Here is a 57671-nt window from a genome sequence, read left to right on the forward strand (position 1 = left end):
ACAGGGAGAAGAATAGACAACATAGCAGATATTAAATAGTTATATTCTTATGTCAAACAGGAAACGCAGGCGTTAATTGGTCTCGAATCGGGACTTGTCAAGCAGACAAAAACAGCCTTTTCATTCGTTATTATCAGCCAATAGGCAGAACAAAGGAGCTGTCTTCCACAAATTATTTTCATGAAAAGAAATTCTTTTTGTCGTGAAAAAAATATTTTTCTTCATGAAAAGAAATATTTCTTTTCATGAAAATAATTCGGAAAAGGGTATTTATCGAAGTCTAAAAGGGGGCTTTAACGGTTTTACTTTGTTAGCTCTTTCCCTCTTAAAAAGCCCCTTAAGCCTTTTTACTCTTTTATCCTTTCAGCCTTCCTAAGTATTCCGCCAACTTCTTTACAGCCCTTGCACGATGAGAAATCTGGTTCTTTATCTCCTCACCTAACTCTGCAAAGCTCTTGTCATAACCCTCTGGAATGAAGATAGGGTCATATCCGAAGCCCTCCTTACCATGCTTCTCCGTAGCGATTCTACCCTCTACCTTACCCTCAAACTGGTGTTCTACACCATCAATGATAAGCGAGATAATAGTGCGAAAGCAGGCCTTACGATTGGCTTTCCCTTCTAAGTTTGTCAACAGCTTACGCATATTCGCCTCGCTATCGTGGTCGGTTCCCTCTGCATAACGAGCTGAATGCACGCCGGGTTCACCACCGAGTGCCTCCACCTCAAGTCCTGTATCATCGGCAAAACAGTTCTGACCATAGTGTTCAACGACGTAAGAAGACTTCTGACGTGCATTCTCCTCCAGTGTTGCCCCAGTCTCAGGGATATCCTCATGACAACCAATCTCAGCCAAAGAAACGATTTCAAACTCCTTTCCAAGGATGTCCTTTATCTCCTCGAGCTTATGTTTATTATTTGTTGCAAATACTATTTTCATCTTCGTAAATCCTTTCCTTACTATGAAAAAACTATGTTATCACATCAAGACCCTTGTCAACACGACAGGGACCCACCACTCATGTGCTCGCAAAAGATTACAGCCATTGGACACACGAGTCATGTGTCCCTGTGGTATAATATGTGGAACACAGCCCTTCTGCTTATTTATTTCTGTTCATTCGCAGGCTTTTTCATGGCTTCAGCCAACTTCTTTTCCTGCTTTTTCATTTCCTTTTTAGCCTTAATCTTTATCTGATCGAAGCCTTCACCATAGACACCAATCACCGAACTCTGGCTTACGAAGGCGGTAGGGTCGACCATCTTGATGATACGGAAGATAGTCTTACTCTCGTTACGCTTTGCCAACAAGCAGATAACCTTCATATCATTACCAGTGTACCAACCATGTCCATCAAGGATAGTCAGCGCATGCTCGGTCTCCTCAACAATTGCTTTGGCTATTTCCTCATGTTTCCAAGAGAAGATCATGAACTGTACTGACTCGCGTCTCATATTCATCACGTGGTCTAACATAAAACACTCGATGAACATCGTACAGTAACCAAAGACCATCTTATGCAAGCGTTCCATGACATCACCAAACTGGGGGAAGAACAAACAGCTACCCACAATCAAGATGTCAACGCCCATTAAGACCTGTCCTAACGAGATATCATGATACTTATTGACACAGGCAGCAATGATATCCGTACCACCCGTACTTCCATTATTTAGGAAGACGATAGCCAATCCCGTACCTGTAAGGCTACACCCAATAATCAATGACATAAAAGCTTGGTCTTCACCGAGCATCTTCACCATGTGTCCTGCAGCATCCTTAGGCATCAGATCCTGCGCAAAAATCAATAGGAAATAAAGGGCAAAGATAGCATAGATGGTCTTCATCAGGAACTTAAAGCCCAATATCTTCAGAGCAACTATCAACAAAGAGATGTTGATAATCATGTAAGTATTCTGAATCTTAAAACCCGTAGCATAGTAGATTACGGCAGACATACCCGTCACTCCACCCGTTACAATCTCATAAGGCATTAGAAAAACTGTAAAGGCAGCAGCGTAAATAATTAAGCCAATGGTCAAGAAAAAGTAATCTTTGGCTTCGGATCGGATGAGTTGTTGATCAATGGTCATAGGCTCATAGAATGGTTAAGACGAAGAGACTGTATCAAAACACGACTGTAGTGGATACTAACATACGGACTTCCTTTCCGTTGGAGATTACCGCTGTCAGAGAAACAAACCTGCAACCCTGTTTTCATACAGTCTCTTCTATGGTTTATTGAATAGTTATTTGCAAACGATATTGATAATCTTCTTCGGCACAACGATAATCTTTACGATTGTCTTACCGTCGATATAGTGCTGGCTTCGTTCGTCTTCTAAAGCCTTCTTCTCAATATCTTCCTTCGTTGCATCAGCAGGGAAAGTCATCTGGAAACGTGCCTTACCATTGAAAGATACTGTCAGCTGCACCTCATTCTCTACGAGATAAGACTCGTCCCATGCTGGCCATTCAGTATCGAAGACACTCTTTGTCTCACCACCCAACTGCTCCCACAGCTCTTCTGCCATGTGAGGTGCGAATGGAGCGATGACAATAACCATCTTCTTCAATAGTTCACGATTAGCACACTTCTGCTGTCCAAGTTCGTTGACGCAAATCATAAACGCAGAAACAGCTGTGTTGTAAGAGAACTGCTCAATATCGCCTGTCACCTTCTTGATAAGCTTATGAACGCTCTTCAATGAATCCTTTGAAGGCTCATCATCGTTGAGTTCCTGCTGATAAAGCTTCCAGAACTTCTTCAAGAAACGGAAACAACCATCGATACCATTGGTATCCCAAGGCTTACTTGCCTCTACAGGACCGAGGAACATTTCGTAAAGACGGAGTGTGTCTGCGCCATACTGCTCAACAATCACATCTGGATTGACAACGTTGAACATTGACTTTGACATCTTCTCTACCGCCCAACCGCATTTATAGGTGGCGGGTGTTGGGTGTTGGGTGGTGATGAGTTCTGATGATGATGTACCATCTTCGAAGATGAATTCAGCATTATTATATTCTGGACGCCACGCCTTGAAAGCCTCAACATCCAATACATCAGCATGAACGATATTGACATCAACATGGATAGGAGTAGTTTCATACTTGTCTTTCTGCCCCAAGCTGACAAATACTGGTGCCTTTGAGTGGTCGTCAGAGTTGATACGATAAACGAAGTTAGAGCGTCCTTGGATCATTCCTTGGTTCACCAACTTCTCGTATGGTTCCTCTTTACAACTGCAACCACAGTCGAAGAGGAACTTATTCCAGAAACGACTGTAAATCAAGTGACCTGTTGCATGTTCGGTACCACCGACATAAAGGTCTACATTCTGCCAATACTCGTCTGCCTTTTTGCCCACTAATGCTTCGTCATTGTGTGGGTCCATATAGCGAAGATAGTATGCTGAGCTACCAGCAAAGCCCGGCATCGTATTCAACTCCAATGGGAATACAGTCTTATCGTCAACCAATGACTTCTCAACAACCTTACGCTCAGCCTCATTCCAAGCCCAAACCTTTGCACGACCCAATGGTGGTTCGCCACTTTCTGTTGGTTCGTACTTATCGATTTCAGGCAATTCGAGAGGCAAACACTCCTCTGGAATCATATAAGGCATTCCCTGCTTGTAATAGACAGGGAATGGTTCACCCCAGTAACGCTGGCGTGAGAAGATAGCATCACGCAGACGATAGTTCACCTTCACACGACCGATACCCTTCTCAGTAACAAACTGCTTGGTCTTGGCAATAGCTTCCTTCACCGTAAGACCATTGAGAGAGAAACCGTCCATACTCTCTTTACCTTCCGCAGGAGAGTTCGTTACGATTCCTTCCTTTGCATCAAAGCTCTCTTCAGAGACGTCAGCACCCTCAATCAATGGGATGATTGGGAGGTTGAAATGCTTTGCAAAGGCATAGTCACGACTGTCGTGAGCAGGCACAGCCATAATCGCTCCTGTTCCATATCCAGCTAAAACATACTCTGAAATCCAAATAGGAATCTGCTCACCAGTGAATGGATTGATACCATATGAGCCTGAGAAGACACCTGTCACCTTACGGTCAGACATACGTTCCAGCTCTGTTCGCTTCTGTACATACGCCAAATACTCCTCTACCTCAGCCTTCTGAGCTTCTGAAGTAAGTTCTGCAACAAGTTCTGACTCTGGTGCCAATACCATGAAGCTAACACCAAACATCGTGTCAGCACGCGTAGTAAAGATCGTGAATTTACCCTCTTTCTGACCCTCACCAGTTGGTGTAAGGTATTTGAATTCAACCTCTGTACCCTCAGAACGGCAAATCCAGTTCTTCTGTGTCTCCTTGATAGAGTCAGACCAGTTAACTGTCTCCAAGCCATCAAGCAGTCTTTGTGAATAGGCTGACACACGAAGACACCACTGCTTCATCAACTTCTGTACGACAGGATAGCCTCCACGCTCGCTCACACCATTAACAACCTCGTCATTGGCAAGCACCGTTCCGAGTCCCGGACACCAGTTTACCATTGTCTCACCGAGGTAAGCAATACGATAGTTCATCAACTTCTCCTGCTGTTCCTGCTCGTCCATGCTCGACCAGTCACGTGCCGAGAAAATCAGTTCCTCACTCTGAGCGACGTTAAGGTTCAGTGTTCCTTCTTCCTCAAAGTGGCGAACAAGGTCCTTGATAGGCAATGCCTTCTGTTGTGTATAGTCATAATAAGACCCGAACATACGCTCGAAAGCCCACTGTGTCCAGTGATAATAACGTGGGTCACAGGTGCGTACCTCACGATCCCAGTCGAAACTGAAACCTATCTTATCCAACTGCTCACGGTAACGAGCAATGTTCGTGTCGGTTGTCAGCTGTGGATGCTGACCCGTCTGAATGGCATACTGCTCAGCAGGAAGTCCGTAAGCATCATATCCCATAGGGTTCAACACGTTGAAACCCTTCAGTCGCTTATAGCGTGCATAGATGTCACTTGCAATATAACCCAATGGGTGTCCAACGTGCAATCCGGCTCCTGATGGGTAAGGGAACATATTAAGTACATAGAACTTCTGCTTGTTCTCGTCCTCAACAACTTTGTAGGTCTTATTCTCAACCCACTTCTGTTGCCATTTCTTCTCAATGTCAATGAAGTTGTATTCCATTCTTATTTTCTATTATAACTAATGTGCAAATTTACAAAAAGTTTCCGTAAAACACTTCGCTTCGATGGGAATTATAGAACGAAAAAATATAATATTCTTTGTTTACTTAGGATAGAATAAGCCCTTTATAACGATAAACTGCTCTTATCTTAACTGCATATTGCATGACTTTCACTCCTCCGCACCACACGTGCGAAGCGTTCGCACCATTGGTGCGGAGCCTCAACACCACTTGTGCTAAGCATTAATACGTCGGTAGTTAAGGATAGGAATAGGGCGATTTGTTGTTAAATTAAACCATTGGTAAGGCTTTATTTACATACAGATAAAGAAAAAGTATTATCAAACCCCTATTAATCAATACATTAAAAGAGGATTCATTCTGTTTGACCATCTGCTTTCTAACCGAACACTATGAGCTTTTCTGCATTGTAATCTTCTTGCATATTAATAGAAATAGAGCACTAAAAAGGATTCAATTATGGGACATAAAGGCAAGAAAGTAAAAATATTTTTGAAATGAATTGCAACTTATTAAGAAAAAACATATCTTTGCATCATATTGATAAATATAAACTTAACGCTTTGACTATGTGGAATAAATTAATACTATTACTCACTGCTTGCAGCTCTGTAACAGCCCTGACAGCTCAGAACACAACTAAAACAGACTCCACAAAGACACAGAAGTTGGAGGAAGTCGTCGTAGCACAAAGACGTCAGCTTATCAAGAATGATATTGACAAGCTTACGTATGACGTGCAGCATGACAAGACTGCACAGACGAAGACGACCTTAGAAATACTCAAGAAAATACCCCTTGTCACCGTTGACGGACAAGAAAACATCAGGGTTCAAGGCTCTACAAGTTTTAAGGTGTATAGGAACGGACATCCTGACCCAAGTCTTTCAGGGCAGAATCTTAAGGATATTCTCAAGGCAATACCTGCTTCTACGATCAAAAGGATTGAGGTTATCACTGATCCCGGTGCCAAGTATGATGCTGAAGGGACTACAGCTATCCTCAACATTGTCATGATGAGCAATACTAAACTACAAGGAGTTTCAGGCAATGTAAACTCTGATGTCAACACTCACGGCTCTGTAAGGCTTGGTACTTATCTAACAACAAAGGTGGGAAAGCTCACGACGACCGTCAATTATAACTACATGAACCAAAGCAGAAAACAAACAGAAAACTATAGAGAGGGGGTTTACAACTACGTAAAGATGGGCGAACAAAAACATGAATATGGGACTAATAGCACTGCAGCAACAATACATTTCGGTAATATCAGTGCCAGTTACGAGATTGACTCACTCAACTTGCTGACCGCATCGACCACTTTTCTTGGCTATAAAGCCGATGCCAACGCACAAAGCACGAATGAACGATGGGACAAGAACAGCCAGTTGATTTACAAATTCGACAATAATATGACTACTCCGGGCTACTCTCATCTTAATATTGGAGGACGTTTGGACTATCAACATAAGACTCATTTAGATGGAGAAATCCTGACGCTTTCTTATATGTTGGCAGCTACACGCCAACACAGCATCTTCCGTCAGATGTATAACAACATGGTTAACTTCCCTGTCAACTATACAAGTTACGATCAGAACACCCGTGAACGCTTCACTGAACATACTTTCCAGATTGACTATGTACGACCCTTTGGAAAATACCACAAGATAGAAAGTGGAACAAAATATATCCTTCGTTACAACAATAGTACGTCATTAATGGACTATCAAGGGACTACCCCTGACATGGAAAGCAAATTTAAGCATAACGCACAAGTGGCTGCTGCCTACCTCTCATATATCTTCACCGCTGGCAAATGGGCTGCCCGCGCAGGATTGAGATATGAGTTTACTCGCATGAAAGCATCCTATCCCGATGGTAGTAATGCTGCTTACCATGCTAATCTCAATGACTGGGTACCATCAGCAAGCCTACAATACAAGATTAGTGATAGTCAAACACTGAAGTTTAGCTATAATACCAGCATCAACAGACCTGGCATCGGCTATCTCAATCCAGCCATCATTAGCACACCAACGGCAGTCTCTTTCGGTAATGCAAACTTAGGAAGCAGTCGTAACCAAAAGCTACAACTTGTGTATATGTTGGTTACTTCAAAATTTACTTTGCAATTAAGTCCCTATTATTCATTTACCAACAATGGTATAGGTCGTATCTTGTATGAACAAAATCGTAAAGATGTTTCTACTTATCAGAACGTGCTGAAAAGCAAAGATTTCGGTATTTCATCTTACACAGAATGGACTCCTTTCACCGGAACATCGTTTACACTCAACGCTTCCATGCGTTATGCCCGAATCACCTTGCCCACACCTTATCTCAAGAACAGCGGATGCGGTGGTGGCATCTACTTTAATTGGGAGCAGAAAATACCTTGGGAATTAACGTTGACAACCAGTATTGGAGGTGAATATGGCAATAGGATTTATGATCCGTATGCTATTGAGGGACATTGGTTCTACTATAATTTCACCTTGACACGTCTCTTTTTTAAAGACAAGCTAACAGTATCTTTATCAGCCAATTCGCCTTTCATCAAAGAAAGATCAAGTACTTATCGTATCGTTCGAGGCGATTATACTGTTTATGAACGCTCTGTTATGTACCCTCAACGCTTTGGAATCGGTCTTTCATGGAACTTTGGTAAGCTGAGAGCAAGCGTCAAGAAGGCTGAACGAAGCATTCAGAATGATGACTTAGTGGGTGGAGAAAAGAAGTAGAAACAGGTCGGCAGGACTGCATACACAGCAACTTAACGCACCTATTTTCAGGTTCTTCCGTTAAATGTGTGGATACTTTTCGTATTGCTTTAACGGAAGAATCATAGCTACTCATTAAACAAAAACTTGGCTAAGACAATCAACTTTCTGTCCTCTTATCATCCTCTGACATTGAAAATCATTTCTTTTTAGACTTCGAAAATATGTAGATAATAGTTTGAAAAATCATTACATAATTTCAAAGAAAATATCTATAACTAACACCAAAAACACATATAAGAAGCAGGTTTGCAATCAACAGAGAATCAATTAGTTACCAAATGGTAAAATAAAAGCTGCTTAATTGGACTTCAAAAGGGCGTTAGTAAGGGTCTTAAAGGGCACCTTTTGCAAGCCAAAAGGACGTCTTTTAGAAGCCAAAAGAGCATGTATTCAAAATTATGATGTGAAAAATTATGACAAAGTAACAGGCTATTAGCCCTATTGGGCTTATTGGGCTTATTAGCCTAATTAGGCTAATAGGGAATACGTTGTTTGTAGAAGACAGATAGACATCACTTGTCAACCCGTCAATCCGTTAACTCATTAACTTTCTGCCACTATCTTTTGCCATTATAATAAAAAAGGAGTATCTTTGCGAAAGACAAATATAGATACCCTTTAGACAAGTATTTCTCCTTCTTCTCTACTCGAAAGAGAGGAGCAAGAGTGGATATTTTACGCTTATGGCAACACATCCTTTATGGTCTGACGACTACTGGCTACTACTCCTACAGCTTTATCTTAAAAAGCCAGAGGGAATGAAACCGATGTATTCACGTGCGTTGGTAGACCTCAGTTTAGAACTACACATACCACCAAAGAACCTCTATGAACAGCTTTTTAAGTTGCGACACCGTGATATGCCCATCATTCATCTGATTTGGGAGACGTATGGAGAGAACACACGAAAGCTCAACAAAGACGTAAAGAAACTGCGTTCGATGAAGGGATTTGGCCAGCCAAGGGAGTTCTACGATGGTGTGAAGGTGCGCGAAACCTTTGAACATGACTTTCTACCAGTGGAAGGGGCTGCGGAGTTGAAGCCTTTTATGCTCATTATGATTCTCGACCTCTATTTCCGTCTTACCCCTATTACGATGGCAGCAGAGACACCTGAGGTGATAGACTTTGCTAAACTGATGAAGATAAAGCCACAAATGGTTGTAGAGGTAATGGATGTGTTCCAACTCTGCGACCCCTATCTGAACCGCGACGACCTTCTGATATCGCCCTTATTAATGCCCTGTCAGGAGGTATGGAACCGCTATGGAAATGATAACCCAGAGAAACTTTCTGCCTTAGCAGCACAATTAAAGGAATATTTCACTTGATTATACTTGTTTTTTTAGTACTTTTGTAGCACAATTCAGGTAAACAATGGCACAGGAACAAGTACAGATTCAGACCCAGAAACAGCAACAAGTGCAGCGTCTCTCACAACAGCAGATGCTGCAAGTAAAGTTGTTGGAGATGCCACTGACAGAATTAGAGGAAAGTGTTAATGCTGAACTCGATGATAATCCTGCCTTAGAAGCAGGAGGAGAGGAGACTGATAGCATTGATGACAACGATACTGTAGAGCATTCAGAAGACGATGATTTCGACACACTTCAGGAGCGAGAAGAGCGACAAGATGCACTCGACTCGGCACTGGAGCGTATGCGTTCGGATGATGATCTTCCTACATACGATTCAAGACTGCAACGAAATAATGCTGAATATGAGGAGATTGTGTATGGTGACACAACTTCTTTTATCGATAAACTGAACGAGCAGGTGGGCGAAAGAGAGCTTACGGAACGGCAGAAGAGTATCTTGGAGTATCTTATCGGTAGCTTAGATGATGACGGACTCTTGCGAAAAGACCTCGATAGTATCAGCGATGAGTTAGCGATCTACTATGGAATTGACGCGTCTACTAAGGAATTGGAAGAGGTGTTGAAGATTCTGCAGGACTTTGACCCAGCTGGTATCGGTGCAAGAGACTTACAAGAATGTCTCTTGTTACAGATAGACCGAAAGGTTGAGAATGGTGAGTGGGAGAAAGATAGTCATCTGTATAAATACATCTACAACATCATTTCACATCATTTCGATGCTTTCAAAAAGAAGCATTGGGATAAGATTCAAAGCGCACTGTCGCTGTCTGACCTTCAAGTAGAGGCACTTCAGCGTGAGATTCGTAAGTTAAATCCGAAACCGGGATCGTCAATGGGTGAGACACAAGGACGTAACCTGCAACAGATAACACCTGACTTTATCATCGACACAGAGGATGATGGTACGGTTACTTTCAGCTTAAACCATGGCAATCTACCAGAGTTGCACGTTTCACAGGCCTTCAACGATATGATGGAGACCTATCGAAACAACAAAGCTAATATGAATCGACAGGAGAAGGAGGTGTTGCTTTATGCCAAAGAGAAGGTGGAAAAGGCACAAGGATTTATCGAAGCGGTAAAGCAAAGACGTCATACATTACAAGTGACGATGAAGGCTATCATCGATATTCAGCGGAAATTCTTCCAAGATGGAGATGAGGCTGACCTCAAACCAATGATTCTTAAAGACATTGCCGACCGTACAGGATTAGACATCTCTACCATATCACGTGTGAGTAACATCAAGTATGCACAGACACGTTGGGGGACATTCCCTCTACGTTTCTTCTTTACTGATAGCTATACAACGGAGGATGGCGAGGAAATGTCTACTCGTAAAATCAAGTTGGCACTCAAAGAAGTAATCGACAAAGAGGACAAACGCAAGCCTCTCAGCGATGATGCACTTGCCAAAGTGATGAAAGAAAAGGGCTTCCCAATAGCCCGTCGCACCGTTGCCAAGTACCGAGAACAACTCGGATTGCCTGTTGCAAGACTGAGGAAGGAGTGATGTAATTAGGTGTTGGATGTTAGGTGTTAGGTGTTAAAGTATGAACGAAAAGAACATTATATTAACAGCAAGGGTTGTGAGTATGGTTCTCACACCATTCTATTTACCTGTTGTGGGCATATTAGCTATCTTTACTTTTAGCTATCTAAGTATGTTCCCATGGCAAGCAAAGCTGTCGTATGTCTTTTTGGTTTACGCTTTTACAGTGCTTATCCCTACCTTACTCATCCACCTTTATCGCCAATACCACGGCTGGACATTGATTCAGTTAGGGCAACGAGAGCGAAGAATGGTTCCTTATGTGATTTCTATTCTTTGCTACTTCACATGCTTTTATATCATGAACATCCTACACCTGCCTCACATGCTGACGTCAATACTTATGGTAGCATTGATCATTCAGATTCTATGTGCTATCATCAACGTATGGTGGAAGATATCAACACATACGGCAGCTATCGGTGGTGTGACAGGCTCTTTAATAGCTTTTTCACTGCTATTCAACTTCAATCCGATGTGGTGGCTTTGTCTTACGCTCATCGTTTCGGGCTTTGTAGGTAGCAGTAGAATGATTCTCAGGCAACATTCATTGGAGCAGGTGGCATCAGGTTTCTTCTTAGGTATCATCTGTTCATTCATTACAATCATCGTTGTATAGAATCAATAGCAGTAGAAAAGTCCACTGATTGCCAAAGAATAAAGAATAAACTGACAGGAAATTGCATCTGTCTTAAGAATAAATACACATAAAACAAACAAAGAAAATAAACTTAATACATTAAGAATATGAAGCCATTAGTTAGTATTATCATGGGTTCAACAAGTGATTTACCCGTAATGGAAAAAGCTTGTAAGTGGTTGGAAGAGCAAGAGATTCCCTTTGAAGTGAATGCACTCTCTGCTCATCGTACACCTGACGCAGTAGAGACTTTTGCCAAGGAAGCAAAAGGTCGTGGCGTAAAAGTTATCATTGCTGCGGCTGGTATGGCTGCTGCTTTACCTGGAGTTATCGCTGCTTCAACACCACTTCCAGTCATTGGCGTGCCAATTAAGGGTATGCTCGATGGCCTTGATGCCTTACTTTCTATCGTTCAGATGCCTCCTGGCATTCCAGTTGCTACTGTTGGCGTCAATGGAGCACAGAATGCTGCCATCCTTGCAGCTGAGATGATAGCACTCGGTGATGAGGCTATTGCAAAGAAGATTGACAACTGGAAGGCTTCATTAGGTCAGAAGATAGAGAAGGCTAACAAGGAGTTAGCTGAGCTAAAGGATTACAAGTTTAAGTGCTAAGACCATCCCTAATTCCTTCAAAGAAAGGAGTAACAAAGGGAAACCATTAGGATAAAGGTCGTTACCACTTATTACCTCTACTATAACCCCTCCCTCGGAGGGGCTTGGGGGAGGTTTTTCATCATCCCAAAAGGGCATTGAAAGACACCCCATTATCCAAATAGAACATGATAGATTTATTCAACTTTGAAAGAAGGAAAACCTCTGTCACCCATGTTGGTGCACTCAACATTGGTGGAGAGAACCCTGTACGCGTACAGTCAATGACAACGACTTCTACGGATGATACCGAAGGAAGCGTTGCACAAGCTAAGCGTATCATTGATGCAGGAGGAGAACTTGTACGCCTCACAACGCAAGGAAAGCGCGAGGCAGAGAACTTAAAGAATATCAATGCACAACTACGTGCAGACAATTATATGGCTCCGCTCTGTGCGGATGTTCACTTCAATGCGAATGTAGCAGACGTTGCTGCACTCTATGCAGAGAAGGTTCGTATCAATCCGGGTAACTATGTCGATCCTGCTCGTACGTTCAAAAAACTGGAGTATACCGATGAGGAATATGCGCAAGAGCTACAGAAGATTGAGGACAGACTGATTCCTTTCATCAATATATGTAAGGAGAACCACACCGCTGTACGTATTGGTGTCAACCATGGTAGCCTTTCTGACCGTATTCGTAACCGTTATGGCGATACACCAGAAGGTATTGTAGAGAGCTGTATGGAGTTCCTCCGCATCTTCCGTAAGTATGACTTTCATGACATTGTCATCTCTATCAAATCCTCAAACACGGTTGTTATGGTTCGTTCCGTACGACTTCTTGTGGCTGAGATGGACAAGGAAGGTATGCACTATCCGCTCCACCTTGGTGTTACCGAGGCTGGTGAAGGTGAAGACGGACGCATTAAGAGTGCCGTAGGTATTGGTGCCTTACTCGCTGATGGTATCGGTGACACGATCCGTGTATCACTGAGTGAAGAGCCAGAGTGCGAGATTCCAGTGGCTAAACACCTTACATGGTATATCCGTCGACACGAGAAACATCTTCTCATCCCTGCCGAACAGTATGATGGCTTTGATTATCTCCATCCTAACCGACGTGAGACAGTGGCTGCAGGCAATATCGGTGGCGAGAATGTTCCTGTTGTTATTGCCACTCGAAAGGCTGACCAAGCAAGTGCCGAGGTATCATCACCAGAGCTACCAAAGCCTGATTACATCTATGTACAGGGTGAATTGCCTGAGAAAAGAGCAAAGAAACAGAAGTATATCCTTGATTATGATGCCTATATGGACCTTGCCAACAGTGGTAAGCAGTCCTTAGAGAACGTCTATCCAATCTTCCCTGTGACGGGAATGCCTTTCATCAGTGCGATAAACAGTGATGTTAAGTTCCTCGTCTTGAAGTTTGGTACACCTTCAGAGGAGTTCCTTGCTTGTCTGAAAACACATCCAGAGGTGGTAGTGGTTTGTATGACAAGCCATCAGAACCGCCTCGGCGACCAACGTGCATTGGCGCATCAATTGATGATAGCAGGGGTAAAGAACCCTATCATCTTCGCACAGATGTATCAGCATTCAGCAACTGATGAGAAGGAAGAAAGCAGTAACAGCCAACAGGCTGAGACAACTACGGCTAAAGAGAAGTTCCAATTGGAGGCTGCGGCAGATATGGGTGCACTGATGATGGACGGACTTACCGATGGTATTTGGCTGATGAACCATGGCAATCTCTCACAAGAGGATGTTGAGCAGACCGCTTTCGGTATTCTTCAAGCAGGTAGATTGCGCATGGTGAAGACTGAATACATCTCTTGTCCGGGCTGTGGTCGTACGCTCTACGACCTTCGTACGACGATTGCTCGCATCAAAGAAGCTACCAAGGGAATGAAAGGACTGAAGGTAGGAATCATGGGCTGTATCGTGAATGGTCCTGGTGAGATGGCTGACGCAGACTATGGATATGTGGGTGCAGGTCCAAAGAAGGTGAGCCTCTACCGCAAACAGGTATGCGTTGAGCATAATATACCTGAAGAAGAAGCGGTCGAGCGATTGCTTGCTTTGATTAAGGCAGATCAGAACAAGGCTTAAATCGGCGATTAGGACTCAATAGATGTAATTCAACATCGGTGTCTTTCGTTATCATCCCAACGGCAGGAACGCCTCTTCTTTGTCGTTTCCTACTGTGCTCTTAATACTCCGCACGCGTGGTGTTCATGCTTAGCACCATACGTGCGGACCGTAAGCACCAATGGTGCGGAGGGTTAACTCCTCTACAATAAATCATACTTTTGATAAGAGGAAAGGATAGATTTGGGGCTTAATGATTAGGGGTAAATAGCAAATAGAGTTTGGATAATTAGGCATAAAAAGGCGATTAATCACCTTGAAAGAATGTACCAATTAGACTTATTTGCCTAACAAGCGAGACAATCTACCCCTATAAAGCACTGATTTACCGATAATTACATTTCTGTGTTAAAACAAGAAAAAGTAAAAATGTAGTATAGATTCTGCTTGCTTCTTTCCTTATAAAAGACTATCTTTGCAACATGAAGGTATTGGAGGAAATAAAGAAGTATTGCCTGAGTCGCTATAACCTGTCCGTTCTTGGCGCACAGGTGGGCATTTATGCGCTCCTTGTATCTATCTGGTCATTGGTCATTATGCTACTTGAGCATGATGTCAAAGCCGCCAAGGAGTCCATGTGTGTCAATGCCTTTGTACTCTTCTTGTTATTGATTGTCTTCATGGCGAACTTCTATGTGCTGGTTCCTTATCTCTTTGAAGCAAAGAATAAGATTAAGCACTGGGCATTCTGGGTAATCAATCTACTGTTTATCATCCTTTGGAATCATCATATCTTCAACATTTATAATGCCGATTTACCGAACGCACCTATACGAATAGGGTTCTATCAGTTTGGTGTGATGTGGATGATTCTCAACTATGCAATGGTTGTTGCGGCAATCTTCGTGCGTTATTATATCCGCCATAGTACGCTCAGAAGACAGTTAAGAGAGGAGAAACAGAAGATGACGGAAGCCGAATTGGCATGGCTTAAGAACCAGCTAAACCCACACTTCCTCTTCAATACGCTCAATAACATAGCCTCACTCACCCAGACAAGTCCCAACAATGCCCAAAAGGCAATCGGTCAACTGTCTGAACTCCTACGCTATGCACTCTATGAGACACAGCCTAAGGAGGTGAGTCTGAATGGTGAGATAGCCTTTATCAAGAACTACATCAATCTGATGACACTACGGTCGGGTAGCAATGTAGAGATAAAGAGCCAATTCATCATCCATAACACACAACTACTCATTGCGCCATTGGTATTCCTAACACCTGTTGAGAATGCCTTTAAGCATGGTATAAGTGCCAATAAACCATCGTTTGTCCACATCTCCATCACAGAAGACAACGGTAAGATAGTATTCCTTTGTGAGAACAGTAACTATCCAAAAAACGACACTGACAAGAGTGGAAAGGGTATCGGATTAGAGAATATGTACCGCCGTTTAGAGCTGATTTATCCTGATAGGTACCACATTGAACAGCGTATTACACCAGAGGTTTACCACCTCAAGATTATTATTAAGCCCTAAGATAATTGTAATCAGCACTCCCTCGCACAATTCATCACCACCCATCATTCAACACCAAACACCCATCACTCCAACACCCAACACCCATATAAACAATTCATCAACACCCGACATTCACCACCCAACACCCATCACCCTATCTCCACCCATGTTACTCCATAATCAAACACAAGCTATTCAGCGCATGAACACGCTGGCCAAGGAAGGTAAAGACTTTTTCTTTATCATTAATTATAGAGCCGATAGCGCCTACATAGAGGAATTTACGAACATAGACCCACGTGAACTGCTTTTTTCTTTCCCAACTCTTTCTAATATACCAGAGGCCGAAAGCTATAGCAGTGAGGCTGTCGAATGGCATACTGAACCACCCACAAGAGAAGACTATGAGCACCGCATCAATCTTGTCAAGCAAAGAGAGCGTGAAGGCGACAGCTATTTAGCCAACTTGACCTGCAAGATTCCCATACGAACAAACCTCTCTCTGCATGATATCTTTATGCGATCAAAGGCCTTATACCGCTGTTGGATGAAAGAGAAATTCGTTTGCTTCTCCCCTGAAATATTCGTTCGCATCAATAGAGAAGGACTTATCAGTTCCTTCCCAATGAAGGGTACGATTGATGCAACACGCCCTGACGCTGAGAAGGAACTGATGGAGAATAAGAAGGAGGCGGCCGAACACGCTACTATCGTTGACCTTATCCGTAACGATCTGAGCATGATAGCAGAGAAGGTGCAAGTGAAACGCTATCGATATGTCGACCATCTGACGACTAACAAGGGTGAAATCCTTCAGACAAGTTCGGAGATTACAGGACAGCTCTCTGTCGACTATCGTCAGAACATCGGTACGCTTCTCTTCCGTTTGCTCCCTGCTGGCTCCATTACGGGTGCTCCTAAGCCACGCACAATGGAGATTATCGATGAGGCTGAGGGGTATGAAAGAGGCTTTTATACGGGTGTGATGGGTTGTTATAGCAAAGGACAATTAGACAGTGCAGTGATGATTCGCTTTATTGATCAGGATAAAAACGGACAGCTCCACTATAAGGCTGGGGGCGGTATAACGGCTCAGAGTAATAATGATGACGAATATAAAGAGGTGATAGAGAAGGTTTATGTGCCAATATATTGAGACTTTAAGGGTGGTAGACGGCTGTGTCTGCAATCTTGCCTACCACGAACAGCGAATGAACCGCACACGAAAAGAGATGTTAGGACAGCCAGAGCCGTTGCGCATAGCTGACCTTCTAAAGGCTGTTAGCTTACCGATGGGATGTTCGAAGCTACGCTTTGTCTATGATAAAGAGGGCATCCATGATATTACTTGTACACCTTATACTTGCAGAGAAATCCGCTCCTTGCACCTTGTCTATGCTGATAACATCAGCTATCCTTATAAGAGTACTGACCGCTCGGCACTTAACGAACTAAAAAAACAGCAAGGCGACTGTGACGAAATACTTATTGTTCGCAACAATCACCTTACAGATACATCCTATACTAACATTGCTCTCTATGATGGCGAACAATGGTTTACACCCTCTACACCACTCCTCTGCGGTACAATGCGGCAACGACTGCTCGATTGTGGACTGCTTCAAGAGCGTGAAATCAGCGTTTCAGACATCCCTAACTATCAGTATATAAGCCTCTTCAATGCCATGATTTCATTGGGAGAAATTATCCTTCCTGTTGATAGAATTAGGTAAACAGCGAATTACTTTCACGACAAGAAATATTTTTTTTCATGACAATAAATATTTTTTTTCATGAAGAAAAATATTTTTCTTCACGAAAATAATACGATAACAACAGTTGCCTTTATGACCAAAGTAAGGGATAACCCTACTCACAAACCTACTTTTTAGCGCTTATCTACGTGACTTAAAATACATGAAAATAAGTATAATCGCAGCGAAAATGATAATCTTCACTATAAGAGAAAAGATACGTCTCGACTTTTCTCGTGGGTCATAAAAATCACCACTTATGGTTCCACACTGTCGACATGTGCTATTATCATCTGGGAAGATGGTACTTTCTCTACTCCTATCTTTGCTTGGATTAGAAAGATACTTACCCATATAAGCCTTATATGCCACCTCTTTTATCTCTCGTTTATTTGTTTGCTGTAAAGCAGTATAACGACTAACAAAACGCTGATAGAGTGGGTCATCGGCTCCACGTACCATCTTCATGTAGTTCAGTTTACCTCTTAGAACAGCATTAAGAGGTACGCAATGCTGATGTCCCTTTGTTTTTCCATGCTGCTGCCTGTAGCTCTTCCACGCAGCCTGACAGGCATCTTCATAACCATAACGCTCCCAGATATACAACAAGGAACGGATTTCACGCACGTAACGGCGGCTTACATTCACCTTTTCAGTTACCATTAAGCCTGTTACCTCCTGCCGTCTTCCACGGCGTTGTAGGTGGGTTTTCTCTTCATTCAGTTGGAAACCATAACGCTCAACAATAGCCTTAACCTGCTGTACAAGCTCTCCCTGCGGACGAAGAATGTCTGTGTCAGCACTGAAAGTGAGGTCATCAGCATAACGGGTAAAGGTGATGCCTTGTGCAGTAGCTATGCTCGCTATCTCCTTATCCATCTCCCGACAAATAAAGTTCGACAGTGTTGGCGATGTGGCAAAGCCCTGTGCCAATACCTCTTCATTGTTCTTTGTGCGCACAGTAGCCAACCCAGAGATGAGTTTTGCAGCTAATGATGAGAAGCCAAAAGGCTCTGCCTTCAGACAGTCAGCCACCTGCTGGCGTGTAATAGTGGGGAAGAAATCCTTTAAATCAAGGTTCAGAATATAACGTTTTCCCACATGTGGACGTGCATTGTCAACCACAGAACGACCACAGACAAAGCCAAACGCCCAAGGAGTAGGCTCGTCATAGGTCTGAAGAACTATATTCAACGCATGCAGGATATCATGAAGTGCCCCTTTCGGTGCGGTAATCTCACGATAGCCACCATGCTTCTTACGAAGTAGGAAAGTCTTACAACGTCGTTGGACATTATTGGTATCAGCTAAAAAACTTAGTTGTTTCGCACGAAAAACATAATAGGGATAAGGCTCGCTCAGTTCGTTCAGTAGCTTAGCAAGTTCTTGCGAATCACTTAAATAACGCAACCGACGATCAAAATCAGCCTTTGTATAGTTTCTTGCATTTACTGTTTTAGTTGCCATAGTGCACTTATTAAAAACAAAAAAATAGGAACGCTGTAAGGGAATTACTTTTATCGTGAACCTTCGTTAACGATAATAACGATACTTCGTATCAAACTCCAGCGAATACACCGGAAACTACTTCTAATTCTTTCAGACGTTCCTATCTGTGGCAAAGATAGATATTAATATCGGAACATCAAAACTTTTAAAGCATTAAATCAGTTTCTTCCGTTAAATGTATGGACGTGTTTCATATTGCTTTAACGGAAGAACGGAAGTTACTCGTTATACAAAAATATAGCTAAGACAGTCAAGTATCTATCCTATTATTATCCTCTGGCATTGAAAATCATTTCTTTTTTGACTTCGAAAATATGCAGATAAGAGTTTGAAAAATCATTACATAATTTCGAAGAAAACATCTATAAATAACGGCAAAAACACATATAAAAAGCAGGTTTGTAATCAACAGGAAATCAGTTAGTTATAAAGTAACAAAATAAAAGGTGCTTAATTGGACTTCAAAAGGGCGTTAGTTAGACTTCAAAAGGGCACCTATTGCAAGTCAATTGGGCGTCTTTTAGAAGCCAAAAGAGCATGTATTCAAAATTATGATGTGAAAAATTATGACAAAGTAACAGGCTATTAGCCCTATTGGGCTTATTGGGCTTATTAGCCTAATTAGGCTAATAGGAATAAGTTGTTTGTAGAAGACAGATAAACATTACACCTAATTGCGTTTATTATGTAGTTTATCCCCATTTATTAAACCAGCTTATTGGGGGCAATTATACCAGTGTTGGGTGATGGGTGTTGGGTGTTGAGCCTTTATAAAACAATCTTATTGGAAGAAATCATACTATGTATGTGGATTAATCACATTCTATTAACCATCTATGCATTTAACGGAAGAACCCTAAATAAAGCCTGCAAAGACTTGTATTTATCCTCATAAAACAATACTTTTGCACACGATAAATAAAAAATTTTATCCCAATTGTGTAGTTTTTCATTTACTACGTGCGTCTAATGAACAAAAATCAACCTATCAACAGATGGACAACCTACAAAATGAACAAGACTTCTCGCGAATCGTGAGAGAACATAAAAGTACGATTTATACCGTATGCTATATGTTCTCGAAGAATGAAGACGAGGTGAACGACCTCTTTCAAGAGGTATTGATAAACCTTTGGAAGGGTCTGCAGAACTTCCGAGGAGAAAGCGATGTACGCACGTGGATCTATCGTATCAGTCTAAACACCTGCATCTCATGTGACCGAAAGAAACGGAAACGGAAAACGATTCCACTTACGATGAATATCAATCCTTTTACGGATAGTGATGATGATAGCCGACAGGTACAGCAACTCAATCGCCGTATCAGTCAGTTAGGTCCTTTTGACCGAGCCATTATCCTGCTTTGGTTAGAGAATATGAGCTATGAAGAGATTGGCGAAATCGTCGGTATCAGTACTAAGAATGTCTCCGTAAGACTATTTAGAATCAAAGAGAAACTGAAGAAAACGAGTACGACAACGGAGGAGTAGGGGAGTAATCATGAAGGTATGGTATTAATGCTATTGACCTTATTAGCCCTATTAGTCTAATTAGCCCAATATGCCCAATACCCTACAAGACTTAACAATCAAATTAAAAAGAAAACTACAATGGAAACAAAGCATACAGAGTTTGAGGAAATGCGTCAGCAATTGGATATCCTCAAGAATAAACTTGATAACCAAACACTTATCAACGATAAGCTTATCAGACAGTCAATGCTCAATAAGATGTCGTTTATGAAGAAGTACACATGGGTGTCATTCTTAGTGTTACTATTTATTTATTACGCTTACAATGAAGTTCGGATAATGTTTAACATGTCGTGGTGGTTCTACGGATTTACCATACTCGTTATGACTTTCAGTATTTGTTTCGATGCTTATATCAACCATATTAATAAGAAGGAGTTCCTGAATGGCGACCTCATAGCGGCTTCCTTACAAATGCAAAGGATGAAGAAATTACGCAAAAAGTCCTTCTTATGTGGTACAACCATAATGACTATATGGACTCCTTGGTTCTTTATCGAGGCATACTATGGGTCAGGTGCTGCGAAGGGAGGAGACCATACATCCATGTTCTATGGTATACTGGTTGGCGGTGGAATAGGCTTAATCATCGGAGTAGCCATCGGTATATGGTTATATCTTCGTATGCAACGCATTAATTCCGATATTATCCAACAGATTGATGAACTTAAAAAAGAGACAGAGTAAAGAAGAATAAAGACAGAGTAACATATAAACAAAGTACAGGGTAACATAAGAACTTATTGCTTGTTCCTATGTTACTCTGTTTTTTAAACCTTTTATTCTTCCCTTAAACCCAATGAACTATAGTAGCAATTAAAGAATTGTTATACCCAACAAATAGATATTTTACACCCAGCGGTTGGGTACGATAGGACTTATTCGCTGGGTTGTCTGGAGCTTTTTAGTAAAAGCTTAAGAGCTTTTTAGTAAAAGCTTAGGAGCTTTTCAGTAAAAGATTAGGAGCTTTTTAGTAAAAGATTAGGACTTGTTAGCTAAGTACGATAAGACCCAGAAGTTGAGTACAAAACAAGCAATTAATAAGGTCATTTCCAACTTTAAAGACAATTTATGGTATTAAGGGGTTGGGAAAATCCACTTTCATTCGTTATAAGGATGAGAACAGATAAAAACGAATAGATATCTATGTCGAAAGAAGAAACCATTGAGCACCTGTTCCGAATGCACTACGGCACAATGTTCAAGCTGGCAGTGGCAATGCTGCACGATTCTGACGAGGCGAAAGATGCCGTGAGTGAGGTATTTGTACGGTTGTTCCGTGACAATTTCCACCTACCTAAGAAAGGAACAGGCGCTTATCTACTTGTAAGTGTACGCAACCAGTGCTTAGACATCATCAGACAGAAACAGATGAAAGAGCATGTCAATAAGCTGTTGACAATAGAAACAGAGCCTGACTTATCGCCCATACAGCACCAGACTGATTGCTACATGGAATTATTGGCTTTTGCAGACAATAAGCTGACAACACAGACCCGCACAGTCTTCCGTCTACGCTTTGACAAGCAACTGTCCTATAAAGCCATTGCAGAACAGGTTGGCATCAGCGAAGCTGCTGTCTACAAGCACTTGATACAGGCAATTAGGAAGATGAAAGAACAATTTAATCCCAACCAGAAATGAAAAAGGATAATTACGGACAGATGGAAAGGTTGCTTGACATGATGGAGCATCCTAACCAATATACTGATGAACAGCTTAATGAACTGTTGCGTGATGATGAGTTGAGGCAAACGTATCAGCTTATATCAGACACTACCAGTGCATATGAGTACAGACGGACTTCCGATAAACTGACAGATGAAATCATAGAAGAGGAATGGGACAAGGTAATGGAAAAGAAGTCTACTTCCAGACCTATACACCGCTATTACAGACAGATAGCAGCAGTAGTTATTGGTATTCTCACTGTATCGGGAATTGCCATAGCTGCAGTTAGCATTGTCAAAGGTGGTAGAAAACAGTTAGCAACGGATTCAGCTGTTACAGTCACAAACAACATAGCTCATACAAAAACATTAAGGGAAAAAGACTCTACACGCACAACTGCCACATATAGCAAGCTGGAAGAAAAGAAAGTAGAGGGGATACTCCCTCCCAAACAGTTTGATAATGTTATGTTACAGGACATTGTTCAAGAAATATCAGATTACTATGGGATAAAAACTGTCTGTCGTAACCCAGAAGCAGGACAGCTACGTTTGCGCTTTCTTTGGAACAGAGACCAAAGTATAGAACACGCAGTAGAGACACTAAACATGTTTGAAAAAGTACAGCTAACTTTGGCTGACAGTACAATCACCATAGAATAAAACACTATGAGAAAGCATCTCTTTCTTGGTATACTGCTACTGATTGTCTGTGGTGTACAGGCGCAGCATATTACCCGAAACTATAATAAGACATCCCTACCACATGTGCTGACTGATATTGACAATGCCAGCCAAAGGTACACAATCAACTTCATTTATAATGAATTAGAAGACTTTACAGTCACTGTAAAACTACGTAACCGCACCATTCCCGAAGCAATAAGGGAAGTATTGGGTTTCTATCCCATGCGCATGACCGTCAGTGATAGCCTTATCTTCGTAGAATGTACACAGAAAGTACCTACAAAGGTCATCGGACACATTGTTGATCAGCACAACCAGCCTGTACCGTTTGCCAATGTAGCTTTGTTGAATCCATCGGATTCCAGTTTCATCAATGGCGGAGTGACCAATAACGGGGGAGACTTTGTCATACCATGTAGTCAACGGAAGGTCTTACTACGGGTTTCTTTCATTGGATTTGCTACCTACTATAAGCTGATTAATGTCGGCAATATCGGTACTATCCGTATGAAGACTGAACCATATACACTGAAGTCCGTGACAGTAAAAGGTATGCGCCGGGTTATTAAAAATGATGTTGACCGACTGCAGTATCTTGTCAATAATGACCCTTTCTCCAAGGGGATGAATGGTATAGAAGTGATGGGGCGTGTACCAATGCTAAATGTCAGTGACGAAAGTCTCAGCATCGTAGGTAAGGGCAATACTCATATCATGCTTGATGGACATATCCTTGAAATGACTGCCGATGCTGTAAAGGCAAAACTCCGCAGCCTGAAGGCAGAAGATATTGAGCGTATAGAGGTGATAACTATTCCACCAGCAAAATATAAGGCAGAAGCCAATGCGGGATACATCAACATCGTCATGAAGCGTGACCAGTCGAAAGGGTGGAGTGGGAGTATCAGTGAGGAGGTACAACGACAGTACCGTGGAAGGTATTTCCAGGATATAAACATCAACTATGCCAGCAGGAAACTTGAGCTGTCCACTGGTCTGGGAATGTCTTTGGATAAAGTAATCAACGACTCTTATTCTGTCTATGACTTCAAAGACGGACATCAACGCAGTACAAGAAAGCGGACTATATCCCCCTGGCCGTCATATAATGCTGATGCCATCGTGAAATATCATGCTACCAAGCGCTTGGAACTGGGTGTCATGACATCATTCTATGCCAATCACACCTCTACCAATCACACGTTTGTTTCACTCAACAGGGACACAACATTTACGACAGCCCATGCCCCTGCTGTCTGGAACAACAACATAAGTACGACACTGTATGCAGAATACAAGCTCGACTCATTGGAGAAGACACTCAATGTGAACTATAATTTCTTCAACAGCAATGCTCCCACACAAAGCGAAAACGTATCGGTAACAAACGGAATGACTGAATCACTACGCAATAAAAGCAAGGCAAATTACAAGATAAATGCCTTAAAACTTGATTTTTCCCTTCCTTTCAAGCATCTCTATATGGAGACAGGGGCATCTTTCTCAGCTATCCGCAATAAGACAAGTCTGATGCTGGAGAACTTTGCCAACGGACAGTGGAGATACAATGCAGATGAAAGTAATGAATTCTTGTATAAGGAGCGAACCCTTGCTGCCTATTTATCAGCAAAGAAACTGCTCACAGAAAAGCTTCAGCTACAAGCTGGACTACGCTACGAACATACATGGACGGAAAGCAACCAGCTTACACAGAGACAAATCAATCGCAGTTACTACGGACGTTTCTATCCCACTCTGCACCTCAACTGGCAATTAAAAGATAATCAGAATCTGGCACTTGCCGCTAATTGGGGAATAGAACGACCTAATTTCAATGACCTCAATCCTTTCCGCATCTATACTTCCACCACTGATTACATGACAGGAAACCCTTACCTCACAGCTGCCTACACCCGCAACGTGGAGATAAATTATAGTAACGGAAAAGGACTTTATGCCGTCCTCTACAACAATTATGGCAAAGGAGAGACAGGTTGGAGAACCCAATTCCTCGAAAACGGAAGTCAGGTAACTGGTCCTTATGACGGATTGCGCCATGAAAAGACAGGTATCTATGCTAATTATAATCGCAATGTCCTGACATGGTTGAACCTTAACATAGGAGGAGAAATATATTACTATGATTCTCACTCCGATTACAAAACGGACGTGTTACAGATACATGGATGGGGTAAGCGTGCTGAAGGTTCAATCTCTTTTATGTTCAACCATCAGAAGACACTCATTGGCGAGGTTAGCTATCGACACTGGTTCCGAGAGTATTTTGCACAAACTCAAAGTGACTCTTATGCTTACCTCAGGATGAGCCTTAAATACAGTTGTTTAGACGACCGTTTAAAAATAAGTTTTACCATTGGTGATCCCTTCCATCAGAATATCAATCGAAATACCATATTCTATCAAGAATATACTAACACGAACCGATTTGATAATCATTCTCGATATATCGGACTTCGTGCTACATGGTCATTTGGTGGCAAACAGGTTCATCGTACCTATCATGACAACCGTGATACAGAATCACAGCGCGCAAAGTAGGAAAGAAAATAAAAACTATATAGTAACTCTTGTCAGCATCTTAATAATCTGTTCGACAATAAAATAAAATCTGTTCAGGAACTAATGAAACGATTTAGATTTTAAAAAGCAAGTTATCCTTTCAATAACATCATAAAAGACAAGGTAACAAAGGAACTAATCTGAGTTGTTCACTTTATTACTTTGTCTTTTTATGCTCTTTTTCCTCTTATCAACATAATCTTTCAACCATTAATTGAAAGTACCAATTCTTGCAAGTTCTTGAAGAATTTGCAAGAATTGGCAAGTATTTGAGAGATTGATTAAGCCTTACCCTCTCAGTATCTTCTTAATATCATTCAGCTTGTTAAGGGCTTCAACAGGTGTAAGGTTATTGACATCAAGACCGAGTATTTCGTCACGAATCTGTGTGAGGACGGGATCATCGAGTTGGAAGAAGGAGAGTTGAACACCTTCTCTGCTCTGGTCAAGACGCTCAACGGCAGCCTTTCCGACACTACCCACTTGTGCATTGTCTGCTTCAAGTTCCTTAAGAATAATGTTGGCACGCTTAACAATAGAACGAGGCATACCCGCTATCTCTGCTACATGAATACCAAAGGAATGCTCACTACCACCTTTCTCCAACTTACGAACGAAGATTATCTTTCCATCCACTTCCTTCACAGAGACGTTGAAGTTCTTGATACGTGGGAAATTCTTCTCCATTTCGTTCAATTCATGGTAGTGTGTAGCAAAGAGGGTACGTGCCTGTGCACGCGAATGTTCGTGCAGATACTCTACAATTGCCCATGCAATGCTAATACCATCGTAGGTACTTGTACCACGACCTAACTCATCAAAGAGCACTAAAGAGCGTGGAGTGACGTTGTTAAGGATGTTTGAAGCCTCCGTCATCTCGACCATAAAGGTTGATTCTCCTAATGAAATGTTATCCGAAGCACCCACACGTGTGAAGATTTTATCCACCATTCCGATGCGTGCTCGTTCAGCAGGAACAAAGCAACCAATCTGTGCTAAGAGTACGATAAGTGCTGTTTGACGTAGCAAGGCAGACTTACCTGCCATATTCGGACCCGTAATCATCATGATTTGTTGGTGTTCCGTATCAAGCAATACATCATTAGGCACATATTGTTCACCTATCGGCAACTGTGTTTCAATCACTGGATGGCGACCCTGTTTAATGTCTAATACCTCCGAATCGTCCACTACTGGACGCACATAACGCTGCAACTGCGATACTTTCATAAACGAAAGCAAACAGTCAAGATGGGCAATAAGATTGGCATTGATCTGTATCTGCGGAATAAACTCCTGCATATCCTGTATCAACTCCATATAAAGCTGAGTCTCCAAAGCCAATATCTTCTCATCCGCACCAAGTATCTTCTCCTCGTATTCTTTAAGTTCAGGGGTGATATAACGCTCTGCCTGCGCTAATGTCTGCTTACGAATCCAATTCTCAGGCACCTTATCTTTAAAGGTATTACGCACCTCCAAGTAATAGCCGAACACGTTATTAAATCCTATCTTCAGCGAGGTAATACCTGTCTGAGCAATCTCCTTCTCTTGAATCTCCAACAGATATTGCTTTCCATTGTCACGGATAGAACGCAAATCATCGAGTTCTTGGTTATAACCTAAGGCTATAACGTCGCCTTTATTCACCAACTGTGGAGGATCAGGCTGTATCTCTTTCTCTATTCTATCACGTAAAGACTCACAGAGATTCAGCTGTTCTCCAATCCTCTTCAGCGTATCGCTCTTTGCATAAAGGCAAGCCGTCTTGACGGGTTGGATAGCTGTAAGAGCATTCTTCAGCTGCACTACCTCACGAGGTGACACACGACCGACTGCTACCTTTGAGATAATACGCTCTAAGTCACCAATGCGATGGAACTGTTCATTGATACATTCGCGGAAATCTGGCTCTCGGAAGAGATAATCAACCACGTCTAAACGTTCATTGATAGGCTTTACTTCTTTCAGTGGGAAGACCATCCAACGGCGCAACATACGTCCACCCATTGGCGTAACGGTATTGTCGATAACGTTCAAAAGTGATGAACCATCCTCATTCATTGGGGCAATCAACTCCAAAGAACGGATGGTAAAACGGTCCATACGCACGTATTTATCTTCTTCGATACGTGCTAATGAAGTGATATGATTGATTTGTGTATGCTGTGTTATCTCCAAATACTGCAGAATAGCACCTGCTGCAATAACACCATTGTTCAAATGATCAACACCGAAACCCTTTAAGTTCTTTGTCCCAAAATGCTTCAATAGCTTCTGACGTGCTGTCTGATCAGTAAACACCCAATCGTCCATCTCAAACGTACAAAGGCGTGTACCGAAGTAGCGTTCGAAGTCTTGTTTCTTCGCACGGTCAAAGAGTACCTCCTTTGGTTGGAAGTTACCCAATAGTTTTTCGACGTAATCAAAAGTGCCTTCACCGGTTAGGAACTCGCCGGTAGATATGTCTAAGAAACTGACACCACAAGAACCTTTACCGAAGTGTACCGCAGCAAGGAAATTATTTTCCTTATAGTTCAGCACGTTATCGCTCATAGCAACACCTGGAGTAACAAGTTCTGTGATGCCACGTTTCACCATCTTGTCCATTGCCGTCAGACCCTTCTTACCTTTGATTTCTTCACGTTTCTTCTTCGGGTCTTCTAATTGGTCGCAGATAGCCACACGCTTTCCGGCACGAATGAGTTTAGGCAAATAAGTGTCAAGGGCATGATGAGGGAAACCAGCCATTTCTATCGAGTCACCACTACCACCGTTGTTACGACGTGTAAGGGTAATACCGAGTATTCTTGACGAATCCACAGCATCCTCACCATACGTCTCATAGAAGTCTCCACACCTAAATAGCATCAATGCTCCAGGATGTTGCGCCTTCATTGAGAAAAACTGTTTCATCATCGGGGTTAATCCCTTATCCTCTTTTGCCATATCTTTTACTTCCTTATTTTATCTTTTTCCTATTTTCTTCCTAAGGTTTACAAAATTACAAAAATAAGGAGGAAAGCACAAATAATTAGCATATTAACTTTAAAATAAGGCGGTTATTAAACCAACAATACTCCTTATTTCTTAATAAATAGTATGGCACCCTGACAGGTAAGAATACTCAAAAATTATTCTTCTAAAAGAAACACAAAAAATTGTTCGCGAAGAATTTCAATTTTGTTCGCGAACAATCTTAAAAAAGTTCGCGAACAATTTTCGATTTGTTCGCGAACTCTTTCGTCTATATTCTTAACCTAGCTAACAAACTCCGAATCATTACGCTTCAGCAACTAGTTTAAGGACTTCCTTGCTCTTCTTACTTTCACTTTAGAAGAGGAGCTTAAAAAACTTACTTAAACCGATGGGCTCGGAGAACCACCAGAACCTTCTTTCGTCTTTTTCTCTTCCTCCTTCACTGTTTCATACGAGTTCTCGCGTAAAGCAGCCTTTAGTTCTACACCCGGCGTAAACGTTACGCGCGGCTTGATATTCTCTGTCTTAAACGCCTTTTCCGTTGCAGCCCCCTCGCTTGAAAGTGTCAAGCGCATCGTGCCAAACTCGCCCAGCTGCACGCTAAAGCCGTCACGGAGGTAATGAGGCAGGCAGTCCATGAAATTTGACAGCACGTTTTCGATATCACCACGTGTCAGCGAAGAACGCCCCGCAATGTCATGCGCAATGTCTCGCAAGGTTTTCTTACCAAGATTTACAGGATTAGCATAGAACTTTTCCTCTGTCCGCTTCTGCGGATTCTTTTTCTTTTGAAGTTTAATCTTCATAATTGTTTTGTTTTTAAAAGTAAATATTTAAGTTTTTACGGCATTTCCATGCCTTGGAAATTCTCACTTCCCCCTCATCTATTTTCACTGCCAAAGGTGAGCCTTAAAATTACCTACGGTCAGAAAGAAAATTTTCCTTTGTGAAAAATTTCTTTCCAACCGTAGGTACGTAAATTTCTCACCGTAGAGAAATTCTCTTCCGACCCGTTAGAAATTTTCTTCAAACGGTTTGCTTATTTACTTCTTTTACCCCGTTAGGCACTCCCTCCCCTTTGGGGAGGGTTGGGGTGGGGTTTTAGGACTACTCAAACCCGTCGACTCTGTACCCGCAATAGCGGCGGGAGTAGTCCAAGAAAACGGTACCACTGCCGAAGTTCAGGCAGTACGCGTAGCCGCGGTACGATGGGTCAGCACTAGACGACCAATACCAGCCGACTTCGCCAACGTAGTACTGCAGACCAGATTCGTAGCAACCCAAGGCGGGGAGATAGAAATAATTACCTGCGGCGGCGGCGGAAAGAAGAGTATTAGATACGGGCCAGTCGTCCCTGTTTTCATATGTACGCCAATCTGTACCGTCGTAGGCTGTGTTGGCGTTGAATCCGCTTATCTGTGATTTCTTCTTAAACCACATGCCACCTTTATATAAATGACCCATAGTAGTCCATAGCTCGTCATAGTCCCTATGGGGATCGCCTTTGGCAGCGTACCACGTCATCTCGTTCACGTTGGGAAGGTCTTTACATGAGGTGTGAGTAGCGGGGGTGCTTACGCCGTGAGTAAATGCTTCGTTGTAGTAACGTGAGTCAGTGTTGCTTTGGGCGTAGTTGCTGTTACTGTAACCGTTCAACACTGGCTGGTCTTTATTGGCTGACCACCATTCATGACCCTTCCAGTATTGTTCCTGGGCGTCCCACATGTAATAATGGTCACCATCGTAATTCTTCACGTTGAGGTTAGCCGTCATATCGTAGTAAGTGTTGGGAGCGTACAGTTTTGAGGCTAGAGTTTTAGTTATGGTGCCCTCTACATTTGTTGCCACGTCCTTTACCCAATAACGAACCTTGAGTGTATGAGTGCCTGGCTTTATAACAACGTAAGCACCGTTAGTAGCCGCGCTTGTAGCATTATTCGTTAAAGGGAAGCCGTTAGCATATGTTCCGCTACCACCTGTCGTGAGAACAATCTGCTTACCTGCACCGGCACCTGTGAGTTCACCTGTTGTTGAGTTGAGAGTGTAAGTATCGGTAATATCATCATCAGAATTTACCTCTACCTTAGTCAAATAGCAATTATGCAAAATTGTATTACTAGTACGTGGCAAGAAGAGGAGGTAAGCTGCTTTATGATCGAGGGTGAAAGCAAACTGTTGTTTACCTGATACTTTATTTGCTGTTGCCATACCGCAATCGCCTGCTGCACCGAAGTGAGTGGTTGTATTTGGCTCTGCTTGACTTTGGTTTGCAGAGATGGTTACTTGGTCTTGATTACCATTCTTACCAGGGTAGTAAACCTTATAGGTGCTGCTTTGTGTAAACTTACCAGGCACTCTAAACTTAAAACTGGCAGTCTTTTCTGTAGGGGCGTTACTACTTTGTTGCCATGTACCATCATCATCTTTTACCCAAATCTTGTCGCCTGCTTCCCAAAAGAACTTGCCGTCGCTCTCCATTGAAGTGCGCGTTGAGGGGTCACCTGCTGTGAAGGTTGTCAGGTTCTTATCGTTATCTGTGTTATTTGGGTTCTGCGCGACATCTTCATTGGCACAGGATGTAAACGCTAATGTGAGCCCGCATAAAGTTGCGAATAAAAGCAGGCGGGTCTTGAATAATTTCTTTTTCATTGTCTGTTTCTTCTTTTTGTGATTTTGTTTTCTTTACTTGGTTAATAACTCTCCCTGTTAGTCTTCCCATGAAGACTGCTCGGTTGCTTCTTCGCTTTCTGTCATCCAACTTGGAGCCTGCTTGGCATCACCAAAGGTTCCGCCTGACTGGGCTGGGTTGTGCTGACTGGGGAAAGAAGTGTCCATCAAATAAGTGGTTTCGTTTACTTGGATTATCGTGCAACGTGGTGCAGAATAATCCTTCTTTTCTTGTTTCTTTCTCATTGCTTTTTGATTTGATTAAAAATAGTTGTTATCTACTCTCTATGTGGCCTTGTTGCTCACCTTTTATTATATACATCCTGATAACCTTCTCGCCAATCTCTCTTAACCGTCTGCACGCTTCCTCTCTACAGGCAGACAGCGTTTTACCACTGCCTGCCCGAGAAATCAACGAGAGAAAACAAACTATTACTAGAGAATTACAATGAATTATTGTGGTAAAATCAGTATCTAAAACGTTCTTATTTTGCCTTTTCAACAGCTCGCAAATGGGCACAAAAAAGCGAACAAAGGAAACTCCGTGAAGTCCTTTGTTTACAACGGTTACGCCACGCTTCGCGCGCGCGTAGGATAGAAGAAAAAAAGTATGATTAAACGCTAGGTGCGCCTGTGTGTGTGTGTGTGTGTGTGTGTGTTAGCAAAATATCTGAAACTACCAAATATAAAGCACTAAAAAAGGCAAAGAAATCAAAGTTTCTTTGCTGCGCTGGATTCATCTGATATGTCATTGCTAATTGTTTCACGGCTGCAAAGGTAAGAAGAATATATGAAATAAAAAAATAAAGTTATAAAAAATCTTCACCCTCCAAGCCCCCTCTCTGTGTGAGAGGAAGAATGAACAAAACAACTTGCAGAAAAACGGAGGGTGAAGAATATTATTTTATAGAAAAGGAGAACCGCATTATGGAAGTTTTCCTTCCTTGCCTCTTGAGCGTAGGATTGACCATACACCGAGGGCAATAAGAGGAATACTTAATATCTGTCCCATATCGATTGGCAGACCTGCCTCAAATGCTTCTTGTATCTCCTTAGTATATTCAATGAAGAAACGGAAGGTGAAGATAAGCGAAAGACAGAGTCCGAAATAAAGTCCTGTACCCACTTTCTTCGGATACTTTCTATATATGAAATAAATAAAAAGGAAGATAATTAAGTAGGCAATAGCCTCATAGAGCTGTCCTGGATGACGTGGTTTATCGTCTACATTATAGAAGATAAAAGCCCAAGGAACGTCTGTTACCTTACCAATAATCTCTGAATTCATCAGGTTTCCAAGGCGAATAAAACAAGCTGTGATACCAGATACGATACCAAAGAAATCAAGTACTACCCACGTATTCATCTTCGTCCTGCGAATATAAAGGAAGAGGGCAATAAGCAATCCGACTACTCCACCATGCGATGCAAGTCCTTGATAACCCACATACTTCCATGAACCGTCAGCCATTTCACGAATAGGAATAAAGATAGTCATGATTCCTTTCCAAGAAGTGAGGAACTCCTCTGGCTCATAAAAGAGACAATGACCTAAGCGAGCACCAAGCAATACGCCAAAGAAGACATAGAGGAAGAGTGGATCAAACTGTGATGGAGGAAATTTATGACGTTTGAAAAGCCACTGCATCATAAAATATCCCAAGGCAAGACCTACTAACCAACACATTCCATACCAACGAATAGGAAGAGAACCAAGCTGGAAAATCACTTCACTTGGCTGCCATGCAATATAAAGTAGATTGTTCATAGTTATGCTATTAAAAGTGAAGATAGCACCAATAATTATCCCCTCTCTGAGCAGAGAGGGGTTAAATAGGGCTATACATTAAATCTAAAGTGCATGATATCACCGTCTTGTACAACGTATTCCTTACCTTCGATGCCGAGTTTACCAGCCTCACGAATAGCTGCCTCAGAACCATATTTAATGTAATCGTCGTATTTGATGACCTCTGCACGGATGAATCCCTTCTCAAAGTCGGTATGAATAACACCCGCACACTGCGGAGCTTTCCATCCCTTATGGAAGGTCCATGCCTTTACTTCCATCTCACCAGCGGTGATGAAGGTCTGGAGATTGAGCAGATGATATGCCTTATTAATAAGTCGGCTCACACCGCTTTCTTCCAATCCAAGCTCGTCAAGAAACATTTTCTTATCCTCATAGCTTTCCAAAGAAGCAATATCTTCCTCAGTCTTAGCCGCGATAATCATTGCTTCAGCACCTTCCTCAGCAGCAATCTTCTCAATCATCTGACTGTATTCATTGCCTGTCTTAGCACTTGATTCGTCTACATTGCAAACGTAAAGTACAGGTTTTGTTGTCAGGAGGAAGAGGTCGTGCGCTGCTTGCTGTTCTTCTTTGCTTTCAAACTCAACGCTACGAGCATTCTTACCCTGTTCTAAAACTTCCTTATAAGCCTCCAAGACAGATACCATTACCTTAGCATCTTTATTACCTGCTGCAGCAACTTTCTGCTGTTTAGCAAGCTGTGCCTCGATGGTTTCAAGGTCTTTAAGCTGCAACTCTGTATCGATTATTTCCTTATCTTCAATTGGGTTGACAGCCATACCACCCTCACGTACCACATTATCGTCCTCGAAACAGCGGATTACATGAATGATAGCATCACACTCACGGATATTGCCAAGGAACTTATTACCCAATCCTTCACCCTTTGAAGCACCCTTAACGAGTCCTGCAATGTCGACAATCTCACAGGTAGCAGGTACGATTCGTCCTGGATGAACAATCTCAGCGAGCTTATTCAAACGCTCGTCAGGAACGGTAATTACGCCGAGGTTCGGCTCAATCGTACAGAAAGGGAAGTTAGCTGCTTGTGCTTTGGCACTGCTCAAGCAGTTGAAAAGTGTAGACTTACCTACGTTTGGCAGTCCTACTATACCACATTTTAATGCCATATCTTAAATAAACGTTTATTTCTTTTGTACAAAAATAAAGCTAACGAGCGCAAAGGAAGTTTCCTTTCTCTTTATCGTATGCTGCTTATTTTCTGCAAAATTACATAATTAATTCGATATAAGCGAGAAGAAGTGGAAATAAGGTAAGATTCAAGTCAACTCAATCTCTACTCTATTATACGATTATAGGGGCATAACGCCTGTGTTACGTTATACCCCTATAAGTATAAGGAATAGTTTTATATCGTACGTTATAAGCCCTTATTCTTTATATATAAGATAAGAACTTACCTAACTTTTTGCTATTTTATCTCTGATGTAATCGGACTATTGATACCCTTCATAGAAACAAGGAAAGCCTTTGCTGAACCAAACTTCAAACTCATATCAAGACGAACAGGGATATGGTTGCTGTCGTCCGTTACATAGAAGTTAGCAATTTCGCGCCACTTATCATCCTCATATTCATAATAGGTGAGACGCAAACAACGATACTTATGATTATTGTCGGCTTTGATATTCTCCTTACCACCATAAACTATACGAGCGGCATGGCGACTATTTCCATCTACGATAGGGAACTTCACCACCTCACCTTTCTTCCAGTTCTCTGGATTGAAACTACGTGCACGTAAGAAGATACTCATCATATCGAAACAACAATCATCGTATGTATTCTCCATCCATTGATGTTTTCCTTCGTTGTTGATTCTATGTTGGCGTAGCTTACACCTACCATTTGGATAAGTATAGAATATCTCATCCACCGTATATCGCTTTCCTTCCCTTGCTCCCTTACGGAAGTAGAGTGGCTCCATCTGCTTTGAATTATAAGTAAGTAATGTGTCACGCAATACAAAGTAATCGTCAAGCTTACCATTACCACGTGTCGTCAACGAAGCACGATAAGCCGGAATACCCTTATAAGTAGAGGAAACCGTGTACCAAGAAGCTGTACCTGCCTTTACCCAAATAAACTTCCAATTATAATAAAGGTTGTAGGTAAGATACTCTCCACTGCTAAACGCCGTGTTACGGAATGTACACTGTGCGGTGGCACTGACGGCAATCATCGCAAAGAGACAAACTATATAAATCTTCAACTTTTTCATATTCTCCGTTTTATCCGTTCAACTTTAATATTATTCTTTATTTCTCTTTTAAAAGAAAAAAGAATGTTTTAGTATGATAGGCTGTGGATTAGTGCAGAACTTTTCAGCCGTTTTCTTGGCAGAATAGTTATCAAACTTAGAGGTTACTTTATTAACAAGTTATCCTCATTTTTATTGTTTGATATTCAGGTACTATACTGAGTTATCCACATTATCCACAATTGATGCAAAGATAATAAGTTTATATCTTTTTTGATATGAAAGTTGTGTAAAACTTCTATAAAACTGCATTAATAACCTTGTGGATATCCACATAGAAGCTTCTTCTTCTATTCTTGTGTGGATATCCACAGAGTTATAAAATAGTTATCAACATAGTTTTCCACAGAGTTATCAACAGTTATTAGTTCAATATCTGTATAAGTATTATTTAGTAAATGTTTCCTTATAAAGGAATCATTCGTGTTCTACGATGTATTATAATAGTTCTAATCACTTTTTATGCCATCTTTAAGCGTTGTGCTGATGCTCCGCACATAGTGTGTTAAGGGTTAACACTAATGGTGTTATGTGTTAATTACGTTGCAATAGATTGGTAATTATAAAGCAACTTATGATTATTGAAGAGACAAAATACCAAAAGTAAAGAGAATATAGTTGATGTCTTTCATGGTTATAGTTCGTACTTTGGATAAAAAGAAATTCACAATTCAGAATTTAAATTACTATTCATAGGTATTATTATCTTCAGGATATTCCCTTCATAACACCCAAAATAAGTAATCATAATTATGAATTGTGAATTATCAATTATGAATTACCAAGGTAATTATAATTATGAATTGTGAATTATGAATTCTGAATTAAGACTTACAAGTCATCAATTAATGCTGTACTCTTGGCGTAAGCAGTACTCTTAGCTTCAAAGAAGTCGGTCTTTACCATGTTAGCATTAGAATACTGACCTACCCACTTCATGTTCTCTGGTTCTTTTTGGTTGTCGTCATAGAGGAAACCGAAGCCAAGTCCAGACCAGCGAAGATTACCCAAATAACGGATATAATCAGACACCATCTGAGCGTTAAGACCCTGCACATCATTGCCGATAACATATTGTCCCCATGCTATCTCCTGACGTACACCCTCACGCATCATATCCTCATAAACCTTTATTTTCTCTGGAGTAAACATATCAGGCTCCTCTTTCTTCAGCTCAAGAATAATGCTACGGAACAACCAGAGGTGTGTATTCTCATCTCTATTGATATAGCGAATCTCCTGTGCAGACCCCGACATCTTACCATTTCGGCTGAGATTATAGAAGAACATAAATCCGCTGTAGAAGTAAATACCTTCAAGGATGAAGTTGGCAATGAGTGTTTTCATCAAGCTGAACTTATCTCTTTTCTCATGGAACTCATTGTAACAGTCACCAATAAACTTATTACGGTTCAAGAGATGCTCATCGGTCTTCCACTGATAAAGAATGTCGTTACGCTCTTCAGGACTACAGATAGTGTCGAGCATGTAGCTATAACTCTGACTATGGATACACTCTTGGAATGCCTGAATATGCAGACAGAGGTTTACCTCATTCGCAGTGATATACTCACTAAGCGTTGGGAGGTTATTGCTCTGAAGCGAATCAAGGAAGACAAGGAAGCTCAGAATCTTATCATAGGCTGTACGTTCAGCCTTTTCAAGACGTGGATAGTCCTTAAAGTCTTGTGAAAGATTGATTTCTTCTGGAATCCAGAAGTTATTCATTGCCTGTCTGTACCAGTCACTTACCCATGAATACTTCATATTATTGAAGTCATTCAAATTAGTAGTATTGCCACCAATCATTCGTCTCAAGCGCAATTCTATATCGCCTGAAGGATTGAATAAGGTATTACGTTTTAATTGATTGTCCATCATTTCTTATTTATTTACTCTATCATTCTTCTAATATTTAGCAAGAGAGGTAATCATAATTATGAATTATGAATTGTGAATTCTGAATTATTATGATGAGCAGCTCTCACACTCTTCCACCTCTAATGACTTACTACGCACATAGTAGATAGTCTTAACACCCTCTTTCCAAGCAAGTAAGTAAAGGTCGAGTATCTGACGCATTGTGAAGTCATTGGTGATATAGAGGTTCATACTCTGTGCCTGGTCGATATGACGCTGACGTACACCAGAAGCACGAACACTCCACTTCTGATTGATAAGATAAGCACTCTTATACATCCAATAGGTCTCATCTGAAAGCTCTGGAGCAACACGTGGAAGCATACTTCCCTTCTTCTCTTCTAAGAAGAAACGCTTCATGATTGGGTCTAAGCCAGCTGTTGTACCTGCAATAATACTTGTACTGCTGGTTGGTGCGACTGCAAGAAGATAAGCATTACGCATACCCTGCAAGGCAACTGTCTTACGAACATCCTGCCATTCAGCACTGTCATAGCCACGCTTATCAAAGTAAGCACCCGTCTGCCAGTCACTTCCCTCAAAGAATTGATAGCTTCCCTTTTCCTTAGCAAGGTTTGAACTGGCAAGGATAGCTGCTCGGTTGATTGTCTCGAACACCTTATCCATAAACTCCAAATGCTCTTCACTCTCCCACTTAATGCGACGCTTAGCAAGAGCATGGTGATAACCACTAATACCTAAACCAATAGAACGATAACGCTGGTTGGTAAGCTGTGCATAAGGAACAGGATAGAAGTTAAGGTTGATAACGTTGTCGAGTGCACGAACAACGGTTGCCACCTTTTCTTTCATCTTTTCCTCATCCTCCAATGGAAGTCTACCAAGTGACAAACTTGCCAAGTTACATACGACAAACTCACCTGGACGAGTAGTTGTTACAACAACGGTGTCACCATCCTTTGTCTCTACTTCCTTAGATACTGTCTCAATAGGAGCCATGTTCTGAGCAATCTCTGTACAGAGGTTAGAGCAGTAAATCATTCCCTTATGAGCGTTAGGATTAGCTCTGTTCACCGTGTCACGGTTGAATGTAAATGGTGTTCCTGTCTCAACAGCAGAACGAAGAACCAATCTAACAATATCCTTAATGCTAATAACACGACGTGAAAGGCGCTGATCATTCACACAATCAAGATACTTACGTTCCCACTCTTCGCCATAACAATCCTCAAGACAGTAACCCTTGATACGCATAATTTCGTTAGGACAGAAGAGTGACCAGTTCTGATTCATATCTTCCTCTGCCATCTTCCAGAATAAGTCAGGATAACAGATAGCTGGGAAGATGTCGTGTGCCTTCATACGGTCATCACCGTTGTTGGTACGAAGTTGCAAGAATTCTGGTAGGTCTTTGTGCCATACATCTAAGTAAACGGCTACAGCACCTTGGCGCATACCCAACTGATCAACAGCTACAGCAGTGTCATTAACGAGTCGCATCCAGCGGATTACACCACCTGCTACACCCTTGAAACCACGGATATTACCACCTGTAGCACGTACCTTGCCGAAGTACATACCCATACCACCACCAAACTTGCTCACCTGTGAGAAGTTGTCCAAGCTACGATAGATACCATCCAAACTGTCTGGTACAGTGTCAATGAAGCAACTTGAAAGCTGATGACTTGGCTTACGAGAATTAGAAAGGGTAGGTGTTGCCATAGTTACTTCCAACTTACTGAGCAAGTCGTAGATACGACGTACCCACATAAGACGGTCTTCCTTCTCTGGCATAGCAAGATGAAGTGCGATTCCAAGGAACATTTCCTGTACACGCTCAATCACTTTACCAGAGTAATTCTTTATAACATAACGCTTTAGAAGTAGATCAAGACCTGAATAATTAAGGAGCTTATTGCGTTCAGGATCAATGAAAGTAGCAGCCTCGTTGATTTCTTCTTCACTATAGTTCTGAAGAATATAATCACCATAAAGTCCTTCTTCGGTCATATATTTAACCTTACGATAGAAGGTCTTGAGTCCCAACTCTTCCTCCAAACGGGTGATTTTCTTCTCAGAACGATAAGAAAGAATACGTGCTGAAATCATCTCCCATGCTGGAGCCTCTGGTGTTGTCAATTCTACAGCAGCCTTGATAAGTGCATCAATTGAGTCTTTCTGTGACATACCAGGCTTAGTGAAACTTGAGAACTTCTCCTGAAGAGTCACCATACTATAAGAACGCTCGCGGTATTCTCGGGCTACACTGTGCAACACATCAGCCAACTCACGATCGTCAGCAGTCCACGCAATGTAATTAATAGCTTGTCGCTGCTCATTACGCTGATAGCGGAAGAGAATATAATTCTTCGCTTCATCGTAATGACCATGTGCCATAAGACACTTCTCTACACGGTTCTGGATATCCTCCACAGTGCGCAGTTCAGGGTTCTCTTTGATGAACTGCTCTACTTCGCTTACCATTCCGGCTATCTCACTGTCTGAAATATCCTTTCCGGTGCTGATAAAACTCTTTTTAATGGCTATTGAAATCTTTTCGTTATTATAGACTTCTACTTCTCCATTACGTTTTGTTATATTCATTACTTCTTTTATAAAGTTTTATATTTTGTACTACTTCAATTCGCTATTGAGACTTACTTATTTACGTATAAGTAACATATTATTAGTAACTTACGCCTTTTAGCGGGTTTTTGTATGGACAAAGTTAAGAAAAAAAACTGATATGATAGTTATCCAAAATGGAATATTTTGAGAACTTTCTAACTTTTAATTGTTATCCAAAATAGCAAAGAATTAAGTGCTATTTTTTGTTTAAAATTGAAATATTCTCAGCTGTTCAAAATCTCTATTTATTGCTTACAAGAAGCACTTATTTTGGTATTTAAAATTATAGTTTATGGTTTTATTAAACGAAATAAATGCCTATCACTATTCTCCTAAAAGCTGATTTGTTTTTTTGTTATCTTTTCTTTATTTTCGATCGTCTATTGATTGCGAATTATTCTCATAAACATAATTTCGCTAAAGACAATGATTAGAAGAATAAAGATAGAGAAAGTAAGGAGAAAAGTAAGCCGATTGATAGCTTTTTAAAGCTATTATTGCATTAAAAAATGGCTCTTCCGTTAAATGTGTGGACGCTTTTCGTATTGCTTTAACGTATGAACCATAGCTACTCATTAAACAAAAACTTGGCTAAGACAGTCAACATTCTATCCGATTATCATCCTTTTTCATTGAAAATCATTTCTTTTTATACTTCGAAAATACGCAGATAAAGATTTGAAAAATCATTACATAATTTCAAAGAAAACTTCTATAACTAACGCCAAAAACACATATAAGAAGCAGTTTTGTAACCAACAGTAAATCAATTAGTTATAAAACGGTATGATGAAAGGTGCTTAATTGGACTTCAAAAGGGCGTTAGTAAGGGTCTTAAAAGGCACCTTTTGCAAGCTAATTGGGCGCCTTTTAGAAGCCAAAAGAGCATGTGTTAGTTTTGAGCTGTACGAAAATAATTTACAAACTTCATATAGTAAGGGAATACGTTGATAGTAGAAGACAGATAGATATCGCAGCTAATTACGTTTATCATGTAGTTTATTTCCCTTTATAAAACCATCTTATTGGAGGTAATTATACCATGTATGTGGATGAATCTCATTCTATTAATAATCTACGCATTTAACGGAAGAACCTAAAAGATACCCCTTATTGTTCCTTGATGAGCTTATTCGTCATCTGATGATTCATCCGTAAGCTTTGGAGCTTTGAACTTGACAACTGTTCTAAAACCACTGATAGGACTAATCTTTCGCTTTCTTATTTCGTCACTTGACAGCAATGTAGCCTTATTGTCTTTGTGTTCAACAAGGATAAAAGCTAAATCCTCATAGTGTACACGTAGACTATCAGACACTATCTGATGGTAGGCTTTCCGGTATTTCTCCTGCTTCATAAAGGAATCTGAACGTGAGCAGAGGAAGACGATGCGGTTGTCTATCTTGAAATAATGTGAAGGATACATATCATCAATAGACCATTCTCCACCCATAAACATATCGTAATAAGCTGGTTGGATAACAAAAACGTCACTGTTGATATAGACACCATTTGTATAAACACCGTGATCTTCATATCCATATCCACATTTAAGAATAAACGTACTATCCTTAGGATATTGCTTAATAAAACGATGAATACATCCCAAAAAGGCTGATTTCATCTCTGTAGTGTCTACAAGAACCAAACTGTCTAATGCATTACTTTCTGTTGTTTTTTGACAAGTCTTATTACAACAGGAGGATAGGAGGGTAAGAAGAAAGACGAAGAAGAGTGCAGTTTGTTTCATACTTTTATTATGTTGAAGTCTTATATCTTTATTCTTTAAAATCTTTCTATATTCTATTCCTACAGCAATCCCTCTTCAATACGCTGAATAATCTCTTCTGGAAGAATATTATTCATACAAGCGAAGTCACCTCGATGGCAGGGTTTGTTACCAAAGACAGAGCAAGGACGGCAAGAGAGTGTATTGATTTGAACAGCATCTTCTTCCTTCTGTTGCCAACCCATAAATCCACAATAAGGATGGGTTGCACCCCATACACTAACCACTCGTGTACCAGCGAGGGAAGCAAGGTGCATATTAGCACTATCCATTGAAACCATAGTGTCGAGATGACTCATAAGGATGAGTTCCTTTTCGAGTCCTTTAAGGACGTTAGCAACGCAAAGACATTGTGGATATTGTGCTGCCCATTGGTTCAATATTTCTATTTCTTGTTTACCACCACCAAAGAGGAAGATACGCCAAGAAGGATGTTTCTCAGTTAGTTTTCGCACTACAAGTTCCATTTTTTCCTGTGGATACATCTTACCTGCATGGGCTGCAAAAGGTGCTATACCTATCCATCGTTCCGATGATTGCTTTACACCTATTATATTAGGGAGAAGCTGTAAGTCGCCACCTTCAACTGGGAAGATACTCGTAAATTCAGGTTTAATAGGATAGCCTAATGCTTCGAGTACGTCAGCATAGTTTTGAAAAGAGGTAGGCTGCTGTATGAAAACCTTATTTTCTTCCCGACAGAGTAGCTTCTTTCCTTGCTTATGCTTATTGATATGTGCCACAGCTTTGCCATCGAGAAGGAAACGTAAGCGAAGGAAACGGGTTCGGAGTACGTTATGGAAATCGGCTACAGCTGTAAATTGCTTTGCTACCAACCGACGGTAAAGTGCGTTTAATCCTCTAAAACCTTTATATTCTTCTTTCAAATCGGCAGCCATAAAGTCGACATTTGGTGCCAAATGCTGAAAGAATGGCTGTGCAAAAGGACGAGAAAGCACACTTATTCTCACATCTGGATACTGCTTTGCAAGCGAATAAACGATGGGAACTGTCATAGCAATGTCGCCCATAGCAGAGAATCGGATGATAAGAATATGTGGGGTTTTCATAGGCTAACAGAAATAAATAAGCAGGATAAAGAATAGAGGAAAAAGGTTATTATTGATAAAGATAAGCAATAAGATATGCTTATTCAATAACTAATAAAGTGCATTGATGTTTACTCTGAGCGAGTAATTACGCCCCTCCCTATGCAGCGTGGGAGGGGCATCATTTTATTTCTTGTTGTAAAGAATCGGATTGGTTGCAGGGTCGTTGTACATTTTCATCTGACGATAAACCTTCATGTACTTACGGCCATGCTCAATGTCATCGAGCAATTGGTCGATGGCAAGACTGAGATCCTTTTGTTGTTCGAGGAGGATATTCAGCTTAGACTTACATTTCTCAATGTGCTCAGCTGAAGCATCCTTGCGCTCAGTCTGCTCCTTCATGTGATAAATTTTCAATGCAAGGATAGACAAACGGTCAACTGCCCATGCTGGACTCTCGGTATTGATAGTTGCATCTGGGAGTGGACTTACGTCAGAGTAGAGTTGACGGAAATACGAGTCAATCTGCTCAACAAGGTCTGTACGGTCCTGGTTAGAGCGGTCAATACGATGCTTGAGACTCATTCCTTCGTCTGGGTTGATATGTGGGTCGCGGATAAGGTCCTCGAAGTGCCACTGTACTGTGTCAATCCAGCATTTCAGATAGAGACGGTTTTCAATGGAATCTCTGTCGTAAGGGTTATTAATCGGCGTATCTACATTGTCCGTAATATGATAATCACGGATTGCCTGATTGAAAATCTCGTTACAATGTTTTGTAAATGACATTCGGTTTTTATTTTTCTGTTTATTCTGCAAATATAAAGTAAATTCCTTAAAGGACAAAATAAAAACTCTTGTTTTTCATTGTTAATCGCTTAATCTCAAATCAGTCATGAGTGCCTAAACATATTTTATTTTCTTATCGAGCGGCTTGTCTGTCTTTACAATGTAGGAGTAGTGAACTATATCAAGTCATAAAGACAGACAAGATGCGATAAGGAATATCCTTTCTAAGTGGATTTCATGTGCTTATAAGCCCCTCAGAATATACCACATATCTATACAATAAGTTTATATTTTGTTTGCTGTCATTTTAACAGTTAGTATTAACTACTTGTCAATTAAGTGCTTATAAGTTTATAAATAGTGACAGAAGTGACAGGAAAATCATTTTAAGCCACTAACTATCTACAAAATTAAATCCATTTTTTCATTGCTTCATTCGGAATAGGAGAGGGTAAAACTTCCTCCACACAGGTGCTATTCCTTATTTATGTAGACCTCAATTCCATATTTGTGGACGAGTTATAATTAACCTTTTCCCCTTTCCTAATCATGGTATGGAGGTTCAACACATATGATGCGGATGCTTAGCACGTATTGTGCGAACGCTTAACACCAATGGTGCGGATGCTTTATAAGCTTGCAAAAAGCATACTACACCTAAAATGTAAAAGGCAATTAAGAGTGTTTTACGATGTCGGATAGAATACGCATGATGAGTGACAATAAACAACATCATTGTATTTTCGTCTTAATAATAATAAGGTGTAGTAGTTTATAAAATCAGTTTAATTCCATGTAGTGGCATAAATAAAGTTTTGAATAATCTGATATAATTGTTTGATTTATCGTACAATTAAGTGTAAAAACGCCCAAAAACATGCACAAAGCTATATGGTTTGTGCAATAGATAGTGTATTTTTAATAAAAAAACTTGCACACATGGAAAAAAAACAGTTCCTTTGCAGCGCATTTTGAATTTGGAAATCAATATTAAACATTTTAAAACTTACAATTATGTCAGAAATTGAATCAAAAGTAAAGGCTATTATCGTAGAGAAGCTCGGCGTTGATGAGGCTGAGGTAAAACCAGAGGCAAGTTTCACAAACGACCTCGGTGCTGACTCTTTGGATACAGTAGAGCTCATCATGGAGTTCGAGAAGGAGTTCGGTATTTCTATTCCAGACGATAAGGCTGAGAAGATCTCTACAGTAGGCGACGCTATCTCTTACATCGAGGAGAACGCTAAGTAAGGTTTACTCAAGATAAAAGTACCAAGCAAAGCGTATGCCTTTGCTTGGCTTTTTTTTTAACTTTACTTTTTTAATTTATATTTCACGCATGGAATTAAAAAGAGTAGTTGTAACAGGTCTTGGCGCCGTTACTCCATTGGGTAACACTCCAGAGGAGACTTGGCAGAACATGCTGGCAGGTAAGAGTGGTGCTGCTCCTATTACACATTTCGATACAACCCAGTTCAAGACGAAGTTTGCTTGTGAGGTAAAAGACCTTAACATCAATGATTACATTGACCGTAAGGAGGCTCGTAAGCTCGACCGTTACACTCAGTTGGCTATGATTAGTGCTATGCAGGGTGTTAAGGACGCTAACATCGACTTAGAGAAGGTTGACAAGAACCGCGTAGGTGTAATCTACGGTGTAGGTATTGGTGGTATCAAGACATTCGAAGATGAGGTGAGTTATTACGCACAGCATCCAGAGAATGGTCCTAAGTTCAATCCTTTCTTCATTCCGAAGATGATTGCAGATATCGCTTCTGGACAGATTAGTATGCTGTATGGATTCCACGGTCCTAACTATACAACAACATCTGCTTGTGCTTCTTCAACTAACGCTTTGGCTTCAGCATTCAACCAGATTCGTCTTGGTAAGGCTGATATCATCGTTAGTGGTGGTGCTGAGGCTGCTATTTGCGCTTGTGGTGTAGGTGGTTTCAATGCTATGCATGCACTTTCTACACGCAATGATGATCCAGAGCACGCTTCACGTCCATTCTCTGCAAGCCGCGATGGCTTCGTAATGGGTGAGGGTGCTGGTTGTCTTATCCTTGAGGAGTTAGAGCATGCAAAGGCTCGTGGTGCTAAGATTTACGCAGAGATGGTTGGTGAAGGCGAGTCAGCTGACGCTCATCATATCACTGCTTCTCACCCAGAGGGTCTTGGTGCTAAGCTCGTTATGAAGGCAGCACTTGAGGATGCAGGTTTGAAGCCAGAGGATATCGACTATATCAACGTTCACGGTACATCAACTCCTGTAGGTGATATTTCAGAGGCAAAGGCTATCAAGGCTTTGTTTGGTGATGCTGCTTACAAGTTGAATATCTCTTCTACAAAGAGTATGACAGGTCACCTCCTCGGTGCAGCTGGTGCTGTAGAGGCTTTGGCTTGTGTCATGTCAGTGAAGGAAGATATCGTTCCTCCAACTATCAACCATGAGGAAGATGATAAGGATCCTGAATTGGATTACAACTTGAACTTTACGTTCAACAAGGCACAGAAACGTGAGGTACGTGCTGCACTTAGCAACACCTTCGGTTTCGGTGGTCACAATGCTTGTGTTGTATTCAAGAAGTATGCTGAATAATATAATTGATAGAGTAAAGCTCCCTTTCCGCAAGGAGAAGGAGCTTTATTTGTCTTTGTACCAAATTATCGGCATTATTCCTCACGATATCAGTTATTATAAGACTGCACTCTTGCACAAGAGCGTAGCGCGTCGTAACGCAAAGGGTAAGCCAGTAAACAATGAACGCCTTGAGTTTCTTGGTGATGCTATTCTCGATGCCATTGTCGGTGACATCGTTTATGAGCACTTCCCAGGCAAGCGTGAAGGTTTCCTGACCAACACTCGTTCAAAGATAGTACAACGCGATACGCTAAACCGCCTGGCAAAAGAGATGGGAATCTGTCAGTTGATTCTCTCTAACGGGCAGACGTCTTCGCATAACAGTTATTTAGGTGGTAATGCTTTTGAGGCACTCGTAGGCGCTCTCTATCTTGATCATGGCTACAATGCTTGTATGAAGTTTATGAAGCAACAAGTCCTTGGGAAGCTTATCAATATTGATAAGGTTGCTTACAAGGAGGTGAACTTCAAGTCAAAACTCATCGAGTGGAGCCAGAAAAATAAGGTCAATATGGAGTTCAAGCTGATTGAAAACCAAAAGGATAAACAGGGTAGTCCCACTTTCCATTTCCAAGTGATTATGGAGGGTATTCCATGTGGAGAGGGACACGGTTATTCTAAGAAGGAAAGCCAGCAAGAGGCTTCCAAACTTACGCTCCAGCGTTTGCGTCGTGAGCCCCAGTTTATAGATGAGGTTTTTGCCGCCAAAGCCAACCGTACAAAGATGGAAGAAGAACCAGTGCTCAATGTTCCTGAGACTTCACAGGACATGAACTTCATTGAAGGTTCTGAACCAAAGGTTGAGAAACATGAGAATCCTTTCCAAACAGAGGTCTTTGATGAGAAATCATCGGCTGCTGATGAAGTGAAAGAAGAACTAACTGATTCCTCTGTTGAGGAAGAAAAGAAGGCTAACAATGAGGATTTTGACCTCTCTGATATTTCTCATTCTAAGTCTATTGACCGCGAAGCTATTATCGCTGCTGCTGAGGCAGAGGCTTTTGAAAATTAATAAATAGCGGTAAAAGAATTAATAAGACAGGCGTTTACAGCCGATGGTAAGTGATAATACCTATCACATTCATCATCTTCTGTAAACGCCTGTTGCTTTTTTTGCTGTTCTGTTAGTATCTAATAAGGTACTATTTAAGGCTAATAAGCCTAATTATTTCTATTAGCCTAATAAGCCTAATAAGGCTAATTGGTCCAATTAGGCTAATAAGCCCAATAAACCCAATAAGCTCAATAGGTCTAATAGCCTATTACTTTGTCATAATTTTTCACATCTTGATTTTTAATAGCTGCTCTTTTGGCTTCTAAAAGACGCCCAATTGACTTGCAAAAGGTGCCCTTTAAGACTCTTACTAACGCCCTTTTGAAGTCCAATTAAGCACCTTTTACCTTACTACTTTATAACTAATTGATTTCCTTATGGTTACAAATCTATTTTTTGTATGTGCTTTTGTCGTTATTTATAGATATCTTATTTGAAATTATGTAATGTTTTTTCATATCCTTGTCTGTAAAGGATCAGTACGATAAGACGGTTGTCACATCAACAATACCGCTCGTTGTGGCTGATTAATAACGGAAGAGGAGAGAATGATTTCTCGTCTTATTCAATCCATAAAAGCATTAAAATCTATGAAACTAACAATAAGAAATAAACTATCGGGACTCATCCTCTTTGCGTTGATGATGTTCTGTAGTCAGGTATCAGCACAAGACTTCACTGCTACTGGTACGGTATCTGATAGCGGTCATGAGCCACTTATTGGCGCTTCGGTGAGTGTTGTAGGCGGTAAGGTGGGTGCTATCACTGATATTGATGGTAATTTCACTATCCAGTGCCGACAAGGTGATATGCTCGAAATCTCCTATGTAGGCTATACAAGTCGTAAGGTGCAGGCTGGAAAAGACCTAAAAGTCGTGATGGAAGAGGATGCCAAGACACTTGATGAGGTGACTATCGTGGGTGTTGGATACGGTAAGATGCGTAAGAGCGACCTTACGGGTGCCATTGCCTCAGTCAATTCAAAGGATATGAAACAGGGTGTTATCACCTCTACTGAGCAGTTGTTGCAGGGTAAGGTGGCTGGTCTTTCTATCGTACAAAGCTCTGGAGCTGTTGAGTCAGGTGCTTCTATCCGTCTTCGTGGTGGTACGTCTTTGTCGGCAAGTAATGGTCCGTTGGTTGTTGTAGATGGTATTCCAGGTGTTGATATCAACTCTGTACAACCTTCAGAGATTGTCAGCATGGATATTCTCAAGGATGCCTCTGCTGCGGCTATCTATGGTTCTCGTGGTGCAAATGGTGTTATCATCATCACTACCAATCGTCAAGGTTCAGACACTGAGGTGAATACTATTCAGTATAATGGCTATGTTGCCTTAGCTTCTGCAGCCAAAACACTCGACTTACTATCGGCAAATCAGTGGCGTAGTTATGTTCGTTCAACAGGCAATATGAGTGCTTTAGACTTCGGAGCAAGCACCGACTGGCAGAAAGAACTTATGCGTACGGCTGTCTCTCATGGGCATAATATCAACTTCTCATCGTCAAAGAAGAAGCATGGATATCGTGCCAGCTTCACTTATAACAACAATGAAGGTGTCATTAAGAACAATACTATGAACCGACTTGCTGGTTCTCTCTCTGCTTATCAGACTGGAATGAATGGTCGTTTACGTTTGGATGAGGGCATCAACACCAACTTTGACAGTTGGCATCCAGTCGATAACCGTATCTTTGAACGTATGACTAACCTTCAACCTACCTTCCCTGTCTATAATCAAGACGGTAGCTATGCTCAATTCAATGGTACAAACACAGAGAATCCAGTTGAGTTAAACAACAACAGAACCGAAGACCGCAAGCGTCATCGCTTCTTAGGCTACTTGAAGGCAGAGCTTTCTCTCCTCGAAGGATTGGTTGCTACGGTCAATACATCCTATGAATTCAACTCTGTTAAGTCGGGCTTATACAAGCCTACTTACGCTCGAATGGAGGGACAGAGTGAGCATGGATGGGGTCAGAGAATCTATGATGACTATACAAATAAGCAGTTAGAACTTTACTTAACATACGATAAAAAGTTCGCAGACATCCACCATTTGAATCTTATGGGTGGTTATTCTTACCTCGATAACACCTATGAAGGCTTCAGTTCAACACACCCTCAACGATCTTGACACAGAGTGGAAGCACGAGTTTGTATTTGAGAATCTGCGCCGTACAACCAACATCCGCTTTGGAACTTACTTCAAAGCGTGGTGGGAGAAGCCAGCCGATCCTGCCGACAAGCATACAGGTATCTATCCAATTCCACAAGAGGAGTTGAGCAAGAACCCTAACTTAAAGCAGAATCCTGGTTACGAAAGTTAATTTTTGATGGGTTTAGTGTTATAAAGATGCCCAATGGTACGGTAGGGATTTTAGGTCCATGCAGTTGCCATTGGGTTTTAAGGGCTTTATTAGAGAAGCTTTATACGGCTTGGAATAAGCTACTAACGCTTACGAAAACAGCCTCTTTTATGATACAATAACCCATGTAATATCAAGTTAATAACATGACTTTCTCCTATAGAAAAGCTGTCTGTGGCAAATTACTTTCATGAAAAAAAACATTTTTCATCGTGAAAAGAAAGATTTATTATCATGAAAAGAAAGATTTATTATCATGAAAAGAAAGATTTATTATCATGAAAAGAAAGATTTATTATCATGAAAAGGAAGATTTATTATCATGAAAAGAAATCTTTTTCTTCATGAAAATAATTCGAGAAAGATGCCTTTTTATATGGTTGAAGTTCTTCTTTATGGTATTTAAAGTTTATCTTTGTACTTACGAAAGGATAGCTTTTGCAATGCGGCAGAGAGTAGGATAGCGGTATCAATATAAGAAGTAGGAATCTTTCTGCACCAGCTTTGGGAATAGGAAAGTCAGCTAAGAGAACATTAAACAAGATGAAGTTGAAATCAGTATTTACATTTGCAGCTGTCTCAGGATTGCTTTTTGCGTCTTGTGCAGACAGCTATGAGGGTGCACCTAAGAAGACTGAAGGCAGTCAACAGGCTACTCAAGTCGTGCCTGTTGCCGTTACGAAGTCAAACACCATGCAGGTGTATGCACATTATATGCCTTGGTTTGAAACCACCACATCCAACCCTAAGAACGAAGGAAAGTGGGGTTATCACTGGACAATGAAGAACTGTGACCCTAATAAGACCGATGCTAACGGCAAAAGGCAGATAGCTTCACACTATTATCCACAGACGGGTCCTTACGCAAGTGGCGATGATGCTGTGTTGGATTATCAGTGTTTGCTGATGAAATATGCTGGCTTAGACGGTGTAATGGTCGACTGGTATGGCATTAATAGTGATAATTCAATCGCTTTACATAAGTCGAATACTGAAGCACTCTTCCGTGCCTTGAAGCGTGCAGGACTCAAGATGAGTGTCGTTTATGAAGACAGAACACTCGAAGGGGCGACAGATAAGGTTGGAACAGTACGTCAGGACCTCCGCTATTTAGCTGAGAACTTCTTTAAGGACGATAGTTATGTGAAGGTTGAGGGTCGTCCATTGTTATTAGACTTCGGTCCTATTCAGATGGAATCGCCAAAAGACTGGTATCGTAGTTTCTCTATCCTCACCACAAAACCAATGTTCCTTGTGTTGGAAGGAAAGATGGGCAGCGTTAATAATGCCACCTATTCAGACAATGCACAAGGTGTTTATACGTGGGTAAATCCTAATCCTAACTACGCAATAGCAAAGGATTATAAGTGCTTTGTAGGCGGTGCTATGCCTGGTTTCTGGGACTATTACAAAGAAGGTGAGGGCGGTACAGGCTATCAGACATACAGTGCTGAAAACGGAGCATTGTTCCAGCGACAGCTTGATGCAGCCCGACAGGCAGGTTTGAAGTATCTGCAAATAAGCACATGGAACGACTATGGCGAGGGAACTTCTATCGAACCAACATTAGAGTATGGATATAAATACCTCCTTATGTTGCAGAAGTTCACTGGCGTAAGTTATCAGCAAGCCGACTTAGAACTTATCTATCGCTGGTATCAAGCACGTGTTGCTCAACCTAATAATGCGAAGGTTAAGGAGGCTTATAATGCCCTTGTACAGCTGAAAACAGCTGAAGCAAAGGCACTATTAGACGCCATCAACGGTAAGAATTAGTATTATTAAAATCTCAATAAATGAAAACAGAACGTTTAAAAAAACTCTTTTTAATGCTGTGCTTTGCACTCCTTCCAATGGCAATGATGGCAAAGCAGGAAGCTACGGTAAGTTCACCTTCGGGCAATCTGACACTGACTGCGGGTGTTGATAATGCTGGACGACCTTATTATTCTTTGCGTCGTGGTGGGGAAGTAATCCTTCTCCCTTCAGCTTTGGGCATGAAACTGAAAGATGGAAGTCTTGATAGTGACTTCCGTGTTGTGGCTTTTGCAAGAGCTACAAAGGACGAAACGTGGCGCCAACCATGGGGAGAAGAAGTCGATGTGCGCAACCATTATAACGAACTTATTATGAAGTTGGCACAGAAGAAAGGACAGCAGCGACAGCTGAATATCGTCTTCCGTGTCTTTGACAATGGTATGGGCTTCCGTTATGTATTCCCAGAACAAAAGCAGTTGAAGGACTTTGTCATCACAGATGAGGCTACAGAGTTCTGCTTTAAGGGCGATCCAGAGGCATGGACATTGCCTTATGATGTTGGTTACTATGAGGGACTGTGGACAAAGGACCACTTGAGTAAGAAGGGAAAGGTATGCACCCCTGTTACTATCGAGGCGAAACCAGACCTTTATATGATGCTTCACGAGGCAAATCTGACAGACTATTCTTCGCTGAATGTTAAGCCTGTAGAGACAAAAGATGGTAGCGTAAGATTGAAGGCTGAGTTAGTTCCATGGTCAAATGGCGACTTGGTACGTGCAAAAGCTCCTTTCGTCAGTCCTTGGCGTATGTTGTCAGTGGAGAATAAGGTAGGTGGTTTGATTACAAACCGTGTCATGTTGAACCTCAACGACCCTTGTAAGATTAAGGATACATCATGGATTACAACAGGAAAGTATGTTGGTGTATGGTGGTGTTACCACATGCAGACAGCGACTTGGGCGATAGGTCCTAAGCATGGTGCCACAACCGAGAATACAAAACGCTACATCGACTTTGCTGCACAGCATGGTTTCAAGGGCGTATTAGTTGAAGGTTGGAACTATGGATGGGAAAACGACTGGGGTAAGGAAGGTGATAAATTCAACTTCACAAAGGCTTATCCTGATTATGACTTTGAGGGATTGCAGAAGTATGCACTGTCAAAGGGTGTCTCACTCATCGCTCACAACGAGACTGGTGGCGCTGCAAAGAACTATGAGAACCAGTTAGAAGAAGCCTTCTCTCTCTATGAGAAGATGGGCATCAAGGCTGTTAAGACGGGTTATGTCAATAATCTAATGGACGATAAGGAGCACCAGCACTCTCAATATGGTGTGCGTCACTATCGCAAGGTGATAGAGGCTGCAGCCCGCCACCACATTATGGTGGTTAATCATGAGCCTGCTATGCCAACTGGTTTACAGCGCATTTATCCAAACCTTATCGCCAGTGAGGGTGTAAGAGGACAAGAGTGGAATGCTTGGGATGGCAATGGTGGTAATCCTCCTTATCATCTTTGCGTACTTCCTTTCACTCGTCAGTTGGCTGGACCGATAGACTTTACACCAGGTATCTTTAACCTTGAAGGTAGGGTTTATCCTAATACGCATCCGCACACAACACTTGCTAAGCAGTTGGCTGAGTATGTTGTTATTTATACTCCATGGCAGATGGCAGCCGACGAAATCGAAAACTACAAGGATCAACCAGCCTTTGCTTTCATCGAGGCAATGCCTTCTAACTGGCAAAAGACTGTGATTCCTATGGCGGAGATAGGTAAGTATATCGTTACTGCGCGTAAGGATCGCGATAGTGAGAACTGGTTTGTTGGAGGTATGGGTGATGAGAATGCACGTGATATTAAGTTGAAACTCGACTTCCTTTCACCGGGTACAAGCTACAAGGCTATCATCTATAAGGATGGTCCAGATGCTGAATACGATAAGAATCCTTATTCTATGACGATCGAACAGCAGGTGGTTAATAGCGAAACTGTACTCAACTTGCACTTAGCTAAGAGTGGTGGTTTTGCTATTCAGTTGGTTTGTTTGAAGTAAGATAACTTTTTAAAAGATGATTATCAAGCCTTTACGATTGTCTATTTAGGCTTGGTAATCATCTTTTCTTTTGTACTATTGGGTAAAAGTTTACCCTTATAAAGTTGATCATTTACGCCTTACGATATCTCTTATCATGCCAATTATGATTCTTCAGAACCCTTTTCTTTCTCTTTGTTGATATCCCGCACATATGGTGCGGAGGGTTAGCACGAGTGGTGCGGGGCGTTAGCACCAATGGTGCGGAGGGTTAATCAGGATGCAATATGTTGTTAGTATAGTTATTGTATAGCATAGAAATGATAGGAAAGAATCCTAACTTTAAGTTGTTCTTTTTACTTTCAAAACTTGTGTTATCAGATTTTTTTTGTTAGTTTTGCACTGTATAATGCGCACATAGATTATATAGTAAAATACTACTGGTTACGTGATTGATAATGATTTTATTGATGTTGTTTGTTGTAATGGGAAACAACTTTGTATTACATCTATATCATCTTTTCAGCCGTAAAAACATAGAGAATATGAAAATTAATAGATTAATCGTTACTTTGGGTATGATGGCTATTGCCATAACCGCACATGGTCAGACCTCAACTATATCGGGTGTATTACTCGATTCTTTGACCCATGAGGGCGAACCATACGCCACTATCAGAGTCTACAAAGGTAAGAAAAGCGAAACACCAGTGGCTATGTCGGTGACAGAAAAGGACGGAAAGTTCTCTCAAAAGGTAACAGGACAGGGCAGTTATCTCGTTTCTTTTACTTCAATGGGACGTAAGGAAATTCTGCGTAAGGTACAACTTACGGCAACAGGTGGTATTATCAACCTTGGAAATCTCCTTGTACAAGACGATACAAAGCAGTTGAAAGATGTCGAGGTTGTGGCACAAAAGCCGCTGGTAAAGATGGAAACCGACAAGATGACCTACGATGTTCAGAGTGATAACGATGTCAAGACAAACACCGTACTTGATATGTTGCGCAAGGTTCCGATGGTAACTGTGGACGGACAGGATAATATTACTGTCAATGGACAAGGTTCCTTCAAGGTCTATGTGGACGGAAAACCTAACGTAATGTTCTCTTCTAATCCCTCACAGATATTCAAAGCAATGCCTGCTTCGGCTGTGAAATCTATCGAAGTAGTCACAAACCCTGGTGCAAAATATGATGCAGAGGGTGTCGGTGGTGTGCTGAATATCATCATGAACACTGGTGATGGAAAGAGTAAGGCAAAGATGAACGGATATAATGGCAGTGTAGCTCTTACCTTAGGCAACAATGGTTCTCGCACCACAACCTTCTTTAGTGGACAGCAGGGAAAGCTCACCTACAGTGCCAATGTCATGGGAGCGAAATTCAAGTCAAACGGAACAGAAACCGAAATGCGCCGTACTTCTTCTGATGGGTCACGTATGGACTATTGGCAAAAGGGCAATACAAAAATCAATTTTACGATGGCTAACATCAGTTTAGGCTATGAACTCGATTCGGTGAGTAATATTGGTGCTACGTTCGGGTTGACTGGTCACACGATGAAAAACGATGGTCATCCTACGACAACCTTCTCAGGTGGAGCCTATGGAACTGGTTTCACGTATGGCAATGAGATGACAATGGAGAATAAAAACATGTCGTTTAACGGTAGTGTTGACTATCAACGCTTCTTTAATAAGGCACGTACAAGTAGTCTGACATTGAGTTATCTCTTCACAACCTCACCTGCAGAAAACAACAATCGACGCATTTATGACGCCTTACCAGCAGGTGTGTCGATCCCTTTAACAGACCTTTATTCGGCTGCAAAGATGCGTGGAACAGAGCATACTGTGCAGGTTGACTTCACGACTCCATTAGGAAAAGGACAGACATTGAGTACTGGTTTGAAGTTTATTTCTCATCGCAACTCGTCTGACTCTAAGTTCTATGACATTACAGGTGGTACAGAGGTTTATAATGCAGCTAACAGTGTGAACTATAAGAACACGCAGAGTATCTTGGCAGAGTATGCTGAGTACAGTGCGACAATGGGTAAGTTGGGTGCAAAGGCAGGTCTGCGTTATGAACATACGTGGGAGAAGGTGAACTTTATTGTTGGTTCTGGTGCCGACTTTAAGAAGAATTATGGAAGTCTTGTTCCCTCTGCCAGCCTCAGTTATAACATCTCTGGCGGTGTCAACTTAGGCTTGAATTACAACATGCGCATCAGCCGTCCGGGTATTAGTTACCTCAACCCATATATCGATCGTTCTAATCCAACAGTCTTGAGCTATGGTAATCCGAACCTATCGGTTGAGAAGAGCCACAACGTTAGCTTAGTATTCAATTACTTTACACCAAAGTTTATGATGAACATGACACTTGGTGAAGCTTTTGCCAACAACCAAATTGAGCAGTATTCATTCATGAACGGAACCGTATTAAATACTACCTACGGCAATATTGTACGTAGTCGTTGGACCAACTTTACTACCTTTATGAACTATGCTGTCACCCCTAAGACACGTATCATGCTCAATGGAGGAGTTGACTATGGAGATATTCGTTCAGAGAAGTTGGGCGAATACAACCATGGCTGGCAAGCAAGCGCATTCTTAGGAGTACAACAAACCTTCCCATGGAAGATAAATTGGAGTGTGTTTATGGGTGGACTGACAAAGAAATACTTATTGCAGGGATATAATGGAGGTTTTAATATGTTCACATCAACCCTTTCAAAGAGTTTCATCAAGGACAAACTCAACCTCAGTTTGATGTATTTCGTTCCGCTGACAGGCAAGATGCACATCAAGCAATACAGCCATGGTGCTAACTTCGAGAACCACATGAACATCACGATACCAGCACAGCAGGTGGCATTAACCATCACTTGGAATTTTGGAAATACTAAGAAGCAGTTCCAAACACATGAGAGTAAGATTTCAAATGACTTCCAAGAGAAGAAGAACGACCAACAAATGAATGGTGTTGGAATGGGTGCTGGTACTGGTATGTAGCCCTATCTCCGAATTATTTTCATGAAAATAAATATTTCTTATCATGAAGAAAAATATTTCTTGTCGTGAAAATAATTCTTTTTGTTCATGAATAAAATTCATAGTTGTGGTCTTCCTGTACGATGAACATACGTAGAATGTAGGTTTTCTACATGTTTATTCTACGTAAAAAGAGCATAAAAAAGAAGCGATATCAAGGTGTTTTTGATATCGCTTTTTCCTTTTCTTGTATCTTGTAATTGTTTGTTAGTTAGCTGGTTAATGGTTATACAAGTTTGTGTCACACAAGTTTGTGTCACACAAACTTGTGTGATTGCTATTTTATTACTATATTTGCAGTCGTAAGACAAGGTAAAACGTAATCGTTATGTGCAAGAAATTTGTTTATGGAGTAGCTGTTTCCGATTATAACTTCATAGGAAGAGAAGTGGAAACAAAGCGATTGATGAATAATTTCAGAGGTGGTATCAATACCATTCTGATGTCTCCTCGGCGACTGGGAAAGACTTCCTTGGTGATGCGTGTGTGTGAAAAGCTGAAGTCAGAAGATATTATTACGATTTATTTAGACATCTTTGGATGTAAGAGCGAATATGACTTTTACAACCGTTTGGCGTCAGAAGTACTGAAGCAGACGGCATCAAAGCAGAGTATGTGGCTCGAGGAGGCAAAGGAGTTTTTGTACAGACTTACGCCAAAGATATCATTCAGTCCAGAACCGAACAGTGATTTTGCTATTTCTTTGGGTATAACACCGAAGACGCATACGCCAGAAGAAGTGCTTGAGATGGCTGAAAAGATTGCCATAAAGAAAGGAAAGCAGATTGTTGTCTGTATTGATGAGTTCCAACAGATAGGTGAGATGACTGATAGTAAGCATGTACAGGCACGATTAAGGAGTGTATGGCAACATCAGAAGCATGTATCTTACTGTCTTTTCGGTAGTAAGCATCACTTGATGAGTAGCATCTTCCTACACCGCAGTATGCCTTTCTATCAGTTTGGCGACTTGATAGTACTCGACAAGATACCATCGGCTGAGTGGGTGGAGTATATTGTCAGTCATTTTGCAGATGGTAAGAGGACTATCAGTTCAGCCCTTGCGGAAGAGATATGCAGCTTCACCGACAACTATTCAGCCTATGTTCAGCAGTTATCTTGGCTCGTTTATACACAGAAGGAAGAAGGAGAGACAGTGGATGAAACCGATATCAAGCAGGCTACAGACGACCTTTTAGCAACGAATGAGGTACTCTTTATGCAGATGGTTGAACCCCTCTCGGAGTATCAACTTAACTTTCTGCGTGCCTTATGCTCTGGTGTTACGAAGGACTTTGGACTTGCAAAGATACGAGAGAAATATCAATTGGGGAGTTACTCGAATATCAACCGATTGCAGAAAGCACTCCTTGAGCGTGACT

At 41.3% G+C, this 57671-nt stretch carries 38 protein-coding genes and 2 pseudogenes (2 of these 40 running past the window's edge); 23 read left to right on the forward strand and 17 right to left on the reverse strand.

The window, feature by feature from the left end:
- From J4861_RS11655 to J4861_RS11670, 4 genes are all read right to left on the reverse strand, one after another.
- Window positions 1-23, reverse strand: partial view of a glycosyltransferase family 2 protein gene (locus J4861_RS11655; protein ID WP_211816970.1) — the start only. The gene continues 862 nt to the left of window position 1, outside the view; only the first 23 of its 885 coding nucleotides appear in the window; it begins with the start codon at window positions 21-23; its stop codon lies beyond the left edge, outside the window.
- A 332-nt stretch (window positions 24-355) separates the two neighbouring features.
- A complete protein-coding gene (locus tag J4861_RS11660; protein WP_211816971.1) occupies window positions 356-940 on the reverse strand; it encodes a non-canonical purine NTP diphosphatase in 585 nt (194 codons plus the stop codon).
- A gap of 167 nt (window positions 941-1107) precedes the next feature.
- Window positions 1108-2094 carry a YitT family protein gene (locus J4861_RS11665; protein WP_211816972.1) on the reverse strand — a complete coding sequence of 329 codons (987 nt, stop codon included), beginning with the start codon at window positions 2092-2094 and terminating at the stop codon, window positions 1108-1110.
- 156 nt (window positions 2095-2250) lie between these two features.
- The gene (locus J4861_RS11670; RefSeq protein WP_211816973.1) at window positions 2251-5154 is read right to left on the reverse strand and encodes a leucine--tRNA ligase; all 2904 of its coding nucleotides are present in this window, start codon (window positions 5152-5154) and stop codon (window positions 2251-2253) included.
- A 591-nt stretch (window positions 5155-5745) separates the two neighbouring features.
- Here J4861_RS11670 and J4861_RS11675 point away from each other — a divergent pair.
- From J4861_RS11675 to J4861_RS11715, 9 genes are all read left to right on the forward strand, one after another.
- The gene (locus tag J4861_RS11675; RefSeq protein ID WP_249110851.1) at window positions 5746-7923 is read left to right on the forward strand and encodes an outer membrane beta-barrel family protein; all 2178 of its coding nucleotides are present in this window, start codon (window positions 5746-5748) and stop codon (window positions 7921-7923) included.
- A gap of 725 nt (window positions 7924-8648) precedes the next feature.
- Window positions 8649-9296, forward strand: coding sequence for a hypothetical protein (locus J4861_RS11680; RefSeq protein WP_211816974.1), 648 nt, complete (start codon window positions 8649-8651; stop codon window positions 9294-9296).
- Window positions 9297-9342: 46 nt separating this feature from the next.
- Window positions 9343-10857, forward strand: a complete 1515-nt coding sequence (gene rpoN, locus J4861_RS11685) for an RNA polymerase factor sigma-54 (protein ID WP_211816975.1) — start codon at window positions 9343-9345, stop codon at window positions 10855-10857.
- A gap of 40 nt (window positions 10858-10897) precedes the next feature.
- The gene (locus J4861_RS11690) at window positions 10898-11515 is read left to right on the forward strand and encodes a hypothetical protein (protein ID WP_004358931.1); all 618 of its coding nucleotides are present in this window, start codon (window positions 10898-10900) and stop codon (window positions 11513-11515) included.
- 128 nt (window positions 11516-11643) lie between these two features.
- Window positions 11644-12150: a 5-(carboxyamino)imidazole ribonucleotide mutase gene (gene purE / locus J4861_RS11695; RefSeq protein ID WP_013264725.1), complete on the forward strand. Its 507-nt coding sequence runs from the start codon at window positions 11644-11646 to the stop codon at window positions 12148-12150.
- A 167-nt stretch (window positions 12151-12317) separates the two neighbouring features.
- Window positions 12318-14246, forward strand: a complete 1929-nt coding sequence (locus J4861_RS11700) for a 4-hydroxy-3-methylbut-2-en-1-yl diphosphate synthase (protein ID WP_211816976.1) — start codon at window positions 12318-12320, stop codon at window positions 14244-14246.
- 461 nt (window positions 14247-14707) lie between these two features.
- Window positions 14708-15766, forward strand: a complete 1059-nt coding sequence (locus tag J4861_RS11705) for a sensor histidine kinase (RefSeq protein ID WP_211816977.1) — start codon at window positions 14708-14710, stop codon at window positions 15764-15766.
- A 148-nt stretch (window positions 15767-15914) separates the two neighbouring features.
- Window positions 15915-16904, forward strand: coding sequence for an aminodeoxychorismate synthase component I (locus J4861_RS11710; RefSeq protein WP_211816978.1), 990 nt, complete (start codon window positions 15915-15917; stop codon window positions 16902-16904).
- Entirely contained in the window at window positions 16888-17481 is a 594-nt protein-coding gene (locus J4861_RS11715) for an aminotransferase class IV (RefSeq protein WP_211816979.1), read from the forward strand. The genes J4861_RS11710 and J4861_RS11715 overlap by 17 nt, the downstream gene beginning before the upstream one ends.
- 162 nt (window positions 17482-17643) lie before the next feature.
- On the opposite strand, the gene J4861_RS11720 is transcribed toward J4861_RS11715, so the two are convergent.
- Window positions 17644-18969 carry a reverse transcriptase family protein gene (locus J4861_RS11720; protein ID WP_211816980.1) on the reverse strand — a complete coding sequence of 442 codons (1326 nt, stop codon included), beginning with the start codon at window positions 18967-18969 and terminating at the stop codon, window positions 17644-17646.
- Window positions 18970-20006: 1037 nt separating this feature from the next.
- Between J4861_RS11720 and J4861_RS11725 the strand changes: the two genes are divergently transcribed.
- The 5 genes from J4861_RS11725 to J4861_RS11745 all read left to right on the forward strand — a co-directional run bounded on the left by J4861_RS11725 (window position 20007) and on the right by J4861_RS11745 (window position 25459).
- Entirely contained in the window at window positions 20007-20501 is a 495-nt protein-coding gene (locus J4861_RS11725; protein WP_204867381.1) for an RNA polymerase sigma factor, read from the forward strand.
- A gap of 120 nt (window positions 20502-20621) precedes the next feature.
- Window positions 20622-21230 (forward strand): hypothetical protein, encoded by a 609-nt coding sequence (locus tag J4861_RS11730; RefSeq protein ID WP_211816981.1) that lies wholly within the window; start codon window positions 20622-20624, stop codon window positions 21228-21230.
- 459 nt (window positions 21231-21689) lie between these two features.
- The gene (locus tag J4861_RS11735) at window positions 21690-22187 is read left to right on the forward strand and encodes an RNA polymerase sigma factor (RefSeq protein ID WP_211816982.1); all 498 of its coding nucleotides are present in this window, start codon (window positions 21690-21692) and stop codon (window positions 22185-22187) included.
- Window positions 22184-22876 carry a DUF4974 domain-containing protein gene (locus J4861_RS11740; RefSeq protein ID WP_211816983.1) on the forward strand — a complete coding sequence of 231 codons (693 nt, stop codon included), beginning with the start codon at window positions 22184-22186 and terminating at the stop codon, window positions 22874-22876. Before J4861_RS11735 ends, J4861_RS11740 begins: the two co-directional genes overlap by 4 nt.
- 6 nt (window positions 22877-22882) lie before the next feature.
- Window positions 22883-25459 carry an outer membrane beta-barrel family protein gene (locus J4861_RS11745; RefSeq protein ID WP_211816984.1) on the forward strand — a complete coding sequence of 859 codons (2577 nt, stop codon included), beginning with the start codon at window positions 22883-22885 and terminating at the stop codon, window positions 25457-25459.
- A gap of 309 nt (window positions 25460-25768) precedes the next feature.
- Here J4861_RS11745 and mutS read toward each other — a convergent pair whose 3' ends face one another.
- From mutS to J4861_RS11805, 12 genes are all read right to left on the reverse strand, one after another.
- Window positions 25769-28429 (reverse strand): DNA mismatch repair protein MutS, encoded by a 2661-nt coding sequence (gene mutS, locus J4861_RS11750; protein ID WP_211816985.1) that lies wholly within the window; start codon window positions 28427-28429, stop codon window positions 25769-25771.
- A gap of 410 nt (window positions 28430-28839) precedes the next feature.
- A complete protein-coding gene (locus J4861_RS11755; protein WP_211816986.1) occupies window positions 28840-29265 on the reverse strand; it encodes an HU family DNA-binding protein in 426 nt (141 codons plus the stop codon).
- A 301-nt stretch (window positions 29266-29566) separates the two neighbouring features.
- Window positions 29567-31108, reverse strand: coding sequence for an Lcl C-terminal domain-containing protein (locus J4861_RS11760; RefSeq protein ID WP_211816987.1), 1542 nt, complete (start codon window positions 31106-31108; stop codon window positions 29567-29569).
- Window positions 31109-31165: 57 nt separating this feature from the next.
- Window positions 31166-31372 (reverse strand): hypothetical protein, encoded by a 207-nt coding sequence (locus J4861_RS11765; RefSeq protein ID WP_211816988.1) that lies wholly within the window; start codon window positions 31370-31372, stop codon window positions 31166-31168.
- A gap of 679 nt (window positions 31373-32051) precedes the next feature.
- A complete protein-coding gene (gene lgt, locus J4861_RS11770; RefSeq protein ID WP_211816989.1) occupies window positions 32052-32894 on the reverse strand; it encodes a prolipoprotein diacylglyceryl transferase in 843 nt (280 codons plus the stop codon).
- Between the two features lie 71 nt (window positions 32895-32965).
- The gene (gene ychF, locus J4861_RS11775) at window positions 32966-34069 is read right to left on the reverse strand and encodes a redox-regulated ATPase YchF (RefSeq protein ID WP_004358965.1); all 1104 of its coding nucleotides are present in this window, start codon (window positions 34067-34069) and stop codon (window positions 32966-32968) included.
- A 302-nt stretch (window positions 34070-34371) separates the two neighbouring features.
- A complete protein-coding gene (locus J4861_RS11780) occupies window positions 34372-35181 on the reverse strand; it encodes a DUF3108 domain-containing protein (protein WP_211816990.1) in 810 nt (269 codons plus the stop codon).
- An 870-nt stretch (window positions 35182-36051) separates the two neighbouring features.
- Window positions 36052-37098, reverse strand: coding sequence for a ribonucleotide-diphosphate reductase subunit beta (locus tag J4861_RS11785; RefSeq protein WP_004358967.1), 1047 nt, complete (start codon window positions 37096-37098; stop codon window positions 36052-36054).
- 90 nt (window positions 37099-37188) lie between these two features.
- Window positions 37189-39708 carry a ribonucleoside-diphosphate reductase subunit alpha gene (locus J4861_RS11790; RefSeq protein ID WP_211816991.1) on the reverse strand — a complete coding sequence of 840 codons (2520 nt, stop codon included), beginning with the start codon at window positions 39706-39708 and terminating at the stop codon, window positions 37189-37191.
- Window positions 39709-40861: 1153 nt separating this feature from the next.
- Window positions 40862-41482 (reverse strand): hypothetical protein, encoded by a 621-nt coding sequence (locus J4861_RS11795; RefSeq protein WP_211816992.1) that lies wholly within the window; start codon window positions 41480-41482, stop codon window positions 40862-40864.
- A gap of 59 nt (window positions 41483-41541) precedes the next feature.
- Window positions 41542-42591 (reverse strand): glycosyltransferase family 9 protein, encoded by a 1050-nt coding sequence (locus tag J4861_RS11800; RefSeq protein ID WP_211816993.1) that lies wholly within the window; start codon window positions 42589-42591, stop codon window positions 41542-41544.
- Between the two features lie 165 nt (window positions 42592-42756).
- Entirely contained in the window at window positions 42757-43362 is a 606-nt protein-coding gene (locus J4861_RS11805) for a DUF4254 domain-containing protein (protein ID WP_211816994.1), read from the reverse strand.
- A gap of 1014 nt (window positions 43363-44376) precedes the next feature.
- Between J4861_RS11805 and J4861_RS11810 the strand changes: the two genes are divergently transcribed.
- The 9 genes and pseudogenes from J4861_RS11810 to J4861_RS11850 all read left to right on the forward strand — a co-directional run.
- On the forward strand, window positions 44377-44613 hold the full coding sequence (locus J4861_RS11810; protein WP_004358972.1) for an acyl carrier protein: 237 nt from the start codon (window positions 44377-44379) through the stop codon (window positions 44611-44613).
- A gap of 88 nt (window positions 44614-44701) precedes the next feature.
- Window positions 44702-45964, forward strand: coding sequence for a beta-ketoacyl-ACP synthase II (gene fabF, locus J4861_RS11815; RefSeq protein WP_211816995.1), 1263 nt, complete (start codon window positions 44702-44704; stop codon window positions 45962-45964).
- Complete coding sequence (gene rnc / locus J4861_RS11820; RefSeq protein ID WP_211816996.1) at window positions 45954-47018, forward strand: ribonuclease III; 1065 nt, start codon at window positions 45954-45956, stop codon at window positions 47016-47018. Before fabF ends, rnc begins: the two co-directional genes overlap by 11 nt.
- Window positions 47019-47650: 632 nt before the next feature.
- A pseudogene (locus tag J4861_RS11825) lies at window positions 47651-49180 on the forward strand (SusC/RagA family TonB-linked outer membrane protein); the annotation flags it as partial.
- 1 nt (window position 49181) lies between these two features.
- A pseudogene (locus tag J4861_RS11830) lies at window positions 49182-49391 on the forward strand (RagB/SusD family nutrient uptake outer membrane protein); the annotation flags it as partial.
- 582 nt (window positions 49392-49973) lie between these two features.
- Window positions 49974-51206 carry a glycoside hydrolase family 99 protein gene (locus tag J4861_RS11835; protein ID WP_211816997.1) on the forward strand — a complete coding sequence of 411 codons (1233 nt, stop codon included), beginning with the start codon at window positions 49974-49976 and terminating at the stop codon, window positions 51204-51206.
- A 20-nt stretch (window positions 51207-51226) separates the two neighbouring features.
- A complete protein-coding gene (locus J4861_RS11840; RefSeq protein ID WP_211816998.1) occupies window positions 51227-53248 on the forward strand; it encodes a glycoside hydrolase family 97 protein in 2022 nt (673 codons plus the stop codon).
- Between the two features lie 524 nt (window positions 53249-53772).
- A complete protein-coding gene (locus J4861_RS11845) occupies window positions 53773-56250 on the forward strand; it encodes a TonB-dependent receptor domain-containing protein (RefSeq protein ID WP_211816999.1) in 2478 nt (825 codons plus the stop codon).
- 367 nt (window positions 56251-56617) lie between these two features.
- Window positions 56618-57671, forward strand: partial view of an AAA family ATPase gene (locus tag J4861_RS11850; protein ID WP_211817000.1) — the 5' portion only. Its footprint extends 80 nt past the window's final position; the window shows 1054 of its 1134 coding nt (coding positions 1-1054); it begins with the start codon at window positions 56618-56620; its stop codon lies beyond the right edge, outside the window.

This window comes from Prevotella melaninogenica, assembly GCF_018127925.1.
GTDB lineage: Bacteria > Bacteroidota > Bacteroidia > Bacteroidales > Bacteroidaceae > Prevotella > Prevotella melaninogenica_C.

What these genes read in the sequence shown, in the direction of transcription:
- J4861_RS11660 (WP_211816971.1), bottom strand. Translation starts at nt 940, where the DNA reads ATGAAAATAGTATTTGCAACAAATAATAAACATAAGCTCGAGGAGATA.
- J4861_RS11665 (WP_211816972.1), bottom strand. Translation starts at nt 2,094, where the DNA reads ATGACCATTGATCAACAACTCATCCGATCCGAAGCCAAAGATTACTTT.
- J4861_RS11670 (WP_211816973.1), bottom strand. Translation starts at nt 5,154, where the DNA reads ATGGAATACAACTTCATTGACATTGAGAAGAAATGGCAACAGAAGTGG.
- J4861_RS11675 (WP_249110851.1), top strand. Translation starts at nt 5,746, where the DNA reads ATGTGGAATAAATTAATACTATTACTCACTGCTTGCAGCTCTGTAACA.
- J4861_RS11680 (WP_211816974.1), top strand. Translation starts at nt 8,649, where the DNA reads ATGGCAACACATCCTTTATGGTCTGACGACTACTGGCTACTACTCCTA.
- rpoN (WP_211816975.1), top strand. Translation starts at nt 9,343, where the DNA reads ATGGCACAGGAACAAGTACAGATTCAGACCCAGAAACAGCAACAAGTG.
- J4861_RS11690 (WP_004358931.1), top strand. Translation starts at nt 10,898, where the DNA reads ATGAACGAAAAGAACATTATATTAACAGCAAGGGTTGTGAGTATGGTT.
- purE (WP_013264725.1), top strand. Translation starts at nt 11,644, where the DNA reads ATGAAGCCATTAGTTAGTATTATCATGGGTTCAACAAGTGATTTACCC.
- J4861_RS11700 (WP_211816976.1), top strand. Translation starts at nt 12,318, where the DNA reads ATGATAGATTTATTCAACTTTGAAAGAAGGAAAACCTCTGTCACCCAT.
- J4861_RS11705 (WP_211816977.1), top strand. Translation starts at nt 14,708, where the DNA reads ATGAAGGTATTGGAGGAAATAAAGAAGTATTGCCTGAGTCGCTATAAC.
- J4861_RS11710 (WP_211816978.1), top strand. Translation starts at nt 15,915, where the DNA reads ATGTTACTCCATAATCAAACACAAGCTATTCAGCGCATGAACACGCTG.
- J4861_RS11715 (WP_211816979.1), top strand. Translation starts at nt 16,888, where the DNA reads ATGTGCCAATATATTGAGACTTTAAGGGTGGTAGACGGCTGTGTCTGC.
- J4861_RS11720 (WP_211816980.1), bottom strand. Translation starts at nt 18,969, where the DNA reads ATGGCAACTAAAACAGTAAATGCAAGAAACTATACAAAGGCTGATTTT.
- J4861_RS11725 (WP_204867381.1), top strand. Translation starts at nt 20,007, where the DNA reads ATGGACAACCTACAAAATGAACAAGACTTCTCGCGAATCGTGAGAGAA.
- J4861_RS11730 (WP_211816981.1), top strand. Translation starts at nt 20,622, where the DNA reads ATGGAAACAAAGCATACAGAGTTTGAGGAAATGCGTCAGCAATTGGAT.
- J4861_RS11735 (WP_211816982.1), top strand. Translation starts at nt 21,690, where the DNA reads ATGTCGAAAGAAGAAACCATTGAGCACCTGTTCCGAATGCACTACGGC.
- J4861_RS11740 (WP_211816983.1), top strand. Translation starts at nt 22,184, where the DNA reads ATGAAAAAGGATAATTACGGACAGATGGAAAGGTTGCTTGACATGATG.
- J4861_RS11745 (WP_211816984.1), top strand. Translation starts at nt 22,883, where the DNA reads ATGAGAAAGCATCTCTTTCTTGGTATACTGCTACTGATTGTCTGTGGT.
- mutS (WP_211816985.1), bottom strand. Translation starts at nt 28,429, where the DNA reads ATGGCAAAAGAGGATAAGGGATTAACCCCGATGATGAAACAGTTTTTC.
- J4861_RS11755 (WP_211816986.1), bottom strand. Translation starts at nt 29,265, where the DNA reads ATGAAGATTAAACTTCAAAAGAAAAAGAATCCGCAGAAGCGGACAGAG.
- J4861_RS11760 (WP_211816987.1), bottom strand. Translation starts at nt 31,108, where the DNA reads ATGAAAAAGAAATTATTCAAGACCCGCCTGCTTTTATTCGCAACTTTA.
- J4861_RS11765 (WP_211816988.1), bottom strand. Translation starts at nt 31,372, where the DNA reads ATGAGAAAGAAACAAGAAAAGAAGGATTATTCTGCACCACGTTGCACG.
- lgt (WP_211816989.1), bottom strand. Translation starts at nt 32,894, where the DNA reads ATGAACAATCTACTTTATATTGCATGGCAGCCAAGTGAAGTGATTTTC.
- ychF (WP_004358965.1), bottom strand. Translation starts at nt 34,069, where the DNA reads ATGGCATTAAAATGTGGTATAGTAGGACTGCCAAACGTAGGTAAGTCT.
- J4861_RS11780 (WP_211816990.1), bottom strand. Translation starts at nt 35,181, where the DNA reads ATGAAAAAGTTGAAGATTTATATAGTTTGTCTCTTTGCGATGATTGCC.
- J4861_RS11785 (WP_004358967.1), bottom strand. Translation starts at nt 37,098, where the DNA reads ATGGACAATCAATTAAAACGTAATACCTTATTCAATCCTTCAGGCGAT.
- J4861_RS11790 (WP_211816991.1), bottom strand. Translation starts at nt 39,708, where the DNA reads ATGAATATAACAAAACGTAATGGAGAAGTAGAAGTCTATAATAACGAA.
- J4861_RS11795 (WP_211816992.1), bottom strand. Translation starts at nt 41,482, where the DNA reads ATGAAACAAACTGCACTCTTCTTCGTCTTTCTTCTTACCCTCCTATCC.
- J4861_RS11800 (WP_211816993.1), bottom strand. Translation starts at nt 42,591, where the DNA reads ATGAAAACCCCACATATTCTTATCATCCGATTCTCTGCTATGGGCGAC.
- J4861_RS11805 (WP_211816994.1), bottom strand. Translation starts at nt 43,362, where the DNA reads ATGTCATTTACAAAACATTGTAACGAGATTTTCAATCAGGCAATCCGT.
- J4861_RS11810 (WP_004358972.1), top strand. Translation starts at nt 44,377, where the DNA reads ATGTCAGAAATTGAATCAAAAGTAAAGGCTATTATCGTAGAGAAGCTC.
- fabF (WP_211816995.1), top strand. Translation starts at nt 44,702, where the DNA reads ATGGAATTAAAAAGAGTAGTTGTAACAGGTCTTGGCGCCGTTACTCCA.
- rnc (WP_211816996.1), top strand. Translation starts at nt 45,954, where the DNA reads ATGCTGAATAATATAATTGATAGAGTAAAGCTCCCTTTCCGCAAGGAG.
- J4861_RS11835 (WP_211816997.1), top strand. Translation starts at nt 49,974, where the DNA reads ATGAAGTTGAAATCAGTATTTACATTTGCAGCTGTCTCAGGATTGCTT.
- J4861_RS11840 (WP_211816998.1), top strand. Translation starts at nt 51,227, where the DNA reads ATGAAAACAGAACGTTTAAAAAAACTCTTTTTAATGCTGTGCTTTGCA.
- J4861_RS11845 (WP_211816999.1), top strand. Translation starts at nt 53,773, where the DNA reads ATGAAAATTAATAGATTAATCGTTACTTTGGGTATGATGGCTATTGCC.